The sequence below is a fragment of the Streptomyces triticisoli genome (genome assembly GCF_003270085.1).
Classification (GTDB): Bacteria; Actinomycetota; Actinomycetes; order Streptomycetales; family Streptomycetaceae; genus Streptomyces; species Streptomyces triticisoli.
On sequence record NZ_QFDQ01000063.1, the window covers coordinates 1 to 43104 of the forward strand.

Genomic DNA, 43104 nt, shown 5'->3' on the forward strand with positions numbered 1-43104 from the left:
CCGCCTCGGACGCCTCACCCGCCAAGGCTTCCTCACCCAACCCGGACGAGGCCGCTACAAGAAACGGACTTAACGCCCTCTGAAAGGCCAACCACCCGCCAGCCGCGTCCCCAACCTCTCAAGGCAATACACCTAGTGCTCATGTGACGTCAGGTCACCAAAGCGGGTACTCGGTGATCGCGCAAGGGCCCTGCGGAACGGGACGGGACACGCCGCGACCACGGCTGGGCTATTGACACGACCATGTCATATCCGGACGATGCCTCGCACGGGAGAGCCACCCGTACCCCCCCACCCAGGAGACATCAGCATGCGACTTCGCATACGCGGCTCCCGCGGCAGAAGGCCCGCCACCCTCACGGCCTTACTGGCGCTCGCCGTCGTGGTCCCGCTCGGCGCCGCGACCGGCACCGGCACGGCCACCGGCACCGGCACATCGGCCGCCCTCGCCGCCACCTCGGAGGAGGTCATCCGGCAGTACGAGATCCACGGCCCGTCCACCCCCGCCGAGCGCACCGCCCTCGCCGCCACCGGCGTCTCGATCGACGAGGCCGACTCCCACGTGGTCGTCGTCAGCGCCAACGCCGCACAGGCACGGCGGCTGCGCGCCCTCGGATACAAGCTCGACGCTCTGCCCGCCCCGCCCGACCGCACCGGCGGCAAGGCCCCCGGCACCTCCCTCGGCGCCCTGGACTTCCCCTCCGCCGACTCGCGCTACCACAACTACGCCGAGATGAACGCGGAGATCGACCAGCGACTCCAGCAGTACCCGAACATCATGAGCCGCCGCGTCATCGGCAAGAGCTACCAGGGCCGCGACATCGTCGCCATCAAGATCAGCGACAACGTGGCGACGGACGAGAACGAGCCCGAGATCCTCTTCACCCACCACCAGCACGCGCGCGAGCACCTCACCGTCGAGATGGCGCTCTACCTGCTGCGCGAACTCGGCGCCGGCTACGGCTCCGACTCCCGGATCACCAACGCCGTCAACAACCGCGAGATCTGGATCGTGCCCGACCTCAACCCCGACGGCGGCGAGTACGACATCGCCTCCGGCTCCTACCGCAGCTGGCGCAAGAACCGCCAGCCCAACGCCGGTTCGACGTCCGTCGGCACGGACATGAACCGCAACTGGAACTTCAAGTGGGGCTGCTGTGGCGGATCCTCCGGCTCGTACGGCTCCGAGACCTACCGCGGCTCGGCCCCCGAGTCCGCGCCTGAGGTGAAGGTCGTCGCCGACTTCGTACGCTCCCGGGTCGTCGGCGGCAAGCAGCAGATCAGGGCCGGCATCGACTTCCACACATACAGCGAGCTGGTGCTCTGGCCGTACGGCTACACGTACAACGACACCGCCCCCGGCCTCACCCAGGACGACCGCGACGCCTTCGCCGCGGTCGGCCGCAAGATGGCCGCGAGCAACGGCTACACGCCGCAGCAGTCGAGCGACCTCTACATCACGGACGGGTCGATCGACGACTACCTGTGGGGCGCGCACAAGATCTTCGGCTACACCTTCGAGATGTACCCGCGCGGCTCGAGCGGCGGCGGCTTCTACCCGCCGGACGAGGTGATCGAGCGCGAGACCAGCCGCAACCGCGACGCGGTGCTGCAACTGATCGAGAACGCCGACTGCATGTACCGGTCGATCGGCAAGGAGCAGCAGTACTGCGCGTAGTCCCCGAGGCCGCCGTGGCATGGACTTCCCTGCCGTGCCACGGCGGTCGCGTGTCTCTGCTCCATCTGCCCCTCCCTGGCGGTCATGGCCGTCTTCGTTGCGGTGCAGGCCGCAGCCGAGGAATATGTCTTCCGGGGCTGGCTGACCCAGGCCGTCGGCGCCTTCCTGCGCTCCCCGTGGGTCGCCGTGCTCCCCCAGGCCGTGCTGTTCGCCACCGCCCACGGGTGGGGCACCACATGGGGATTCATCGACCTGCTGCTCTTCGGCCTCGTGGGGGGGGGTGGCTGACCATCCGAACGGGCGGCCTGGAAGCCGCCATCGCCCTGCACGTCCTGAACAACCTGCTGGCCTTCGGCGTCTCGGCCGCAGTCGTCGACGGACTGTCCTCCGACGACACCGCCGCCGACGCCCCCTGGCAACTCGCCCTCGCGGACACGGCGACCGTCTTGGCCTACGCCGCGATCGTCCTGCGCATTGCCCACCGTCACCGCCCGCAGCGCCTTGCACTCCCGGCCGCGCCGCCCGCACCACCGGCGCCGAATCCCTATCCTCAGCCGTTAGTTGCGCCGCCGCCGGTCGGCGTGCCGCGCTCACACGACGCCGCACCCGACCCCGGCAGGCCGAACCGCGGAGAGCAGCCGGTGCCAGAGAGCGACCCCTGATGGGCGTGTCTCTGTTCCAGCGCCACTGGCGTTCCTTTGAGGAGCCCTGCGCCGTGCACTGCTCGGGGTCCGCGCGGACCCCGAGCAGTGCACGAGTCCGGCAGTCGCGGACTGCCGGACTCACAGACTCTGTGAAGATGATCGATTCCAAGGGGTCAGTGATCGTAGGCGGGCGCAGCGATCAGCCCGCCCAAACTGATCAATCTGGCCCCGGCCTTGGCGGCACAGATCGGCATGTGGATGGACACCCCGGGCGGAAAGTAGGTCCACTTTTATGAAATTGGACTTTGTGTCACTGTGATTGGCGTCGATACGGTCGCGGTATGCGAATCCACGTCGTAGACGCCTTCACCGACCGGCCGTTCGCCGGCAACCCTGCGGGCGTATGCCTGCTCGATACCGAAGACTGGCCTGAGGATGCCTTGATGCAGCAGGTTGCTGCCGAGATGAACTACTCGGAGACCGCCTTCGCGCGGCCGCTCCCCGCTGGCGACGACGCCGACTGGGAGATCCGCTGGTTCGCCCCGCTTGTCGAGACCAATCTGTGTGGCCATGCCACTTTGGCTACGGCGCACACACTGCGGCGGGAGCGTGGGGTTGTCGGTGCGCTGCGTTTCCGGAGCCGGTTCAGCGGCATCCTCACCGCTCATACGCACGAGGACGGCCGCATCACCCTGGACTTCCCGGCCGCGCCCGGCACGGAAAGCCCGTTGCCGGAAGGCCTGTCGGAGGCCCTGGGGGTGAAGCCGGAGGCCGCCTTCCGCACCGGTGCGCTCGGCGATCTGTTGACCGTCCTGCCCGACGAGGCCACCGTCCGGGCCGTAATTCCCGACCTCAATGTGATGGCCGACATGACCCGCCGCGAGGGCCTGCGCGGTGTCATCATCACAGCCCCGGCACCCCCCGGCCTGGAGTACGACTTCGTCTCCCGCTTCTTCTCACCCGCCGAGGGCATCCTCGAGGATCCGGTCACGGGCAGCGCCCATACTGCACTGGCCCCCTACTGGTCGACGCGGATCGACCGCGGAGAGCTCACCGGCCTGCAGGTATCCGCGCGCACCGGGCTGGTCAGGACCGCCGTGCACGGTGACCGCGTCCATCTCACCGGGCACGCGGTCACCGTTCTTGACGGGACTCTGCATGTTTAACTGATTGATTCCGCGGGATCGGCTGCACGCATGAGCGAGGGGGCCCAACGTCAGTGTATGAAGACAGAGTTGGACTCCCTCGCCACCGCACTCTATGTGAAGACCGACGACCTGCTGAAGGCATCGCCGCATCTGGCGCCTTGGCGTCCGGCGGTCGGGATCGCTCCGCAGCTGACTGATGCCGAGCTGGTCACGCTCGCGATGATGCAGGCCATGTTGGGCTTCACCTCCTAGGCCAAGTGGCTTCGCCACGCCCGCTGCCACCTGCGGCATCTGTTTCCCTGCCTTCCGCAGCAGCCCGGCTACAACAAGCGCCTGCGCAAGGCCGCCGGGCTACTGCGGAAGGTGACCCGGCTGCTGGCCACCGAAACTTCTGTATGGAGCGACGACGTGTGGATCGTGGATTCCACGCCGGTGGAGTGCGGACACTCCCGCCCTCTCTGTCAGCCTTGGGTGAGACGTCCCGCTTCGGCGGGTTAGCCTGAGAGGGCACGACAGGAGAACCACCCCCTCATGACCAGCAGCAAGTCCGCCGGAGCCGACCCGGCTCCCCGGCCGAAGCGCCGTACTTTCAGCCCGGAGTACAAGCTGCGGATCGTGGCCGAGTACGACGCCGCCCCGCAGAACGAGAAGGGCGCGGTCCTGCGGCGCGAGCGGCTGTACCACTCGCATGTGAGGGAGTGGCGGGCCGCGCGGGATGCCGGGGCCCTGGAGAAGCTGGTCGACCAGCGCACCAGCCCGGCGAGGCCGAAGAAGTCCGCTGCCGAGGCGGAGAACGAGAAACTGCGCCGCCAGGTGGAGCGTCTGGAGAAGGAACTGGCGCGGAACAAGGCCGCGTTGGAAGTTATGGGAAAAGCTTCCGCGCTCTTGGCTTGAGATTTAACCCTTCTTCTTGCGTCTCACCTTCTACGCTGTGCCCGTTTTGCGAAGTTCAGATCCGAGTCGATGGCGTGGAGCTGGGGTGTTCTTGACACCCGGCGGACGGCCGGGACCGGGGTGACTCGTTTTCGGCACGCGGCTCGGGGTGCCCAGGCGGTCGCGGACGTGGCGAAATGCGCGGCGGACCCGGTAGGGCGTGAGCGGCTTGCCGGGACGGGGCCTGCGTTCCCAGGGCCGGCGAAGGTCATCGACCAGGCCGCGGGCGAGACGGAGTTGGGTATAGGCGGCGATCAGCAGCCAGGTCCAGCGCACGGCCTGCTCGGGGTGGCGCAGGCGGGCGGCGGTCCAGCCGAGCTGGGACTTCATCAGCTTGAAGGTGTGCTCCATGTCGAAGCGCCGCAGGTAGGCCCGCCAGCACACGTCCAGGTCCGGCAGCTCGGGACCGCGATGCCACAGCCACAAAGTGCGGTGCGGACTGCGTCCGTCCGGCAGGCATTCGACGCGGACCTCGATGACGGTGCCCTCGAGGATCGGCAGGCGGGAGAACAGCTTCGCGCCCAGCGTCGCGAAGTAACCGATGCGATGCACCTTCTGGTGCATGCGGTGCCAGGCCCGCACCTCGACTCGCCCGTATCGGCTGGTCTCCGGGACGGTCAGCAGCTGGTCGGGGCGGCGCAGGTTCACCGGCGCGGCCAGTTCGAAGCGCCGGCCGTGCACCCCGTTGCGGCCGGGGCCGGGCTTGCGGGGGCCGGGGCGGCCGTCGTAGAAGACCCTGTCACCGGCGATGCGCACCAGCGTCTGGACCGGAACCCCGTCCAATGCGTGGGCCAGTGCCGTTGCGGCATAGCCCTGATCCAGGATGAACAGCGGCGCCGGCCGCTCGGGCCCCTGGCCCCGGCGGCCGAGTCGGCCGGCGATGTCGCGTATCTGGGCCGCGGTCGAGGCCACCGGGCAGGAGCCTTCGGGCAGGCGGCGGGCATCGACCGGGAGGGTCCAGGACGAGCTGCCCCACTCCAGACCCGTCACCCATTGGAACTCCCAGCCCGGCACCACCTTGCGATCGCCGTCGCAGCGGCACGGCGCGTAGTGCAGCCCGCGGTCCGGGGAACACTCGGCGTTCGGGCGGGGGAAGGTGGTCGCGTCGACGCCGAACATCAGTGGCGCGCCGGTGGGCAACTGGTCGACCAGGAGATCTCGCAGTCGGTCCTCGTCGATACGGCCGTCGGCCAGCGCGTCGTAAAGCGCGCCATGGCCACGGCGGAACACCGGCTCCAGCGACAGCTCCACCAGCGAGGTGACCGGCCGCTCGGTGCACATCACCGCGTCGGCCAGCTCGAACAGCGTGTCGGCCCGCCTGTCCAGGCAGTCGTAGAACCGGTCACGGAAAAGGGACAATTGCGACAACGGCTCGACGTCGGCGTCCTCGTGCAGCACACTCACTTCAACGGCCTTCGGGTGATCGGTGTTGACTCTGGCGAGAAGACACGATCGCGCGAAGGCCGCCCTGCTGTCCGGGGAACCGGCGAACCAACCCAAGTCGATCTTGGATTGGTTAAATCTCAAGCTTGGAAATGATTTCCGAGGGCGCGGACTGAACGCTGCCGTCGCCCCGGTGGTCGATGACGCGTTCACCGGCGTCGAGGGCGTGCTGGGTGTGACCGCGGCGTGCCGGCTGACCGGCCGCTCGCGGGCCACCCACTACCGCCGGCTGCGTCCGGCGCCACCACGCCGACTCCGCAAGCCGCAGGTCCAGCCCTCGGCTCTGACGGCCGAAGAGCGTTCTGCGGTACTGGAGTTGATGAACTCAGGCGAGTACGCCGAACTGGCGCCCGCGCAGATCTGGGCCCGCGAGCTGGATGCCGGGCGCTACCACTGCTCCGTCTCCACGATGTACCGGATCCTGCGCGAGAAGGGCCAGTCCGGCGAGCGCCGAAGACAGGCCACCCACCCCGCCCAGGCGGTGCCCGAGCTGGTGGCAACCGCCCCGTCGCAGGTGTTCACCTGGGACATCACCAAGGCGGCCGGACCGGCCAAGGGCGTCTGGTACCACGCCTACGTCATCATCGACATCTTCAGCCGCTACATCGTCGGCCACACCGTCGAGGCCGCTGAATCGGCCGAACGGGCCGAGGAGTTGATCCGCGAGGCCATCGTCCGCAACGGGATCGTGCCCGAGACCGTGCACGCGGACCGCGGCACCTCGATGACGAGCAAGAAGGTCTCCCAGCTGCTGATCGACCTCGGGGTGACAAGGTCGCACTCCCGGCCGAAGGTCTCCAACGACAACCCCTACAGCGAGGCCCAGTTCAAGACCACGAAGTACATGTCGGACTATCCCGAACGGTTCGACTCGCTGGCCCACGCCCGCGAGTGGTTCGACGCGTTCATCGCGTACTACAACCACGAGCACCGGCACTCGGGCATCGGCTGGCACACACCCGCCTCCGTCCACTTCGGGACCGCCGAGGAGGTCCGCGACCAGCGGGCCGTCACCCTCGATCAGGCATACGCCCAGGGGCTGTTGCATGATCGCGATCGGTCCGGAACGTCGGGCTGGTCCGGCCCTGGGGCGGACGTCCCGGTTCGGGCAGGGGCAAACGCAGTGCAGGCACGGTCTCGGTGATCATGTGAGTGTCGAAGTCCCATGAACACTTGGCGAGACCGTGCCTGCTCCTGCAGCTTCCCCCATGCCCACCGCGCTGGACCAACTGGCCCAGACTCCCGCACCGGCCCCTCTGGCGGACGCGGTCCGCCTGTCCGGATTTTTGGATCTGCTTCCCGACCCACGAGGCGTCCGCGGCCGCCGCTACTCGCTGCCGGCCCTGGTCGCCGCGGCCGCAGCGAGTGTCCTGGCCGGCGCCCGCTCGTTCACCGCGATCACAGAATGGATCAGCGACGCGCCCGGATGGGCCTGCCGGGCTCGCGGTTTCCCCGTCGACCCGCTGCCCGGCACCGCGGTGCGTGCCGCACCCCCACACCCTGCGCCGTCTCCTCGTCCAGCTCGACGGCGACGCCCTGGACCAGGCGATCGGAGCCTTCCTCGCCTCCCGCGCCACCCCGGCCGGTCCCGAGCTGAGGGCGATCGCGGTCGACGGCAAGGCCCTGCGCGGCTCGCGCACCGCCACCACCACGCACCTCACCCTGCTGGCCGCGATGGACCACGCGGGCCACGTCCCGGCCCAGCGCCAGGCCGCCGACAAGAGCAACGAGATCCCCGCCTTCCAGCCCCTGCTGTCCACCATCGACCTGACCGGCACGGTCATCACCGCCGACGCCCTGCACACCCAGCACGCCCACGGCAGCTACCTCCGCGCCCGCGGTGCCCACTACATCGCCCAGGTCAAGGCCAACCACCCCGGTCTGTTCGACCGCGTCCGCCATCTGCCCTGGCGCGAGATCGCGCTCGACCACTACGACCGCACCCGGGCCCACCACCGCCTGGAGATCCGGCGGCTGAAGACCGCTGCCTTCGCCCACCTCGACTACCCCGACGCCCGCCAGGCCCTCCAAGTCGTCCGCTGGAGGAAGGACTTCACCAGCGGCAAGCTGACCATCGAGCGCGTCTACCTGATCACCAGCCTGCCGCCCGGCACCGCCGGCGGCGCCCGGCTCGCCGACTGGATCAGAGGGCACTGGAAGATCGAGAACCTTCTGCATCACGTCCGCGACCGCACGTTCCGCGAGGACGACTCCAAGATTCACGCCGGCCGTCTCCCACGCGTCATGGCCGGCCTGGGGGCACCTCCCGGCCGAAGGTTGGGGGAGCAACCTCGCCATCGGCGTCCACCGCCAGGACGGCCACACCAACATCGCCGCCGCTCTACGCCACACCGCCCGCGACTGCCACAGGCCCCTGGCCGCCCTCGGCCTCACCGGATGAACCCGGACAGATCTTGATCATGCAAGGGACCCTGGGCATACGCCCGCCACCCCGAACGCTTCGGCCGCCGCCCCCGACCACCCGGGATACCCCCGCAGGCGTGGATCAACGACCCGGCCAAGCGCCGCGAACCCACACTACAAATCTCATAGCGTCACGACCGTCTCACTGGACTTGAAATCTTCGTGCGCCGTGGAAAGCGCTGTTTGACCGAGTGGAGGTGGAAGACCTGCACCGCTCGCCCCGTCGCAGCGGGGCGAGCGTAGCTGGCGGCAGCCTGATCCGGGAGGTGCCGGGGAGGGCAGGAGCAGCCGCGACAAAGCCGGGACGGCCCAGGACTGCCAGATGGGTCGGGTCCGGCGAGCGAGACGCAGAGGTGTACGAGAGGAACCGGCGTTTACGCCCCGAAATGAGTCACCGGCTCAAACCTGGTGGATCTGGGCCGGATGCGGTGCGCACCCAACTCCCTTCAGAGATTGGGGAACTCCCGGGCAGGTTTGTGAATGCAGGCCCGGGAGGCCGTGGTGAAGGCCTGCGGCGTAACCACGGCGAGGCCGCCGGGGCAGAGCCGGGCGCCTACTGCGGCAAACGGTCAGCAGTGAACACGGGAACCGTCCCGGATCTGCCGCCGTGCCGCGCGGCCAGCGCGGTCCGGCGGCTGGGCCCATCGTCGGCCGACCGGTTCGGGACGGGGCGGAGCCGCCGTAGTACTCGGAGCCGGGGAGAGCCCGGAACAGGGGGAAGGGCGGCAGCAGTTCCAAGAAGGGAAGGAGACTGCAATGCCAGAAGACGCACCGCCGAACGGCGGCGCTCCGGCCGGATCGGCCCCGCTGGGACCGCCGGGTCGGGTACTGGAGATGCAGACCAAGCTTCACCGTTGGGCGGTGGCCGATCCCGGTCGCCGGTTCGACGACTTGTTCAACTTCGTGCACGATCCGGCGACGCTGATGATGGCGTTCGACCGGGTCTCGGGCAACCAGGGTTCCCAGACCGCCCGCGTGGACGGCCTGACGGTCGCCAATGTCGAGTCGGCCCCGGGGGCGCCTGGGTTCCTGGACGCGTTGCGCGCGGACCTGAAGTCCGGATCGTTCCGGCCGCTTCCGGTGAGGGAACGCAAGATCCCCAAGCCGGGCGGATCCGGGAAGGTCAGGAGCCTCGGGATTCCTTCCGTGGCCGACCGGATCGTTCAGGCCGCGCTGAAGCTGGTGCTGGAGCCCATCTTCGAGGCCGACTTCCTGCCGGTCTCCTACGGGTTCCGGCCCAAGCGGCGAGCCCAGGACGCGATCGCCGAGATCCAGCGGTTCGGCACCAAAGGCTACCGATGGGTGCTGGACGCCGACATCGAGGCGGCCTTTGACAACGTCTCGCACCGCGCCGTCATGGACGCGGTGCGGGCACAGGTCAAGGACAAGCGCGTCCTGGCGCTGGTGAAGGCATTCCTGAAGTCGGGCATCCTCACTGAGGACGGCCAGCGCAGGGACACCCCCACCGGTACCCCGCAAGGAGGCATCCTCTCCCCACTGATCTTCAACATCGCGCTGTCGGCGCTCGACGAGCACCTGCACCGCGACTGGAGGCCCGGCGGGCGGATGGATGGTCAGTATCCGCGCAGGAAGCGCCGTCGTCATGGCCTGCCCAACTGGCGAATCGTCCGCTACGCGGACGATTTCGCGATCTTGGTGCATGGCTCCGCCGACGACGCCCGCGCACTCCAGGACGAAGTGACCTCCGTGCTCGAACCCCTGGGACTACGGCTGGCACCAGCCAAGACCCGGGTCGTGCACATGGAGGACGGGTTCGATTTCCTCGGCTTCCGCATCCAATGGAAGCGCAAGCGGGGAACCGACCAGTGGTACGTCTACTTCTTCATCGCCGCGCGGCCCATCCGTTCGGTGAAGGCGAAGATCCGTGCCCTGACCCGCAGGACGTCACAGGCCAATCCCGCAGACGTGCTGATCCGGCTCAACCAGATCGTGCACGGCTGGACCAACTACTTCCGGCACGCAGTTGCGAAGCACACGTTCCGGATGCTGGGGATCTTCCTCTGGCATCGAGTGATCATGTGGCTGAAGACGCTGCACCGCTGGTCGTGGAAGGACATCCGCAGATGGCTCCTGGGACCCGACGGGTCCTGGCTGCCGATCGCGGTGGACGGGGTGGAACTGGTCAACCCGGCGCGGACGCCCGCGATCACGCGGTACCGCTACCGGGGCGACACAATCCCCACCCCCTGGACGACCGCCTGAGGAACAGCCCACGGCAGGAACTGTGGAGAGCCCGGTACTCGGTAACGGGTACGCCGGGTTCGGCGAGCGGCCTGGAGAGACGGGCCGGTGGCAACACTGGTACCGCGCTCCAGGCCGACTCAACCGCTTCGACCCCGGCCTGGTCGAGAAAGAGCTGACCGTCATCCGCGACGATCTCCACTGCAACGCCGTCCACATCACCGGCGGTGACCCGGATCGCCTGGAGCTCGCCGCCCGCTACGCCGCCGAACTCGGACTGGAGATCTGGTTCTCGCCCTACCCGCTGGAGCTGACGACCGACGAGATCCTCACACTGGTCGCCGACTGCGCAGAGCGGGCCGAGCAACTCCGGACGCATGGAGCCGAGGTCGTGTTCGTCACAGGCGTTGAGCTGAGTGTCATGAACCGGGGGTTCCTCGAAGGCGACAGCACCGACGAGCGACTCGGCTGGCTGCTGGGCGACCCGGCCCGTCGGCCCGGGAGAATCGCCGCAGCCGACACCCGTGTCAACTCCTTCCTCCGCGAAGCCGTGGCGGTGGTCCGTGAGCGCTTCCACGGCAAGGTCACCTACGCCGCCATACAGTTCGAAGGCGTCGACTGGGACTTGTTCGACTTCATGACCTTCGAACTCATCCGGTCCGCGGAGGTGGCCGACCGATTCCGAGACGGCGTGCGCAGTCTCGTCGCACAGTCCAAACCGGTCGCCATCACCGGCTTCGGCACCGCCACCTGGCGCGGCGCGGGTGACATCGCGCCCCGCAGCATGGAAATCCTCGAAACCGACGAAGTCACCGGTACGCCGCTCCGGCTGACCGGGGAGTACGAGCGCGACGAGGCCGGCCAGGCGGCATACCTGAGCGAGCTGCTGGAGATCTTCGACAGCGAGGGCGTCGACAGCGCCTTCGTGTTCCTCTTCGCGCTCTACAACCTGCCCCACCGCCCTGGCGGAGACCCCCGCGACGACCTTGACCTCGCCAGCCTCGGCATCGTCAAGATCCTCGAAGACCGCCACGGCGACACTTACCCCGATCTGCCCTGGGAGCCCAAGGCCGCCTTCGCCGCGGTTGCCGACCACTACCGCGGCGGCTGACTGCCTGCCGTCGTCAGGGCTCACGCCTGATTGTCGCGACACTCGTCTGCGGCCGGGTCGCGCAGCGGGCGTGAGCCAGGCGTGGTCGGGCGGGTCAAGGGTCCTGGGCTCCGGGGACCGCACAGCGGAGGTCGCCCAGGTCAGGCGGCCGTCCCGAAGCCGAAGGCTTCAGGTGCCTGGCCGCGGAGCGAGGTGAAGTCGACGTCGAGGTGCGGGTCGTAGGCCTCGGGCTCAAGGCCGAGTTCGTGTCCTGCTCGACGGTGTCGTTGTCGGTGAGGACGCCGCCGTTGCCGAAGCCGATCCACTGGGAGAAGCCGTTGAACGCCTCGACCTTGTTGGTTGCGGCGGTCACCCGTCGGCGCAGCGGGGCGTCGGAGAGGTAGCGCAGCAGCTGGACGGTACGGAGGCCCCGCCCAGGGAAGGTTCGGCACTGCCCTCGCCCGCCGTCTCCACGCGCACCGCCGATGACGGGGCGGCGCCCGCGCGCTTGAATATGTCGGAGGCGACATATAGTGTGGCGTGGGTGGATGGACTTCTCACCATCGAGCTCGAGCCTGAGGTGCGGGACTGGCTGGACGCCCTGCCGGCCAGGCATTTCCTCAAGATCGACGAATACGTCGGCCTGCTCGCGGAACACGCCGGCGTGCTCGGCGAGCCCTACGCCCGCTACCTCGGCGACGGAGTCCGGGAGCTGAGGCCTACCCTCAACGGCGCCGCCATACGCATCACCTACTGGCTCACCCCGAACCGCACCGCCGTCCTGCTGACCGTCTTCCGCAAGACGAGAATGCGGGAGGACGCCGAGGTCAGACGCGCCAAGCTCGCGCAAAAGGTCTGTGAGGTCGAGCACGGCCCGGCCCACGAAGAGTTCGTCCGCACCATCGAGGAAGGAGAGGTGGAGCAATGAGCCACAGCCGTTGGAAGACACTGCGCGAGCGCAAGCTCGCCGAGGGCCTCACCGAGCCCGAGGACGTGGCCGAGGCCCGCCGCGAGATCCGGCTGTCCATGGCCCTGGCGAAAGCCGTGTACGACCGGCGCACCGAACTCGGGCTCACCCAGACCGAACTGGCCGGCCGCGCGGGCCTCACCCAGGCGAAGATCTCCCGGATCGAAGGCTCCGACACCGTCCCCACACTGCCGCTCCTGGCCAAGCTGGCCAAAGCCCTGGACGCGACCCTCAACATCGCGCTCGACCACGACGACACCCAGGTGACCTTCACCGCGCACCGCACCGACGCAGCCTGAACCGGCCGGGCACCTTCCCGCGCACCATCCGCCGACTCCGCTCCTCGGAACTCTCACATCTGTTCCTTTGCTCGAGCAGGATCAGCATTGGCCCAAGGACAGGACTGTCGTAGCCGGCACCGCCCCGCTGGACGCTCAGGGCACCTTGGGACCGTCGTGGAAGGTGCCGTCCGGGGCGTAGGGCCAGGCGTTGGAGACACAGCCGTACAGGCCTTTGATCTGCTGCATCATCACCGGGGCCGGCTCGCCGGGCCCGGGGCAGGTGCGGTGGCCGTACCCGAGCCAGTGTCCGACCTCATGGTTGATGATCAGTGCCCGGTACTCCTCGGGCGGTCCGTCGAATTCGGGCGAACCGAGCTGCCAGCGCTTGAGGTTGACCGCGACCGTCCTGCCGACCCGGCAGTTGAGCTCGCCGTGGGTGTCGAGGCCGCCGGTCGCGCAGATGGCGTCGGAGGTGTTCGGCGTGGCGATGCGGATCACCAGCGTGGCGCTCTCGTCGGCGACCTGCCGGAACACGACGTCGCCGCCGTGCGACCAGCCCTGTTCGTGGTCGAGGATCGCGGCGATCTGCTCGGCGGCTTCGTCGGGGTCGACACCGATGCCGTCCTCGACCTCCACCCGGTACGGCCTGCCCGCGCCGGTGCCTTCCACTCCGGCGGTGGCGACGGTGAAGGTACCCGGACCGGACTCCGGCACGGACGCGGGGGTGGGAGTCGGAGTGGGCGTAGGAGTAGGAGTCGGCGTCGGGCTCGTGGGGTTTGGCGCGGGGGATTCCTGGGCGACGACGGTCGGTGTGGCGACCGGGCCGAAGCTGTCGGGCAGGCCAGGTATGCCGGGGATTCCGTAGACGAAACCCATGTAGGCCGAAGCCGCGCCCAGGGCCAGAAGCGTGGTGGTGGCGGTTGTCCGGCGGCGTCGTCGAGCAACCCGGTGGGCGCGCGCCCTGGAGCGGACCTGTTCTGTGTCGAGCATGAGTTCTCGTCCGGTTTCGTCAAAGGTTGTCGGCGCGCGGCGCCCCGGCGGCCCGCTCCGCCGAGCGGGCCGCCGAGGCGCCAGACCGCACGCCAGTTGCTGGGTCTGCCTGGAACCAAGGGGCGAGCGCCGTGCCGACACCGTGGCCGGTGATGCCGAGCGTGGCGGGTTCGTATGAAGCGCCCCCTCAGGGTCTGGAACTTCCGTTCCATGCCGCGAGGGCCAGCCGTTGGTGATCGGACCCTTGCCTGGTGCGGCGTGCGGTGGGCGGGTTCGAGACCGGCAGCCCTCCGGCACCGGGGCCGGTGGAGGTCCGTCCGACACCGCTCCGGCCGTGGCGCGCCACCGGCGGCGCGCCACCGGCGGCGCGACGCCGGCGCGGCCAGCCCGGCGTCGGTGGCGTTGAGCAGTACGTCGCCCGCGGAGGACACCCAGTCCAGCCGCAGGACGTACTGGGTGGTCTCGACCGGGACCGAGCAGCCCGCCCCGAACGCCGGCACCCGCATCGCGGCACCGAGGATCGCCGGGCTGACGAGCACGATCCTGCGCGCAGGGGCCGGCGCTGACAGTGATGGGTTGTGGTCCATGCCTCCACTGAATACGGAAGGCTGTTGCGGTGACGTATGCGATTTTCGATACGCCCGCGATACACGGAATCCCCGGCATCAAGGAACCGGCACAAGCCGGCAGTGACATCCAGGACCGTGTGACGGTCCTCGACGACGGAATACCCGCCGTGGCCAACCTCGACCCCGACCTGCTCAATGCCCTGTGCCAAGCGCGACCCCGTCGTCCGCGGCGCACACCGACTTCGCCGCCCTCCAGGCCGCCGGGGGCGTTCCGGGGCAGGCGCCCGCCAAGGGGTGCTTTCAGAATGCTGGGTGGTTGTGGGCGAGGGTCATGCAGTGGGCGAGTCGGAGGAAGGCGTCGCGCATGTCGTCCCGGGGCTCCCGCGGGTCCGTAGGCGGCGGGGGCCGTGGAGTCAGGCAATGGCGGACCCGGCGACCCACCGGACGCGACCCGGGCCCGAGCCGTGCGGCTGTCCGCGCCGGGCGATCTTCGGGACGATGCCGCGCTCCCGCAGGCGACGGCGGTACAGCTCGTGGTCGTAGCCGCGGTCGGCATACAGTGCGCGGGGCCCGCGCCGGGGGCAGCCCCGTTTGCCCCGCACCGGTGGCATGCCGCTGTCGGCGTATGGGTCGGCGTCCTGGGAAGCGGGACTGACCAGCACGGATGCGTGATAGTCCCTGGTACCCCGGCGGCCCCGAGCGGGCGCCGAATCATCGGCCTGGCCGGCTCCGGGCTGCCGGTCGCACGGCGGCGCTCTCGGAACCACACTGGTCAGTGGGGGCGCCCCGCTGGAGGCGCTTACCCACGACGGAAGGACGGATCCATGCCCACGGACACGCCTCCCGGCCCACTGCGGTTCCTGGTCTTCGGCGCGGCACTACGGACCGATTCAGCCAACGCCCGCCTCGCCTCCCTCGTGGCTCGGCTCATCTCCGACACTGGTGCCACCGTCGACCTCGCCGGCATGCGCGACTTCGACATGCCCTTGTACGACGGCGACCTGGAGGCCACCGAAGGGCTGCCGCACGGCGCCCTCGCCCTGCGCGACCGACTCGAACAGAGCAACGCCTTCGTCATCTCCTCGCCGGAGTACAACGCCTCCGTGCCGGGAGTGCTGAAGAACGCGATCGACTGGGTCTCCCGTATCCGGCCGCAGCCGTTCAAGACCAAGCACGCGATGCTCGTCTCCGCCTCACCGTCCCTGGTCGGCGGCAACCGCGGGCTGTGGGCTCTGAGGATCCCCCTGGAGCACCTGGGCACCCGCGTCTACCCTGACATGTTCAGCCTGGCCAACAGCTACCAGGCCTTCGCCGAGGACGGAACGCTGGCCGACCCGGGGCTGCAGCAACGTCTCACCGAAACCGTGTCGGGCTTCCTGAGCCTCGTCGAAGCGGACGTGCGCTACGTCTGCCTGGAACGCCGGTGGTATGAGTTCCTGGGAGACCGCACCGAGGCAGCCATCACCCAACGGGCCGAGGCGTGATGCCAGGACGCCACGGGCTCCGGGGAGGTTGTTGAGCTGTCGGCTGGTCGCGGCTTCGTTGAGTACGTTGGCCCAGTCACCGAAGCCGGGGCCGCTGCGCCTGTCGGCGAGCTTGTCCCGGATCGCCGTCACCGCCCCCAGGGTGATGTTTTGGGCGTGAGTGAGGGCGAGGACGAGTTGGGCGACGTAGCACAGCAGTTCCTCGGCGGTGTCCAGGATCGCGGCGTAGACAGCCTGGGCGTCACCGGCACTGATACGGGCTTCGGTCTCGCGTCAGCGGTAGGCGATGGGGTAGGGGAAGCGGGTGCGGACGCTGTGGCCGAGGTCATCGAGCAGTGAGGCTGCTTCGACGCGCAGACGCAGCGCACGGCCGGAGTCGATGACGCGGGCGCGTGCCCGGGCCGCGGTCTTCTTCCAGGAAGACGGACTCGATCACCGAGTCCGTCTCCTGTTCCCACCGTTTGAACTGCTGCTTGACGGCCGTTAGTTCGTCGAGGGCCTTGGTCAGTGCCTCATCGGGCTGCGGGACAGGCAGCGCGGACAGCGCTTCCACGGTAGTGGTGGCCAGCCGTGGCCCGGCCAGGGCCAGGGCGAGCGGGTACGCAGGAACGTGGTGATCAAACGGGCCTGCGGCCGGGAGAGCGGCTTGATGGGCCTGAGGACCACTACTTGGTCGGACGCGGCGGCGGGGAGGTCTTCTTCACCGACCTCGGCGGTGAAGAAGCCGTGCGGGGGTGCCATGAATGGGGCGATCAGGCAGCGGATCACCAGGTCCCCGGCAGCGAGTTGCCGGTCTGCGGGGATGGTCGCCCACATGGTTTCCTCCGGCGGCGGGGCGACCGTGCCGTCCCGGCCGATGTCCCGCGGGCGGATCATGCGTACCCCGCCGGGATCCTTCGATGACGTCAGCTGCCTGCCCTTCTTCAGGATTGCGTCACTGAAAGGGGCGCGGTGCAACGTGAAGAGAGCACCAAGGGCGTTGACGGCTCCGAACCCGGCCAGGTCCTGGCGGCGTTGGAGGATGTGCGGGTCGAAGCGACCGAAGTACAGGCCCTGCTCCGGGCCGGGTATCTCCCGCAGCACATAGCCGTACTCTCCCCTGCCACCCTGCCGGGCCAGCAGCCGCCACAGCGTCGGGTGAAGGTGGGCGGCACGAGATCATGGCCTCGGCATAGGAGGAGTCGGAACCGAGAGCACAGCGCCCGTCCGACTCTGTCCTTCGCTCCCATGTCGGCGCCGGGAGCAACGGGCCATCGGCGAGAGGTTCCCCAGAACGCGCGGCCAGTTGCTCCCACGACGGCTCACACAAGCTCTGCCAGCTCCCCGGTGCATTGAAGACCACCTCGTTTCGGGCCACTCACCAGCGTCCATCGGTGCGGTGACCTTCACCGTCGTCTGCGTGCGGTGAGCACGAGGGAGGAGCCGCTACGGTGAATCCCGAACGGTGTCCTCATCGGCCTGTACCAGCTTCGCGATCACCGGCACCCGGTTCCCGCCGGCCGAGGCCAGCAGCGTCATCGCGCGCCGGTACCGCACCGAACTGGTGCTACCCCGGCGCCCGATCTGCTGCAGCTTCTGCCCCTCCTGGCCAGTCAACCTGCGCACTGTGCAGGGGGCCGGCACTGGAGGTCCCCGTCGGGCAGACCGAAGCCGTGGGTGCATGCGAAAGGGCCCGGAGGCCGGGCCCTTTCGTGTGGTAGCGGGGACAGGATTTGAACCTGCGACCTCTGGGTTATGAGCCCAGCGAGCTACCGAGCTGCTCCACCCCGCGTCGGCACCAGCAACAGTACACGCCAGGGAGGGCAGGGTGTGTTCAGGTCAGCCGCGGACGATGTTCTCCGCCTGTGGTCCCTTCTGGCCCTGCGTCACGTCGAAGGTCACCTTCTCTCCCTCGACCAGTTCGCGGTAACCGGTACCGGAGATGTTGGAGTAGTGGGCGAAGACGTCCGGACCGCCGTCCTGGGCAATGAAGCCGTACCCCTTCTCGGCGTTGAACCACTTCACCGTGCCGCTGGCCATCTGACTGTTCCTTCTCTCTCGCCGGGCAAGCCCGGCCGGGGCGAATGCTGGGGCGTCCTCCGCAGTGGAGATCGTCCCGGCGTCCGTCCTACCCGGCACACGTGCCGTTTATCCGACTATCCTGCCAGCGGTCGAGATGTCATCCGCAACCGATGACGGGCCAGCGGGCGTGACCGAGTTCGTTTGGTGACTGGTGCGTTCATCCTGTACACCGGGTCAGGGCCACTGCACAGATCTGCACAGCGGTCTTACCGACGGGCCCGGCGACGGCAGGGTGGTAGGCGAGCGGTACCCGGCGGAATGTCAGGATGGGGGCATGACGACCAAGGTTTACTTCGATATCACCATCAACGACGAGCCCGCCGGGCGGATCGTCTTCAACCTGTTCGACGACGTGGTTCCCAGGACGGCGGAGAACTTCCGCGCCCTCGCGACCGGCGAGAAGGGCTTCGGCTACGCGGGCTCGTCGTTCCACCGTGTCATCCCCGACTTCATGCTCCAGGGCGGCGACTTCACCCGGGGCAACGGCACCGGCGGCAAGAGCATCTACGGCGAGAAGTTCGCCGACGAGAACTTCACCCTCAAGCACGACCGGCCGGGCCTGCTGTCCATGGCCAACGCGGGCCCGAACAGCAACGGCTCGCAGTTCTTCATCACGACCATCGTGACGGACTGGCTGGACGGCAAGCACGTGGTGTTCGGCGAGGTCGCCGACACCGAGAGCATGGACCTCGTCAAGAAGATCGAGGCCCTTGGCTCCTCCAACGGCCGTACCTCCGCGAAGATCACTATCGTCGAGTCCGGCCAGCTCTGACGATTCGCCGCCAGCACCGCCGAGGGGCGTTCGCCCGACGCGCCCCTCGGCGGCACTACCCCGCTCTTCCCTCGGCTGCTGTTCGTCCTGGACGGCACCGGCCCCGCCGGCATCACCACCCGGTCAAGGCCCTGCGCGCGGCGGCCGCCAGCCCGGCGCTGGCCGGCTTCCTGCGCCACGTCCCCGTCCTGGCGGCGCCACTGGTCGACCTACTCCAAGGCGGCCCTTCCCAACCCGTATGGCGGCCCGTCAAGGCCGGCGGGACACTTCTGGCAGCCGCGGGCGAGGTCGTCATGCAGGGCGAAGACCTCGCCGTGTGGATCACCGCGCAACGCACCGCGTGGGACCGGCTCGTCCCGGCGCAGCAGTACCTCCTGGAAACGGTCGGCATCGACCCTGCCGAGGACGAGCCGGTGCGGCCGGTGGCGCGGTCGCAGGACGATCAGTGGACGGCCAATCTGACGGCCGCGAAGCAGTTCCACGCTCGTGAAGGTCACCTGATGGTCCCCCGCAAGCACGTAGAGATCGTGGATGGGACGGAGCACCGACCGGGGCATGGCTCGACAACACCCGGCGAAGGGCAGCCGAGCTCAGTGAGCGGCGGAGGGCGGACCTGGACGCGCTCAACATGCGTTGGTAGCGGTGAGCTGCAGCGGCTAGTGCCGCATCAGACAACCTTTGCCCCGTAGTGACGTGACGCGCCGTTCGGATGCTGGTCCGGACGGCGCGGTGTCGCCAGGCTGTCCGGGTGGCAGAACGAGTACGTGTCCGTGAGATCGATGACGACGAGGGGCAGCGCCTGTTGCGGACCATCCGCAGAGGCACGGGGTCGGTGGTGACCTGGCGGCGCGCTCAGATGGTGCTGCTGTCCGCGCAGGGTATGCCCGTGGCGAAGATCGCCGAGGTGACATTCACGAGCGCGGATCGGGTCCGGGACGTGATCCACAACTTCAACACCGACGGCTTCGACTCCCTGTATCCGAAGTACAAGGGCGGCCGGCCCAGGACCTTCACCCTGCCCGAGCGGCGCGAGATCAAGAAGATCGCGAAGTCCAAGCCGGCCGAGCACGATCTGCCGTTTTCGACGTGGAGCCTGACCAAGCTGGCGGACTTCCTGGTCGCCGAGGGGGTGGTCGACGACATCAGCCACGAGGGCCTGCGCATCCTGCTCCGCGAGGAGGGCGTCTCCTTTCAACACCTGAAGACCTGGAAGACATCCAAGGACCCTGACTACGCGGCGAAGAAGGCCCGCGTCGAGCACCTCTACGCGATCGCCGACGCCGAGGTCATACCCGAGGAGGGCGAGCCCGAAGTCGTCTTCTGCATGGACGAGTTCGGGCCGCTCAACCTGATGCCCCACCCGGGCTGGCAGTGGGCCGAACGCGGTGGCAAGTACAAGGACCCCGACCGCGAACCTCGCCGCAGGCGGCGGGCGACCTACAACCGCTACGGCGGAGTACGGCACCTGTTCGCCGCCCTGGACCTGGCCAAGGACAAGCTCTACGGCCACATCAAGCCGGTCAAGAAGCGCACCCAGTTCCTGGAATTCTGCCGCTACCTGCGCAGCCTCTACCCGCCCCAGGTCCGTATCGCGATCGTCTGCGACAACTTCTCCCCGCATCTGACCACCAAGAAGTGCCAACGCGTCGGCACCTGGGCCGCGGCGAACAACGTCGAAATCGCCTACACCCCCACCAACAGCTCCTGGCTCAATCGCATCGAGGCCCAGTTCACCGCGCTGCGCTACTTCACCCTCGACGGCACCGACCACGCCAGCCACAAGGAACAGGGCGGTATGATCCGCCGCTACATCATCTGGCGAAACCGCCACGCCGACGACCAGCGCCTACGCGCTGTCGTCGGCAGGGCTAACGCTGCCTGATCCGGCGCTAAACGCCGGTGGCGCCATCGATGCGTTCCCGGACCAGGTCGGCGTGGCCGTTGTGGCGGGCGTACTCCTCGATCATGTGGACGTAGATCCAGCGGAGGTTGACGTCCTGCTCCATGAAGCGGCCCGTATCGGTCAGAGCACGGTCGGCGCAGTGCTCGCGGGCGCGGGCGATCTCCGCGTGCCAGGTGGCGAGGGCGTCACTCAGGGCGGCGCCCGCAGCAAGGTCGAAGCCGCCGTCGGGACCGTCCGGGTCGGCCTGCGGGTCGTAGATGGGCGGGGCCTGTTCTCCGGCGAGCACGCGGCGGAACCAGTTCCGCTCCACCTCCGCCATGTGCTGGACCAGGCCGGTCAACGTGAAGCCGGACGGCGGCACGGACGCGACGGCGGCCTGCTCATCGTCCAGACCCTCGCACTTCATGGCCAGTGTGGTGCGGTGAAAGTCGAGCCAGCTTTCAAGCGTCGCGCGCTCGTCGGCGTTCAGGGGCGGCATAGGGCGATCGATGGCGCTCATCGGTCGATTATCGCCAGCGGCCGAAGCCGTCGACAGGCGGGGCCACACTACAGGGCGAACGTTGCCTGATGCGGCACCAGGGCACGTATTTGGTTGTGATCAATAGGTGGTCCGGGTGAGGTGCTCGAGCCAGATAAGGTGCCCCCGAAGTCAGGCTGAGGGGGATCTCGTTGGAGCGACGGAAGCTGATCGGGATCGGGGCGGGGCTGGCGGTCCTACCCGCCTGGTGGGCCCTGCGTCAGGTGGCGAGCGGGGCCCAGGGGGACTGGCACACCGACACCGCACCGCTGGAGCGGGCATTCCCGCTGCTGGGCCCGCTCACCGATGCCAAGTGGGTGAGCAGCCGGCACAACGATCGGGGCATACCGTCGCCGGAGCTGGTGATCTCGGGCTTCGCCCGGCTGGCACCGGGGAAACTTGCCGAGCTGACGGCGGCCCACGCCTTCGTCTCCGAGGGGCCGGCCGATGACTTCTCCTCGTGGTTCGAGAAGCCGCTCAAGGGCGAGGGGCCGGAGAACCCGCAGTGGGTCCGGTCGCACGAGCTCGACCGCGACGGCAGCGGCTACTCCACCGAACTGTGGTTTGACCGTCGCAGCGACACCGTCCGCTTCTGGGCACTCAACCCATACGGCTAGGGCGCGTCGATTGTGATCAATGGGCGGTCCGGGTGAGGTCTTTGATCCAGATCATCGAGGCGCGGAGGTGGAGGCCGGCGAGGTAGCTGTCCGGGGTCTTGTCGTACCGGGTGGCGATGCCCCGCCAGGCCTTCAGTTTGTTGATCAGCCGTTCGACGGTGTTCCGCTCCTTGTAGAGAGCGGCGTCGTGGCGGACGGGCCGGCCGCCCCGGCTGCCCTTCTTCTTCCGGTGGGCGGCCTGGTCCCGCTTCTCCGGGATGACGGCCTTGATGCCGCGTCGGCGCAGGTGGGCGCGGTTGCCGCGCGACGAATAAGCCTTGTCCGCGGCGACGGCGTCCGGCCGGGTGCGGGGACGGCCGACGGGCCCGCGGACCCGGATCTTGTTCAGCACGGGGATGAACTGCGTGCTGTCCGCGGCCTGGCCCGCGGTCAGCACGAACGCCAGCGGGCGGCACCTCCGGTCGGCGACCAGGTGGACCTTGCTGGTCTGCCCGCCCCGGGAGCGTCCCAGGAGGGCGGCCTTCAGCCGGAGCTTGTGTCGGCGCCGGATGCGGCGTCGCTCTTCCCGCTCGGGGGCGTCCCCGTTGTCCTGCCCGCTTTGTTCCTCGCGGCCGCCCCCCTTGACCTGGCCTTCTCCTCCTCGGCGGCGGCCTTCTCCAGGGCGGTGAGGACGTCCTGGTCCAGGTGCATCCCGGCGGCGTCGTGGTGAGCGCGCGCGGTGGTGGAGTCGATGCTGACCAGGGACAGGTCCACCTCACCCCGCTGCGCGGCTTCCGCGATCAGGCCCTCCAGCAGGGCCTCGAAGACGCCGGCGTCCCGACCACGGGGGGAACTTCAGATCTCTGCTGCCCCCGGCACCTGGCAGTCGCGCCCCGCGAGGTGCCCCTCGACGGTCGGCGAGCGGGCACCGTACGGTCGGCGATGGTCACACCGGGCCGGCCGGGCGCGCAACCCTGGCCACAGGGAAGAAGGGCGGGGAGCGCCGATGGAGGACAAGGACCCCTGGATCAGACCTCTGCGCGGTGCCGTGCCACCTCGCGCGCGCGTGCTCTTCTTTCCGCACGCCGGTGGCGCCGCCTCGTTCTACGCGCCGTTCGCGCGGCGGTTCCCCGAGGGGTACGACGTCGCGGCCGTTCAGTACCCGGGGAGGCAGGAGCGCTTCGGTGAACCGTTCGTGGCGACCGTCGAAGGGCTCGCCGACCGGCTGATGCCGTCCCTGCGGCGATGGGCGGCGGAGCCCGTGCCGCTCGTGCTCGTCGGCCACAGCATGGGGGCGTCCGTCGCCTTCGAGTCGGTACTCCGGCTCGGGCGCGACCCGCTGACGGCACACTGCCGTCTCGTCGTTTCTGGCCGGACCGCCCCGTCGGCACCGCGCGAGATCCCGGCTTTCGAATCCGACCAGGAGATCCTCGACCACCTTGCCGGTCTCGGCGGCACCGACCCGACGATCGTCCGCAGCCCGGAACTCATGGACCTGTTCCTGCCCGTCATACGCAATGACTACCGGGCGGTCACCCGGTACCGGCCGGTCCCCGACGCCGTGGTGGACACGCCGGTCCTCTGCCTGACCGGGGACCGGGACCCGCAGGTCGCGCCGGAGGAGGCCGCAGCCTGGAAGAGTCACACCACGGCCGGTTTCCGGCTGAAGGTCCTCCCTGGGGAACACTTCTTCCTGACGGACCATCAGGACACCATCGTGCGGCTCGTCGCCGAGTGCGCCGACGCCGACGGGCGATGACGGGCGGCGCGTAGCGGCCCGCGGTACTGCCGCGAGCTCGTTGGCGTACGCCCGCGCACGCGCAGTGACCGTGTGCGCCGGTGGCTTCCTCCGTGCGCCAGGTCGTTCTCCGTGCCGAGCGCCCACCAAGGGGCCCGTGCCGGGCGCCCACCAAGGGACCCGTGCCGGGTGGCGTTCAGACATGCCGTTGCCGAATCCGGCCGAAACCCATGGGGCGGGCGTCCATGCGTCCGAGGCGGATGGTGCAGGTGGCGGCGCCGTGGCCCGGTTGTCGAGATGAAAGTCAACTTTCCGTTGATGCAAGGGGTTTGAGTGTGGAACGACGGGATACACGTCCCTCGCGGTGGGCTACTGACGGGCCATCCCCCTTCAGTTTCGGGGGGTTGCCATATCGTGACCCGACGTGAAAACTGTGAGCGCCTTCGGCCGGAATGGACCGCGTCGAAGCGCGTTCTTGGCACGCGAGCACTGAATCGTGAGACAGGGGAGTCCTGCGCGGGGCTGCTGCGCGGGGAAAGTCACTGGGGGATGTAGTGATGTCTGCTTGGTGCCCGAGGCACGTGTCACCAGACTGCGAGCGTGCGGGTCTGCCGGCCGCACGACGGACGTCCGGACCGCTCGGAACCGCCGCCCTGCCGTACGGAACCTGTCCCCAGGTCTCCTGACGCCTCCGGGGGGCCACTCGCATTCCGTGAAGGGCGGACGGGCGGGTCGTTCCCGAGCGGCGGTCGGCCCAGCTTGACCACAAGTCGGCTACCTGGCGCGGAGCGAGAGCTGCCGCGCGGTGCCACACCTGTTGACCAAGTCCATGACGGCCACGGCTTCCTGCCCGGCGAACCCACAGCACCGTCGGTGCCCCACCGCCGGGTCCGCGCGTCCTCACCCAAGGAGAAACGTTGACAAGCACACAACTGCCCGGGACCGACTCGCCCCTGGACGCGTTACCCGACCGGTGGCGGTCCTTACACGAGGCGGGCCCCGTCACCTACGACGAAGGGCAGGAGCAGTGGCGTGTCGTCGACTACCAGGGGGTCTCCGCCGTACTCGCCGACCCGGCGACCTACTCCTCCGACCTCACGCCCATCGCCCCCACCCAGCAGGACTTCGAGACCTTCCGGCAGGGCAACTTCGTCGGCATGGACCCGCCGAGACACCGCAAGCTCCGCACCTTGGTGAGCCAGGCCTTCACTCCGAGAGTGGTCCACGGGCTCGGACCGCGTATCGAGGCCGTGTGCGCGCGCCTGCTCGACGGTGTCGCCGACCGCGACCGGTTCGACCTGGTCGACACCCTCGCCTACCCCCTGCCGATCATCGTGATCGCCGAACTCCTCGGCATCCCCGCCGACGACCACAGACTGTTCCAGGAGTGGGCCGGCATCCTCTTCGGCGGCGACCAGCTCGGTGACAGCCTCGACATGGCCGACCTGGAACGGGCGCTGGAGGCCATCGCCCCGACCGTGCGAGAGATGAACGGCTACGTGCTGGACCACATCCGGCACCGCCGCGCCCACCCCGGGGACGACCTCACCAGCAGGCTCCTCACCGCCGAGGTGGACGGAACGAGCCTGGCGGACGAGGAGATCGTCGGATTCGTCGCCCTGCTGCTGGTCGCCGGGCACATCACCACCACCGCGCTGCTCGGCAACGCCGTGGTCCTCTTCGACCGGCATCCCGATGCCTTCGCCGCGCTGCGCGAGGACCCCGGCCGGCTGCCGAACGCCGTCGAGGAAGTACTGCGCTGGCTGCCGCCCTTCCCCGAGCTGGGACGGCGCACCACCCGACCGGTGGTGCTCGACGGCCACGAGATCCCGGCCGACACCCTGCTGATGGTGCACCTGGGTGCCGCCAACCGTGACCCCTCCCGCTTCACCACTCCGGACGTCTTCGACGTGGCCCGCAGTCCGAATCCCCATCTGACTTTCGGCCACGGCATCCACTTCTGCTTCGGCGCGCCACTGGCCCGGCTGGAAGCACGGATCGCGCTGCATATGTTGATGGAACGTTTCTCTGCCATCGAGGTCCCCTGCTACGGCGACGTCACATACCAGACCCCGGCCGTCATCGTCGGCGTACGCCACCTGCCGATCGCTGTCACCAGACCGTGACGCGCGTCGACACGCCAGGTCCCGCACCGCTCACCAGCGGGCCGGCCGTGTCCCCTCCCCGCACCCGCTCTCACCAGGAGTTCCCTTTCTCATGCCGTACCCCACCGCCGCTCCGGCCGCCGACCGGCCGCCGTCCCCGCTGCGCCAGGAGTTGCAGAGCCGCCTCGACTCCCTCGCGCGCGCCCACCACGTGCCCGGCGCCCAACTGGCCGTCCACACCGGCACGCACACCCTCAGCGTGCACACCGGCACGGCCGACGCCCTGACGGGAACCCCGTTCACCGCGGACACGGCCGTACCCCTGGGCTCCGTCACCAAGCTCGGCACGGCCGCCGTCGTGCTGCTCCTCGCCGACGACGGGGACCTCGACCTCGACGAGCCCACCGTCGAATTACTGCCCGAATTACGGTTACTGCCTGAGGTGACCGCGCGTCACCTGCTCAGTCACACCGGCGGCCTGCCCACCGGACCCGACTCCGACAGCGCCGCCGACACCACCGCCACGCGCTACCTCTCGGCGGTCTGCACCGCGCAGGGCGCCCTGTTCCTGCCGGGAACCGGCTTCTCCTACTCCAACGCCGGCTACGTCGCCGCCGGCCGGCTCGTGTCCGAAGTGACGGGCATGACCTGGCAGGAAGCGCTGCGAGCGCTCCTCCTCGAACCCCTGGGCATCGTCCCTGCCTTCCTGGGCGACGCCACCTCCGCGCGGCCGGTCGCCACCGGCCACGCCCTCAACACGGCCACGGGACTGGTGCGCCCGGCCCACCAGAACCTCGCCCCGGTGGAGGCTCCGGCCGGAGCCCTGCTGGCGAGCGCCGAGGACCTGGTGGCCCTGGGAAGGGCCGTCAACGGCCAGTCCACCGTCCTGCCCGCGTCCATCGCCGCCCAGATGCGCCGTCCCGAACCGGCCGCCGACCCCGGTGCCCTGGCGGACTCCTGGGGCCTGGGCCTCGCCCTCTTCCAGCAGGACGGTCGCGTGTGGTGCGGACACGACGGGAACGCCCAGGGCACCTCCTGCCATCTGCGGGCCGAGCCGGACAGCGGCGTCGTCGTCGCCTTCACCGGCAACGCCGGCGGCGCCACCGCCCTGTGGCGGGACCTCGCCGCCGACCTCACCCGGCTCACCGGCATACGCGTGCCGACCGCCCCGGCCACCGCCCGCCGCGGTCCCGCCATACCGCTGCCGGAATGCGCCGGCACCTACCGCAACGGGGGCACCGAGTACGCGGTCAAGCTCGACGGGGACGGCACGCCGACCCTGTCCGTCGACGGCGACTACCCCGTGCCGCTGGTGTGTTATCCGGACCTATCCTGCGATCTGGTCGACCCGGCGACCGGCCGGCACGAGCCCGGCGGCCGCTTCCACCGCGACCCCGCCACCGGGATCATCGACCGCCTGCAGATATCCGGACGCACCGCGCGCCGCACCGGCACCATCTGACCGCGCCCGCGTCACGCACCCGCCCCGCACACCGGACCCCCGCCCCGGTCCGGTGTGCCCGCGGACTGCCCGAGACCGGCGCGCCGGGTCTGCGCGCCGCCCCACGCCCGGAGGACTTCATCCCGATGACGGACTTGCACGCCCAGCGCCCCGCCGCGCCCGCCCCCGCCGGCACCACCCCGCCGTCCCGCGCGGACCACGCCCCCCGTCACGTCCCGCTCGGCGAGCTGTTCGCCGAGCGGGTGAGGCGCGACCCACACGCCCCCGCGGTGACCGACGGCCGGCGCACCTGGTCGTACGGGGAACTCGCACGGCGGGCCGGCCGTCTCGCCGCCCACCTCGTCGGCAGCGGTGCCGGACCGGAGCGGACGGTGGCGCTGGTCCTGCCGCGCTCGATGGAACTGATCGCCGCCGAGCTGGCCGTGGCCCTGGCCGGTGCCGCCTTCCTCCCCGTGGACCCCGGCTACCCGGCCGAACGGCGTGCCCTGATGCTCGCCGACGCCGCACCGGCCGTCGTCCTGGACGACCCGGACCGGGTCCGCGCGCTGATGAATGCCGGGGACCAGGAGGCGAACCCGCCCGAGAGGCGGGTGCTCCCCGACCACGCGGCGTACGTCATCTTCACTTCCGGTTCCACCGGCACCCCCAAGGGCGTCATCGTCACCCACCGCGGCATCGGTGCCTTCGCCGCGGCCGCCGCCGAGCGGTACGCCGTCGGCCCGGGCGACCGCGTGCTGCAGTTCTCCTCACCCAGCTTCGACGCCTCCGTACTGGAGCTGTGCATCTCCGTCCTGTCCGGCGCCCTGCTGGTCGTGCCGCAGGACGGGCCTTGGCTGGGCGACGAACTGGCCACCGTCCTGGACGAGCACCGCATCACCCACGCCCTCATACCGCCCGCCGCCCTCGCCACCCTGCCCGACCCGGCGGACACCGGCGGCGCGCCGCACCTGCGCACCCTGATCGTCGGGGCCGAGGCGTGCCCGGCCGCGCTCGTCGACCGGTGGGCACCCGGCCGCCGCATGATCAACTCCTACGGGCCGACCGAGGCCACCGTCGTCGCCACCTGGACCGGACCGCTCACTGACGGCACCGGCACACCGGCCATCGGCAGCCCGCTGCCCGGCACCGAGGCCCACGTCCTGGACGCGGCACTGCGCCCGGTGCCGCCCGGCACCGAGGGCGAGCTGTACGTGGGCGGCGACGGGCTGGCCCGCGGCTACCTCGGCCGCCCCGGTCTGACCGCGGCCCGGTTCGTCGCCCACCCCTTCGGGCCGCCCGGCGCCCGCCTCTACCGCACCGGCGACCGGGTGCGCCGCAGGGCGGACGGCGAGCTGGAGTTCCTCGGCCGGGTCGACCGGCAGGTCAAGGTGCGCGGCTTCCGCATCGAGCCCGGCGAGATCGAGGCCGCCCTGACCCGTGCCCCCGGCGTCCGTGAGGCCGTCGTCGTGGTCCGCGACGAGGAACCCGCCCGCGGCCGGCTCGTCGGCTACGTCACGCCCGCCGACCCGGCCCGCAGACCAGAGCCCGCCCGGCTGCGCGCCGCCCTCGCCGCCGCCCTGCCGGCCCACATGGTGCCCTCTGCCGTCGTCGTCCTGGACGCGCTGCCGCTCACTCCGCAGCACAAGATCGATCTGCGGGCCCTGCCCGCCCCCGGCGGCGCGCGGACCGAGGAGCACGTCGAGCCGCGCACCGGCGACGAGCGGGCCCTGGCCGCGATCTGGGCCGACGTCCTCGGCGTCGACGCCGTCGGCGTCACCGACGACTTCTTCGACCTGGGCGGCGACTCGATCCTCGCCGCCCGCACCCTGACGCGGATCCGGGAAGTCCTCGGCGCCCGGCTCTCCCTGCGCGACGTGTTCACCGCACGGACCGTCGCCGCGCTCGCCCCGCTGGCCGCCGAGCCGTCCGCCGCCGCGCCGCCGGACCCGATCCCCTCCGCCCCGCGCGGAAAGCCCGTCCCGCTCTCCAGCGCCCAGCGACGCCTGTGGTTCCTCGACGACCTCACCGACGGCGGAACCGAGTACAACACCGGCGTGGCGCTGCGGCTGCGCGGTCCGCTCGACACGCCGGCCCTGCGACGCGCCCTGGACCGGCTCGCCGCCCGCCACGACTCCCTGCGCACCGCCTTCGCCACCGTCGACGGCCGGGGCGTCCAGCTGATCGCCCCCGAGGCGGTACTCCCCCTGCGCACCTGTGACGTCGAGCACCTGCCCGCCGACCGGCGGGACGACGCCGTCGAGGGCCTGCTGACCGAGGAACTGCGCCGCCCCCACGACCTGACGGCCGGGCCCCTGACCCGGGCGCTGCTCGTCCGCCGCGCGCCCGGGGACCACGTCCTGCTGCTGGCCCAGCACCACATCGTCACCGACGGCTGGTCGGTCGGCGTCCTGACCCGGGACCTGACGGCGCTCTACCGCGCGGAGGCCTGCGGCGAACCGGACGGCCTTACCCGGCCGGGTGTGCAGTACCCGGACTTCGCGCTGTGGGAGCGCGAGCGGCGCACCGGCGACGCGGACGCCGACGACCTCGGCTACTGGAAGCGCCACCTGACCGGCATGCAGCAACTCGAACTGCCCACCGACCGGCCCCGGCCGGCGGTGCGCACCACCGCGGGCGCGGCACACCGTCACCACCTCCCGAAGCACCTGGTGGACCGGCTGCGGCAACTGGCCCAGGGCCGCGGCACGACCGTCTTCACGCTGTTCGCCGGGGCAGCGGCCGTGCTGTTCTCCCGCTACTCCGGGCAGCGGGACGTGGCGTTCGGGACCGTCACCAACGGGCGGGGCCGCCGCGAACTGGAGGACGTGACGGGCTTCTTCGCCAACACCGTCGTGTTGCGCGGCGAGGTCGACGACACCGTCACGGTCGATCGGTTCGTGGAGTCCATGCGCGCGACCGTGCTGGACGCCTTCGCGCACGACGGCGTGCCGTTCGACCGGGTGGTCGAGGAACTGGCCCCGCCCAGAGACCCCAGCCGCACTCCGCTGGTGCAGGTGTTGGTGGTGCAGCAGGCGGCGCCCGCCCGGCCTCCGCTGGCGGCCGGGGTGCGGATCGAGGAACATCCGCTGCCCCGCCCGGCCGCCCGCTTCGACCTCGTGCTGGAGTTCGCGCCGCGCGCCGACGGCGACTGCGAGCTGACGGTCGAGTACAACACCGACCTGTACGAGGCGGCGACCGTGGCCCGGGTGAGCCGGCAGCTGCACCGCCTGCTGGAAGGCATGGCGGACGGCCCGCACCGGACGCTGGCCGAACTGCCGCTGCTGTCGGACGACGAGCGGCGCACGCTCCTCGACTCCTGGAACCCGCCCGCCCTGGCCGACGACCACGCCGACGGCGCCACGCTCCCGGCGCTGTTCGAGGCGCAGGTGGCCCGAACCCCCGACCGGACCGCCGTGACCTGCGGCGAGGGCAGGCTGGACTACGCCGGGCTGAACCGGCGTGCCAACCGACTCGCCCGGCTGCTGACGGCGCACGGCGCGGGTCCGGAGTCCCTGGTGGCGCTGTGCCTGCCGCGCTCCGCCGACCTGCTGCCGGTGCTGTGGGCCGTCCTGAAGTCGGGCGCCGGATACCTGCCCGTCGACCCCGGCTACCCGGCCGAGCGGATCCGCTTCATGCTCGCCGACGCGGCCCCCGCCCTCGTCGTCGCCACCCGTGAGACCGCCCACGCGCTCCCCGACGACTGCGAGCCACTGCTCCTGGAGGACGCCGAGCTCTCCGAAGCCGATGCCGATGCGTCGGACCTGACCGACGCCGACCGGACCCGGCCGCTCGCCCCGTCCCACCCCGCCTACGTCATCTACACCTCCGGATCCACCGGCCGCCCCAAGGGCGTGGTCGTCACCCACCGCAGCGTGGCCGCGCTGGCCGCCTGGACCAAGGAGACGTTCGGCCCGCGCGGGCTGGCGCACGTCGTCGCGTCCACTTCCCTCAACTTCGACGTGTCCGTCTTCGAGCTGCTGTGCCCCCTGCTGGCCGGCGGCAGCGTCGAGGTGGTCGCCGACCTCCCGGCCCTCGCCGACAGCCCCGGACCCCGCCGGGCCGGACTCCTCAGTGGTGTCCCGTCCGTACTCTCCCGCGTGCTCGGCGGCGACAGCGCAGTCGAGGCGGACACCGTCGTCCTGGCAGGCGAGGCCCTGCCCGCCCGGACCGTGCGGGACATCAGGGACGCCATGCCCTCGGCCGAGGTGGCGAACATCTACGGCCCGACCGAAGCCACCGTCTACGCCACCGCCTGGTTCGCCGACGGCACCGTCCCCGACCAGGCCCCGCCCATCGGCCGTCCCGTCGCCCGCACCCGCGCTTACGTGCTGGACCGCCTGCTGCGCCCCCAACCTCCGGGTGTCATCGGTGAGTTGTACCTCGGTGGCGGCGGACTGGCCCGCGGCTACCTGCGACGCCCCGGTCTGACCGCCGCGCGCTTCGTCGCCGACCCCTTCGGCGCCCCCGGCGACCGCATGTACCGCACGGGCGACCTGGTGCGCTGGAGCGCCGACGGCCGGCTCGAGTACCTCGGCCGCATCGACCAGCAGGTCAAGGTGCGCGGCTTCCGCATCGAACTGGGCGAGGTCGAGGAGGCCCTGCGCCGCTGCACGGGCGTCGCCGAGGCCGCCGCGACCGTCCGCGACGACGACGGCCACCGCCGCCTGGCCGGATACGTCGTCCCCGCCCCCGGCGCCCGCGTGGAACCGGAGGCGGTACGCCGCGAACTCGGACACACCCTGCCCGACTACATGGTCCCCCCGGCCGTCGTGGTGCTGCCCGCCCTGCCGCTCAACCCCAACGGCAAGCTGGACCGCGGCAGGCTCCCCGACCCGGCGCCGACCGAACCCGCCGCACGCCACGTCGCGCCCCGCACCCCCACCGAACGGACCCTCGCCACCATCTGGGCCGACGTCCTGCACGTGGAGCGGGTAGGAGCGGACGACAACTTCTTCGCGCTGGGCGGCGACTCCATCCTCAGCATCCAGATCGTCTCCCGGGCCCGGCAGGCGGGCCTCACGATCACCTCGCGGGACGTCTACCGGCACCAGACGGTCGCCGCCCTCGCCCGCTGCGCCGACGAGGCGGGGAGCCGGCGGCCCGCCGCCGCGTCCGCACCCGTCGAGGCAACCGGCCCCGCGCCGCTGACACCCATCCAGCACTGGCTCCTCGACAGTGCCGCCGAGCGGGCCGGGCACTTCGGCCAGACCCTCTCGGTGAAGCTGCACGCCGGCGTCGACGCGAGGGCACTCGAAGACGCCCTCAACGACGTGATCGTCCACCACGACGCCCTGAGCTCCCGCTTCCTCACCGACGAGGCGGGCGTACGGTGGCTGATCGACGTCCCGGCCGCCCGCTGCCGCCTCGCGCGCCACACCGGTCCGGACACCGACACCCCGCACCTCGGCCCCCACGACCTGCGCCACGGCCCGCTGCTGCGTGCCGTACTGCACGACCGGGGTCCCGGACGGCCGCACGCGCTGCACCTGGCCGTCCACCACCTCGTCGTCGACGGAGTCTCCTGGCGCCTGCTGCTGGAGGACCTCGACCGGGCCTACCGCGCCCGCCGCGCCGGCCGGGACGGAGCGGCGGCGCTGCCCCAGAAGTCGTCCCCGCTGCGGCACTGGGCCGAGCGCCTCGCCGCGCACGCCGCCGCCGGCGGCTTCGACGACGAGAAGGCCTACTGGACGCGGGCGACCGAAGGCGCCCGGGCCGCCCTGCCGTCGGACCGGACGGGCACCAACACCTACGCCTCGCAGCGCTCGGTGACGGTACGCCTCGGACCCGAGGACACCGAAGTGCTGCTGCGCACCCTGCCCGAGACCTACCGGACCCGGGCCAACGACGTCCTGCTCGCCGCCCTCGGCCGGGTGCTGTGCGGCTGGACCGGTCACGACCGGGTGCTGGTGGACGTCGAGGGCCACGGCCGCGAGGAACTGTTCGCCGACGTCGACACCAGCCGTACCGTCGGCTGGTTCACCACCCGCCACCCCGTCGCCCTCGCCGTCCCGCCCGAGGCGCCCTGGGACGCCGTGCTCAAGCAGGTCAAGGAGCAGCTGCGCGCGGTGCCCCGGCACGGCCTCGGCCACGGCGTCCTGACCCTGCCGGGCCGCGGCGCCGCACCGCTCCCGGCGACCACCGCGCAGATCAGCTTCAACTACCTGGGCCGCTTCGGGCTCTCCGGGAGCTCCGGAGGGCTGTACAGCGGGTCGTTCCGTCCGCTGGAGCTGGACGCCGATCCCTCGGCACCACGCCCGCACGCCCTGGAGGTCGTGGGGCTGCTGGACGGCGACAGCCTGGAGTTCACCTGGTTCTACTCCGACGAGCTGCACCGGCGGGAGACCGTCGCGGACCTCGCCGGACGGTTCGCCGACGCGCTGGCCGGCCTCGCCCGCCACGCGGCCCGGCCCGGCGCCGCCGGACGAACCCCCTCGGACTTCCCGCTGGCCCGGCTCGACCAGACGCAGGTCGACCGGATCGCGGGCGGGGACCCCGCCGGCATGGAGGACGCCCACCCCCTCACGCCCACCCAGGCCGGCATGCTCTTCCACCGGCTCTCGCAGGACGACCGCGGCGTGTACTTCCAGCAGCTGACGTTCGTCCTGGACGGCGTGGAGGACCCGGCCGTGCTGGCGGACGCCTGGCAGCGGGTCACGGACCGTACGCCGGTGCTGCGCGCCCGCGTGGTGTGGCAGGACGTGCCCGAGCCGCTTCTCGTGGTGCAGCGCCGGGCAGCCGTGCCGGTGGAGCGGCTGGACTGGCGCGGCCTGTCCGACGCCGAGCGGGACGAGCGGCTGCGCGAACTGCTGGAGGGCGACCGTGCCCGTGGTGTCGACCTGACGCGCGCGCCGCTCCAGCGCCTGGTGCTGGCCCGGGTCTCCGACCGCGCGGTCCGTGTCGTGTGGTCCTTCGACCACCTGATCCTGGACGGCTGGAGCCTGTTCCAGGTCCTCTCCGACGTCTTCGCGTGCCACGCCGGCCTGGCGGGCGCCGCGGACGTCCCGCTGCCCGACCGCCGCCCCTTCCGCGACTACGTCGCCTGGCTGCAGGGCCGCGCCGACCGGGCCGAGGCCGAACGGCACTGGCGGACCCGCCTGAAGGGCCTGAGCGAGGCCACCGCGCTGCCCTTCGACCGCGAACCCCGCGAGAGCCACCGTGCGGAGTCGTCGCGGGCGGTACGCGTCACGGTGCCCGAGGCCACCACCCGGGCACTGGAGGGCCTGGCCAGGACGGCGGGCCTGACCATGAACACCCTCGTGCAGGGCGCCTGGGCGCTGCTGCTGAGCCGCCAGGCGGCCCGCGACGAGGTGGTCTTCGGCACCACCGTCTCCGGACGGCCGCCCGAGCTGCCCGGGGCCGACGCCATGACCGGCCTGTTCATCGCGACCCTGCCTACCCGCGTGACCGTGCCACGGGACGGGACACTGCTCACCTGGCTGGGCCGGCTCCAGCAGGAGCAGAGCGAGGACCGCCGCCACGACCACGTGCCGCTGCACCGGATGCGGGCGTTCACCGAACTGCCCGAACGCGCCGTCCTGTTCGACAGCATCGTGGTGTTCGAGAACTACCCGGTCGACGACGGTCTCGCCGCCGCGCACGGGCTGCGGCTCAGCGGCCTGGACGGCATCGAGACCACCAACTACCCGCTCGGCCTGGTCGCCTACCCCGGCACGGAACTCGCGCTGCGCCTCGGCTACGACCCGGACCTCTTCGACGCCGCCACTGTCGAGCGGATGGCCGAGTACCTCACCGTCCTGCTGGAGGGGATCGCCACCGCACCGCGGAGCGCGCCCGCCCGCCTGCCCCTGCTGACGGCCGCCCGGCGCGAGCAGGTGCTCCGCGCGTGGAACGACACCGCCACCGGTACCCCCGCGGCGACCACCGCGGACGTGTTCGCCGCGCAGGTGCGGCGCACCCCCGACGCCGTCGCGCTGCTGGCCGGTGACGAGCGGCTCACCTACCGCGAACTCGACGACCGGGCCGCGGCACTGGCCGGCCGGCTGGCCGCGCTCGGGGTCCGTCCGGAGGTCTCCGTCGGTGTCCTGATGGACCGCTCGGTGGGCCTCGTCGTCGCGCAGGTCGCCCTCGCCCGCCTCGGCGGCGTGTACGTCCCGCTCGACGGCAGGGCGCCGCGGGAGCGGCTGCGCACGATGCTCGGGGAAGCCGGCGCCGGCCTGCTGCTCACGGACGGGGCCTGGGAGGAGACGGCCGCGGCCCTGTTCCCGGAGGGCCGCGCGCTGCGGCCGGACGACACCGCCGCCGCGGCCCCGGAACCCGCGGCTGTGCCGCGCGTGCACCCGGACAACGTCCAGTACCTCATGTTCACGTCCGGCTCCACCGGCAACCCCAAGGGCGTGGCGGTGCGGCAGCGGGACGTCGCGGCGCTCGCCCTCGACCGTGCCTTCGCCCGTCACGACCGGGTCCTCGTGCACTCCCCGTACGCCTTCGACGCCTCCACCTACGAGGTGTGGGTGCCGCTGCTGCGCGGCGGCACGGCCGTGCTCGCCCCGCCGGGGGACCTGGAAGCCGCCGCCGTGCGCCACGCGATCACCGAAGAGGGGGTGAGCTGCCTGTTCCTGACGGTGGGCCTGTTCCGCATCCTCGCTCAGGAGGACCCCGCGTGCCTGACCGGCGCGCGCGAGGTGTGGACCGGTGGCGAGGCCGTGCCCGGCTCCGCCGTACGGCGCGTGCTGGACGCCTGCCCGGGTCTCACCGTCGTCGACGTGTACGGCCCGACCGAGACCACCACCTTCGCCACCCGGCGGGTCTTCCGCGCCGGTGACGCGCTGCCCGCGACACTGCCCATCGGCCGCCCTCTGGACGACACCCGCGTGTACGTCCTGGACAGCGCGCTTCAGCCGCAACCACCCGGCGTCCCGGGCGAGTTGTACCTCGCGGGCGCCGGGCTCGCCCGTGGCTACACCGGACGCCCCGGCGCGACGGCGGCCCGCTACCTGGCCGACCCGTTCGGCCCGCCCGGCGGACGGATGTACCGCACTGGCGACATCGTGCGCTGGAGCGCCGACGGCGAACTGCACTTCGTGGGACGCGCCGACGACCAGATCAAGATCCGTGGCTTCCGCGTCGAACCCGCCGAGATCGAGGCCCGGCTCACCGCGCACACGGCGATCGCCGAGGCGGTGGTGTCGGTGTCGCGGCACGCGGGCCGCAAACGCCTGGTCGCCCACCTGGTGCCCGCCCCCGGCGCGGCGGTGCCGCCGGCGGACGGGCTGCGCGAGAGCCTGTCCGGCGAACTGCCCGACTACATGGTCCCGGCCGCGTTCGTCACCGTGGCTCAGCTGCCCCTGACCGCGAACGGCAAGGTCGACCGGCGGCGCCTGCCCGAACCCGACCTGGCGGCGGCCGACACCGCCTACCGCGCACCGCGCACCGAGGCCGAGCGGGTGCTCGCCGGCATCTGGGCCGAACTCCTCGGCGTGGAACGGATCGGCGCCGACGACCACTTCTTCATGCTGGGCGGCGACTCGATCGTCAGCATCCAGGTCGTCTCCCGCGCCCGTGCCGCGGGGCTCGCGCTGACCCCGAGGGACCTGTTCCGGTACCCCACGCTCGCCGCCCTGGCCACCGCCGCGACCGGCACCGCCGCGACCGTCGCGGACACCGGCCCGGTGACCGGCGAGGTCGGGCTCACCCCCATCCAGCGCTGGTTCCTCGACGTCGAGCCGCCGCGCCCGGAGTACTTCAACCAGTCCGTGGTCGTCGAGACGGCCGAGGACGTGGACGCCGGCGCGCTGAACACCGCCCTGACCGCGCTGTGGGCCCACCACGACGCCCTGCGCGCCCGCTTCACCCGCGCCGCGGACGGGACCTGGCACCAGGAGTACGCCGCCCCGGACACCGAGGCACCGGAGCTGTTGCGGGTCCACGACCTGAACGGTCTCGACGCCCAGGCCGCCGAGGAGGCCGAGGCCCGCTTCTCGCAGGAGGCGCACACCGGCTTCCGGCTGGACAGCGGCCCGCTGGTCGCCGCCCGGCTGTTCACCGGCCGGGGCCGGGCCGCCCGCCTGCTGCTGACCGCCCACCACCTGGTCGTCGACGGCGTCTCCTGGCGCGTCCTGCTGGAGGACCTGGAGACTGCCTACCGGCAGGCCCTGGCCGGCGAGCGGATACGGCTGCCGCAGCGCACGACGTCCGTGCGGGAATGGGTGCGCCGGCTCACCCAGCGCACCGGCGAGGGAGACTTCGCCGCTCAGCGCGCCCACTGGGAGGCCGTGTCGCGGCACTGCGCCGAACCGCTGCCGGTGGACCTCGACGGCGGCAACACCGTCGCCGACCTGCGCGCGGTGACCGTACGCCTCGACCGCCGGCGGACCGACGACCTCCTGCGCAGGGTTCCCGGCGTCTACCGCACCCGCATCGACGACGTCCTGCTGACCGCCCTCGGCCGCGTGCTGGCCGACTGGACCGGCCGCACCACCGTCGCCGTGGGACTGGAGGGACACGGCCGCGAGGACCGGCTCTTCGACGACCTCGACCTGTCCCGCACGGTCGGCTGGTTCACCAGCCTCTTCCCGGTCGCCCTCGAACTGCCCGAGGGGGACTGGGGCGCCGCGCTGAAGTCCGTGAAGGAACAGCTGCGGGCCGTACCCGACCGGGGCGTCGGCCACGGCGCCCTGCGCCACCTGGCGGGCGACGAGCGGCTCGCCGCCGCACCGCTGCCCGGCATCAGCTTCAACTACCTGGGCCGGTTCGACTGGTCGGCCGACGGCGGCACGCTGGTGAGGGCCGTTCCCGGCGGCCTGGGCGGCGCCGAGGACCCCGGGGCGCCGCGTCCGCACCTGCTGGACGTGGTGGCCCGCGTCGAGGACGACGAGCTGGAGATCACCTGGCACTACAGCGGCGGACGCCACCGCGAGGAGACGGTCGCCTCCCTCGCCGAGGGCATGCTGCGGTCCCTGGAGGAGATCGTCGCGCACTGCGCCGCCCCGGACGCCGGAGGCCGCACGCCCTCGGACTTCCCGCTGGCCCGGCTCGACCAGGCCGCCGTCGACCGGATCGCGGGGGACGGACGCACGGTCGAGGACGTGTACCCGCTGACGCCGATGCAGGCGGGCATGCTGTTCCACAGCCTCATGGACCCCCGGGCCCGCACCTACGTCAACCAGGTGCAGGTGGTGCTGCGCGGCGTCACCGACCCGCACGCGCTCGCCGAGGCGTGGCAGCGCACGGCGGACGCGAACCCGATCCTGCGCACCCGCCTGGTGTGGCAGGAGACCGCCGAACCCCTCCAGGTGGTGGAGCGGCGGGCCGTCGTGCCCGTCACCCACCACGACTGGACCGGGTGGTCCGCCGAGCGGTGCGCGCGGGAGATGGAGTCGCTGCTGGAGGCGGACCGGGAGGCCGGGATCGACCTCGGCGCGGCCCCGCTCATGCGGCTCGCGCTGATCCGCCTGGCACCGGACCGGGTGCGCATGGTGTGGACGTTCCACCACGTCCTGCTCGACGGCTGGAGCGCGGCCCAGGTGTTCGACGAGGTGTGCGAGCGGTACGCGGCCCTGACCGCCGGACACCGCCCGCAGGTGCCCGGCCGGGCACCCTTCGCCGACTACCTGCGGTGGCTGGCCGCCCAGGACACCGGCCGTGCGGAGCGCCACTGGCGCGAGACCCTCGCCGGGTTCACCGCCCCCACCCCGCTGCCGCGCGACCGGCGCCCGGCCGGGGCCCACCGCACGTCCTCCTCGGGAACGGTCCGGGTGGCCCTCGGGCGGGAGGTGTCGGCGCGGCTGAAGGAGACCGCGCAGCGGGCCGGGCTGACCGTCAACACGGTGCTCCAGGGCGCCTGGGGGCTGCTGCTGCACCACTACGGCGGCGGCGTGGACGTCGTCTTCGGCACCACCGTGTCCGGCCGCCCGGCCGAACTGCCCGGCGTGACCTCCATGGTGGGCCTGTTCATCAACACCCTGCCCACCCGGCTGCGGATCGACGGCAGCCGCCCCCTGCTGGAGTGGCTGCGCGAGGTGCAGGCCGCCCAGTCGGAGGCCCGACGCCACGACTTCGTCTCCCTCGCCCAGTTGCAGACCTGGAGCGAGGTGCCCGGCGGCACCAACCTGTTCGACAGCATCGTCGTCTTCGAGAACTACCCGTTCGACGAAGGCGCCCTGACCCGGCACGGGCTCGCCGTCGAGCAGGAACGCGACCTGGAGCCGACCAACTACCCGCTCAGCGTGGTCGTCGCCCCCGGCGACGACGTGACGGTGTCCCTCGACTACGACCCGGCGGCCTTCGACGCCGCCACCGTCGAAGGGCTCGGCGCGAGCCTGCGCACGCTGCTGACGCGGATCGCCGCTGACGTCGACCACCGTCTGGCCGATCTGCCGGCGCTCGAACCGGACGACGGACGCCGCCTGCTGGACCGGCTCGCGGGACCGGTGGCGAGGCTGCCGCACCGCACCCTCCCGGACGCCTTCGCGGCACAGGCCGCCCGCACCCCCGACGCCCCGGCCGTGACCGCAGGCGCCGAGCACATCACGTACCGGCAGCTCGACGAACGCGCCAACCGGCTGGCCCGCCTCCTGATCGATGCCGGGGCCGGACCGGAGCGGTTCGTCGCGCTGGCCCTGCCCCGCACCGCCGACCTGATCGTGGCGCTCCTCGCGGTCCTCAAGAGCGGCGCCGCCTACCTCCCGGTCGACCCCGGCCATCCGGCGGAGCGCATCGCGTTCCTCTTCGAGGACGTGCGGCCCGACGCGGTGATCACCTGCGCGGAGACCTCCGCGCGGCTGCCGGACGGCCCGTACCCGCGGATCGCCCTGGACGATCCGGCCTGCGCCGAGCGTCTGGCCGCCGCGTCCGCCGCCCCCGTCGGTGACGGCGAGCGGTGCGGCAGGCTGCTGCCGGACCACCCCGCCTACGTCATCCACACCTCCGGCTCCACCGGCCGGCCCAAGGGCGTCGTCGTCCCCCACGCCTCGGTGGTGGCGCTGACCGACTGGGCCGCCGCCGAGTTCACCGGCCGCGGGCTCTCTTACGTGGTGGCCTCCACGTCGCTCACCTTCGACGTGTCGGTGTTCGAGATCCTCTCGCCGCTGCTGGCGGGCGGCCACGTCGAGCTCGTCCGCGACCTGCTGGCCCTCGCCGAACGGCCCGAGCCGTGGCGTGCGGGACTGCTCAGCGCCGTCCCCTCCGCCCTGGACCGCCTGCTGGCCGAGGACACCGTGCACGTCACGGCCGACACCGTCGTCCTGGCCGGCGAGGCGCTGCCCGCCCACGCCGTCCGCCAGGTGCGCGCGGCGATCCCCGGCTGCCGGGTCATGAACATCTACGGCCCCACCGAGGCCACCGTCTACGCCACCGCCTTCACCTGCGACCCGGCAGACCCCGACCGGGTCCCGCCCATCGGCCGGCCCGTCGGCGGCGCCCGCGCCTACGTCCTCGACGCCCGCATGCGCCCCGTGCCCATCGGGGCGCCCGGCGAGCTGTACCTGGCCGGGACCGGCGTGGCCCGCGGCTACCTGAACCGGCCGGGCCTGACCGCGTCCCGCTTCCTCGCCGACCCCTTCGGCCCGCCCGGCAGCCGCATGTACCGCACCGGCGACCTGGTCCGCTGGACGGCCGACGGCGACCTGCTGTACCTCGGCCGGACCGACGACCAGGTGAAGGTGCGCGGCTTCCGCATCGAGCTCGGCGAGGTGGAGGCCGCGCTGGGCCGGCACCCGCAGGTGGCCGCGGCCGCCGCCCGGGTCGTGGAACACGACGGCCACAAGCGCCTCGTGGGCTACACCGTGCCCCGCGGCGGCGACGCCCCGGCACCGGCCGACCTGCGTGCCTTCCTCGCCCGGACGCTGCCAGACCACCTGGTCCCGGCGGCCGTGGTGCCGCTGGAGCGACTGCCACTGGGCGCCACCGGCAAGCTGGACCGGCGGGCCCTGCCCGAACCGGTGTGGTCGGCCGCCACCACCACGGAGGGCACCCGGCCGCCGCGCACCGCCACCGAGCGGACGCTCGCCGCGATCTGGTCCGAGGTGCTGGGCGTGGCCGAAGTGGGCGCGACGGACAACTACTTCGCGCTCGGCGGCGACTCCATCCTCGGCATCCGGATCGTCTCCGCCGCCCGCCGGGCCGGACTCGCGCTGACGCCCCGGCACCTCTTCCAGCACCAGACGGTCGCCGAACTGGCCACGGCGGCCGAGGAGTTCCCGCCCGCGACGGCCAGTGCCGAACAGGACCCGGTCGTCGGAGACGTCCCCCTCACGCCTGTACAGCACTGGCTGTTCGACACCCTCACCGGCGACCCGGCCCGCTTCACCCAGACGGCCTCCTTCGAGGTGGCGTCCGACACCGACGCAACGCTGCTGCGCGCCGCCCTCGCGGCGGTGCTGGAGCAGCACGACGCGCTGCGCATGCGCTACGAGCCGGCCGGCGACGGACGGTGGCGCCAGTACGGCACCCCGCCCGGCGCCGCGCCGCACCTCGAGGTGCACGACACGCCCGGGGCACCGGACGCCGTGGCCGCCGGCCTGTGCTCCGGGTTCGACCTGGCACGGGGGCCGCTGCTCAAGGCCGCCCTGTGCCGCTGGGACGACCACCGGCCGCCCGTCCTGCTGCTGGCCGCCCACCACCTGGTCGTCGACGCGGTGTCCTGGCGCGTGATCCTGGAGGACCTCGGCACGGCCTACCAGGCCCTGCGCACCGGTGGCACCCCGGACCTGGGCCCGAAGACGACTTCCTTCCGGGAATGGGCCCGGCGCCTGGCCGCGCACACCGCCGACGGCGGCTTCGACGACGAGACCGCGCACTGGAGCGGCCTGCGCCCCACCGCCCTGCCGACCGACCTCACCGGCGGCAACACCGCCGCCGACGAGGAGACCGTGACGGTGAGCCTCGGCGCCGAGGACACCCGCCGGCTCCTGAAGGACGTGCCGGACGCCTACCGCACCCGCGTCAACGACGTCCTGCTGTGCGCCCTCGGCCGGGTCATGGCCCGCTGGACGGGACAGGACCGGGTGGTGGTCGCACTGGAGGGCCACGGCCGCGAGGACCTCTTCGACGACGTCGACCTCGCCCGTACCGCCGGCTGGTTCACCACCATGTTCCCCGTGGGCCTCGACGTGCCCCGCGACGCCGACCCGGGCACCGCGCTGAAGACGGTCAAGGAGAACCTCCGGGCCGTGCCGCGCGGGGGAGTGGGCTACGGCGCGCTGCGTCACCTGCACCCCACGGCGGGACGCGAGCTGCCCGGACTGCCGCAGGTGGGCTTCAACTACCTGGGACAGCAGGACTGGAACGCGGCCGAGGACGGTCTGCTGCGGGTGCCCCACGGCGGGCTGACCGGCGGCATGGACCGCTCGGCGGACCGACCGCACCTCATCGACGTCCTCGGCCGGGTCACCCACAAGCGGCTGGAGTTCACCTGGTCGTACTCCCGGCGGGTGCACCGGCACGACACCGTCGCACGCCTCGCCGAGGAGACGGCGGAGGAGCTGCGGCGGATCGTCCGGCACTGCGCCGAGCCGGGCGCGGGCGGCCGCACCCCGTCGGACTTCCCGCTGGCCGCACTGGACCAGGCGGCCGTCGACCGGCTCGCCGGCGACGGGCGTGACGTGACGGACGTCTACGCCCTCACCCCCACGCAGACCGGCATGGTCGTGCACGGCATGGACGAGCCCGGTGAGGGCCTGTACGTCGAGCAGATCACCTTCGTCGCGGACGGCGTGCGCGAGCCCCGGCTGCTGGCGGCCGCCTGGCAGCACGTCGTGGACCGCACGCCCGTGCTGCGGACCGCGGTGGCCCCGGGCGAGGTCCCGGTCCCCCTCCAGACCGTGCACCGCCACGTCACCCTGCCCGTCACCGAGCTCGACTGGAGCGGCCTGGACCCGGCGTGGCGGGACACCGAACTCAAGCGGCTGCTCGACGAGGACCGCGCCCGCGGCATCGCCCTGGACCGTCCCCCGCTGCTGCGCGTCACCCTGATCCGGCTCGGCCCCGACGAGGTGCGCGTGCTGTGGACCTTCCACCACGTCCTGCTGGACGGGTGGAGCGTCTTCCACGTGCTGTCGGACGTGATGGCCGCGCACGCCGCGCTCGCCGCCGGCGGCGAGCCGCGGCTGCCGCGGCGGCGGCCCTTCGCGGACTACGCCGCCTGGCTGGCCGGCCGGGAC

Annotated in this window: 27 protein-coding genes, 1 tRNA gene and 4 pseudogenes; 22 read left to right on the forward strand and 10 right to left on the reverse strand. The window is 71.5% G+C overall.

The annotated features are described in order from the left end of the window. Positions 1–310: 310 nt before the first annotated feature. The 5 genes and pseudogenes from DEP02_RS11380 (at position 311) to DEP02_RS11400 (ending at position 4364) form a co-directional block, all read left to right on the forward strand. Positions 311–1678: a M14 family metallopeptidase gene (locus tag DEP02_RS11380; RefSeq protein WP_112467224.1), complete on the forward strand. Its 1368-nt coding sequence runs from the start codon at positions 311–313 to the stop codon at positions 1676–1678. An 84-nt stretch (positions 1679–1762) separates the two neighbouring features. Further along, the gene (locus tag DEP02_RS35810; RefSeq protein ID WP_438947749.1) at positions 1763–1966 is read left to right on the forward strand and encodes a CPBP family glutamic-type intramembrane protease; all 204 of its coding nucleotides are present in this window, start codon (positions 1763–1765) and stop codon (positions 1964–1966) included. Between the two features lie 697 nt (positions 1967–2663). Further along, a complete protein-coding gene (locus tag DEP02_RS11390) occupies positions 2664–3488 on the forward strand; it encodes a PhzF family phenazine biosynthesis protein (RefSeq protein ID WP_112467225.1) in 825 nt (274 codons plus the stop codon). 57 nt (positions 3489–3545) lie between these two features. Continuing rightward, positions 3546–3923: pseudogene (locus tag DEP02_RS11395) on the forward strand (transposase family protein); the annotation flags it as partial. Between the two features lie 78 nt (positions 3924–4001). Then, positions 4002–4364 carry a transposase gene (locus DEP02_RS11400; protein ID WP_112467226.1) on the forward strand — a complete coding sequence of 121 codons (363 nt, stop codon included), beginning with the start codon at positions 4002–4004 and terminating at the stop codon, positions 4362–4364. Between the two features lie 30 nt (positions 4365–4394). On the opposite strand, the gene DEP02_RS11405 is transcribed toward DEP02_RS11400, so the two are convergent. After that, positions 4395–5801, reverse strand: coding sequence for an NF041680 family putative transposase (locus DEP02_RS11405; RefSeq protein WP_198668386.1), 1407 nt, complete (start codon positions 5799–5801; stop codon positions 4395–4397). 178 nt (positions 5802–5979) lie between these two features. Here DEP02_RS11405 and DEP02_RS11410 point away from each other — a divergent pair, with 178 nt between their 5' ends. From DEP02_RS11410 to DEP02_RS11425, 5 genes and pseudogenes are all read left to right on the forward strand, one after another. After that, positions 5980–6990, forward strand: a complete 1011-nt coding sequence (locus DEP02_RS11410) for an IS3 family transposase (protein ID WP_157977418.1) — start codon at positions 5980–5982, stop codon at positions 6988–6990. 64 nt (positions 6991–7054) lie between these two features. Further along, positions 7055–7231: pseudogene (locus tag DEP02_RS34555) on the forward strand (ISAs1 family transposase); the annotation flags it as partial. 97 nt (positions 7232–7328) lie between these two features. Beyond that, positions 7329–8264, forward strand: a complete 936-nt coding sequence (locus tag DEP02_RS11415; protein ID WP_232839059.1) for an ISAs1 family transposase — start codon at positions 7329–7331, stop codon at positions 8262–8264. 762 nt (positions 8265–9026) lie between these two features. Further along, positions 9027–10493, forward strand: coding sequence for a group II intron reverse transcriptase/maturase (gene ltrA, locus DEP02_RS11420; protein WP_112467229.1), 1467 nt, complete (start codon positions 9027–9029; stop codon positions 10491–10493). A 22-nt stretch (positions 10494–10515) separates the two neighbouring features. Continuing rightward, on the forward strand, positions 10516–11583 hold the full coding sequence (locus tag DEP02_RS11425) for a glycoside hydrolase family 113 protein (protein WP_438947750.1): 1068 nt from the start codon (positions 10516–10518) through the stop codon (positions 11581–11583). A 94-nt stretch (positions 11584–11677) separates the two neighbouring features. Here the strand turns inward: DEP02_RS11425 and DEP02_RS33930 are convergent, their stop codons facing one another. Beyond that, entirely contained in the window at positions 11678–12178 is a 501-nt protein-coding gene (locus DEP02_RS33930; protein ID WP_198668387.1) for a Tn3 family transposase, read from the reverse strand. Here DEP02_RS33930 and DEP02_RS11435 point away from each other — a divergent pair. Continuing rightward, positions 12107–12490, forward strand: coding sequence for a type II toxin-antitoxin system RelE/ParE family toxin (locus DEP02_RS11435; protein WP_112467244.1), 384 nt, complete (start codon positions 12107–12109; stop codon positions 12488–12490). The genes DEP02_RS33930 and DEP02_RS11435 overlap by 72 nt on opposite strands. Next, entirely contained in the window at positions 12487–12828 is a 342-nt protein-coding gene (locus DEP02_RS11440; RefSeq protein WP_112467230.1) for a helix-turn-helix domain-containing protein, read from the forward strand. The genes DEP02_RS11435 and DEP02_RS11440 overlap by 4 nt, the downstream gene beginning before the upstream one ends. Before the next feature lie 135 nt (positions 12829–12963). On the opposite strand, the gene DEP02_RS11445 is transcribed toward DEP02_RS11440, so the two are convergent. Together DEP02_RS11445 and DEP02_RS11455 are read right to left on the reverse strand one after the other, a co-directional pair. Then, positions 12964–13800 (reverse strand): DUF3152 domain-containing protein, encoded by an 837-nt coding sequence (locus DEP02_RS11445; RefSeq protein ID WP_112467231.1) that lies wholly within the window; start codon positions 13798–13800, stop codon positions 12964–12966. 869 nt (positions 13801–14669) lie between these two features. Further along, positions 14670–14980, reverse strand: a pseudogene (locus DEP02_RS11455) (IS5/IS1182 family transposase); the annotation flags it as partial. Between the two features lie 213 nt (positions 14981–15193). Between DEP02_RS11455 and DEP02_RS11460 the strand changes: the two are divergent. After that, positions 15194–15853, forward strand: a complete 660-nt coding sequence (locus DEP02_RS11460; protein WP_112467232.1) for an NADPH-dependent FMN reductase — start codon at positions 15194–15196, stop codon at positions 15851–15853. 156 nt (positions 15854–16009) lie between these two features. Then, positions 16010–16192, forward strand: coding sequence for a hypothetical protein (locus DEP02_RS11465; RefSeq protein ID WP_112467233.1), 183 nt, complete (start codon positions 16010–16012; stop codon positions 16190–16192). Between the two features lie 165 nt (positions 16193–16357). Here the strand turns inward: DEP02_RS11465 and DEP02_RS11470 are convergent, their stop codons facing one another. The 4 genes from DEP02_RS11470 to DEP02_RS11485 form a co-directional block, all read right to left on the reverse strand. After that, positions 16358–16936 (reverse strand): hypothetical protein, encoded by a 579-nt coding sequence (locus tag DEP02_RS11470; protein WP_112467234.1) that lies wholly within the window; start codon positions 16934–16936, stop codon positions 16358–16360. Between the two features lie 342 nt (positions 16937–17278). Then, positions 17279–17449 (reverse strand): helix-turn-helix domain-containing protein, encoded by a 171-nt coding sequence (locus DEP02_RS11475; RefSeq protein ID WP_157977419.1) that lies wholly within the window; start codon positions 17447–17449, stop codon positions 17279–17281. Between the two features lie 98 nt (positions 17450–17547). After that, a tRNA-Met gene (locus tag DEP02_RS11480) sits at positions 17548–17624 on the reverse strand. 47 nt (positions 17625–17671) lie between these two features. Continuing rightward, positions 17672–17872, reverse strand: coding sequence for a cold-shock protein (locus tag DEP02_RS11485; RefSeq protein WP_112467236.1), 201 nt, complete (start codon positions 17870–17872; stop codon positions 17672–17674). A gap of 316 nt (positions 17873–18188) precedes the next feature. On the opposite strand from DEP02_RS11485, the gene DEP02_RS11490 reads away from it, so the two are divergent. From DEP02_RS11490 to DEP02_RS11500, 3 genes are all read left to right on the forward strand, one after another. Then, the gene (locus DEP02_RS11490; protein ID WP_112467237.1) at positions 18189–18686 is read left to right on the forward strand and encodes a peptidylprolyl isomerase; all 498 of its coding nucleotides are present in this window, start codon (positions 18189–18191) and stop codon (positions 18684–18686) included. Between the two features lie 293 nt (positions 18687–18979). After that, positions 18980–19375: a helicase associated domain-containing protein gene (locus tag DEP02_RS11495; RefSeq protein ID WP_232839060.1), complete on the forward strand. Its 396-nt coding sequence runs from the start codon at positions 18980–18982 to the stop codon at positions 19373–19375. 59 nt (positions 19376–19434) lie between these two features. Then, on the forward strand, positions 19435–20568 hold the full coding sequence (locus DEP02_RS11500; protein WP_232839061.1) for an IS630 family transposase: 1134 nt from the start codon (positions 19435–19437) through the stop codon (positions 20566–20568). Positions 20569–20575: 7 nt separating this feature from the next. Here the strand turns inward: DEP02_RS11500 and DEP02_RS11505 are convergent, their stop codons facing one another. Continuing rightward, the gene (locus DEP02_RS11505; protein ID WP_112467239.1) at positions 20576–21088 is read right to left on the reverse strand and encodes a DinB family protein; all 513 of its coding nucleotides are present in this window, start codon (positions 21086–21088) and stop codon (positions 20576–20578) included. Between the two features lie 170 nt (positions 21089–21258). Here DEP02_RS11505 and DEP02_RS11510 point away from each other — a divergent pair, with 170 nt between their 5' ends. Then, entirely contained in the window at positions 21259–21723 is a 465-nt protein-coding gene (locus DEP02_RS11510) for a hypothetical protein (RefSeq protein WP_232839062.1), read from the forward strand. Between the two features lie 16 nt (positions 21724–21739). On the opposite strand, the pseudogene DEP02_RS11515 reads toward DEP02_RS11510, so the two are convergent. After that, positions 21740–22542, reverse strand: a pseudogene (locus DEP02_RS11515) (IS5 family transposase); the annotation flags it as partial. 166 nt (positions 22543–22708) lie between these two features. Here DEP02_RS11515 and DEP02_RS11520 point away from each other — a divergent pair. The 4 genes from DEP02_RS11520 to DEP02_RS11535 all read left to right on the forward strand — a co-directional run. Then, positions 22709–23461, forward strand: a complete 753-nt coding sequence (locus DEP02_RS11520) for a thioesterase II family protein (RefSeq protein ID WP_157977420.1) — start codon at positions 22709–22711, stop codon at positions 23459–23461. An 896-nt stretch (positions 23462–24357) separates the two neighbouring features. Further along, positions 24358–25566: a cytochrome P450 gene (locus DEP02_RS11525; protein ID WP_112467240.1), complete on the forward strand. Its 1209-nt coding sequence runs from the start codon at positions 24358–24360 to the stop codon at positions 25564–25566. A gap of 91 nt (positions 25567–25657) precedes the next feature. Beyond that, a complete protein-coding gene (locus tag DEP02_RS11530; protein ID WP_112467241.1) occupies positions 25658–27007 on the forward strand; it encodes a serine hydrolase domain-containing protein in 1350 nt (449 codons plus the stop codon). Between the two features lie 125 nt (positions 27008–27132). Next, on the forward strand, positions 27133–43104 hold a 15972-nt coding region (locus DEP02_RS11535; RefSeq protein ID WP_112467242.1), incomplete at its 3' end, for a non-ribosomal peptide synthase/polyketide synthase.

Excerpts from the sequence above, each read along its gene's own strand:
- DEP02_RS11380 (WP_112467224.1), top strand. The coding sequence starts at position 311 with ATGCGACTTCGCATACGCGGCTCCCGCGGCAGAAGGCCCGCCACCCTC.
- DEP02_RS35810 (WP_438947749.1), top strand. The coding sequence starts at position 1,763 with ATGGCCGTCTTCGTTGCGGTGCAGGCCGCAGCCGAGGAATATGTCTTC.
- DEP02_RS11390 (WP_112467225.1), top strand. The coding sequence starts at position 2,664 with ATGCGAATCCACGTCGTAGACGCCTTCACCGACCGGCCGTTCGCCGGC.
- DEP02_RS11400 (WP_112467226.1), top strand. The coding sequence starts at position 4,002 with ATGACCAGCAGCAAGTCCGCCGGAGCCGACCCGGCTCCCCGGCCGAAG.
- ltrA (WP_112467229.1), top strand. The coding sequence starts at position 9,027 with ATGCCAGAAGACGCACCGCCGAACGGCGGCGCTCCGGCCGGATCGGCC.
- DEP02_RS33930 (WP_198668387.1), bottom strand. The coding sequence starts at position 12,178 with ATGCCTGGCCGGCAGGGCGTCCAGCCAGTCCCGCACCTCAGGCTCGAG.
- DEP02_RS11440 (WP_112467230.1), top strand. The coding sequence starts at position 12,487 with ATGAGCCACAGCCGTTGGAAGACACTGCGCGAGCGCAAGCTCGCCGAG.
- DEP02_RS11445 (WP_112467231.1), bottom strand. The coding sequence starts at position 13,800 with ATGCTCGACACAGAACAGGTCCGCTCCAGGGCGCGCGCCCACCGGGTT.
- DEP02_RS11460 (WP_112467232.1), top strand. The coding sequence starts at position 15,194 with ATGCCCACGGACACGCCTCCCGGCCCACTGCGGTTCCTGGTCTTCGGC.
- DEP02_RS11485 (WP_112467236.1), bottom strand. The coding sequence starts at position 17,872 with ATGGCCAGCGGCACGGTGAAGTGGTTCAACGCCGAGAAGGGGTACGGC.
- DEP02_RS11490 (WP_112467237.1), top strand. The coding sequence starts at position 18,189 with ATGACGACCAAGGTTTACTTCGATATCACCATCAACGACGAGCCCGCC.
- DEP02_RS11495 (WP_232839060.1), top strand. The coding sequence starts at position 18,980 with ATGCAGGGCGAAGACCTCGCCGTGTGGATCACCGCGCAACGCACCGCG.
- DEP02_RS11505 (WP_112467239.1), bottom strand. The coding sequence starts at position 21,088 with ATGAGCGCCATCGATCGCCCTATGCCGCCCCTGAACGCCGACGAGCGC.
- DEP02_RS11520 (WP_157977420.1), top strand. The coding sequence starts at position 22,709 with ATGGAGGACAAGGACCCCTGGATCAGACCTCTGCGCGGTGCCGTGCCA.
- DEP02_RS11530 (WP_112467241.1), top strand. The coding sequence starts at position 25,658 with ATGCCGTACCCCACCGCCGCTCCGGCCGCCGACCGGCCGCCGTCCCCG.